The 51,319-nt window shown below is 55.9% G+C and carries 75 protein-coding genes, 3 tRNA genes and 1 pseudogene (1 of these 79 cut by a window edge); 47 read left to right on the top strand and 32 right to left on the bottom strand.

Features of this window, described 5'->3' with window-relative positions:
• The 4 genes from J1W56_RS00395 to J1W56_RS00380 all read right to left on the bottom strand — a co-directional run.
• On the bottom strand, positions 1-565 hold the 5' portion of the coding sequence (locus J1W56_RS00395; RefSeq protein WP_223611222.1) for a glutathione S-transferase. Its footprint begins 32 nt before the window's first position; the window shows 565 of its 597 coding nt (coding positions 1-565); its start codon is at positions 563-565; its stop codon lies off the left edge, out of view.
• A 97-nt stretch (positions 566-662) separates the two neighbouring features.
• Positions 663-1,412, bottom strand: a complete 750-nt coding sequence (locus tag J1W56_RS00390; protein ID WP_223611221.1) for a ribonuclease T2 family protein — start codon at positions 1,410-1,412, stop codon at positions 663-665.
• A 13-nt stretch (positions 1,413-1,425) separates the two neighbouring features.
• The gene (locus J1W56_RS00385; RefSeq protein ID WP_223611220.1) at positions 1,426-1,875 is read right to left on the bottom strand and encodes a hypothetical protein; all 450 of its coding nucleotides are present in this window, start codon (positions 1,873-1,875) and stop codon (positions 1,426-1,428) included.
• 60 nt (positions 1,876-1,935) lie between these two features.
• Entirely contained in the window at positions 1,936-2,796 is an 861-nt protein-coding gene (locus J1W56_RS00380) for a 23S rRNA (adenine(2030)-N(6))-methyltransferase RlmJ (protein ID WP_223611219.1), read from the bottom strand.
• An 82-nt stretch (positions 2,797-2,878) separates the two neighbouring features.
• Between J1W56_RS00380 and J1W56_RS00375 the strand changes: the two genes are divergently transcribed.
• Positions 2,879-3,409, top strand: a complete 531-nt coding sequence (locus tag J1W56_RS00375; protein ID WP_223611218.1) for an NADPH-dependent FMN reductase — start codon at positions 2,879-2,881, stop codon at positions 3,407-3,409.
• A gap of 102 nt (positions 3,410-3,511) precedes the next feature.
• Positions 3,512-4,354 (top strand): EamA family transporter, encoded by an 843-nt coding sequence (locus J1W56_RS00370; RefSeq protein ID WP_223611217.1) that lies wholly within the window; start codon positions 3,512-3,514, stop codon positions 4,352-4,354.
• A 3-nt stretch (positions 4,355-4,357) separates the two neighbouring features.
• Here the strand turns inward: J1W56_RS00370 and J1W56_RS00365 are convergent, their stop codons facing one another.
• Complete coding sequence (locus J1W56_RS00365; protein WP_223611216.1) at positions 4,358-5,005, bottom strand: glutathione S-transferase family protein; 648 nt, start codon at positions 5,003-5,005, stop codon at positions 4,358-4,360.
• Between the two features lie 159 nt (positions 5,006-5,164).
• Between J1W56_RS00365 and J1W56_RS00360 the strand changes: the two genes are divergently transcribed.
• From J1W56_RS00360 to J1W56_RS00350, 3 genes are all read left to right on the top strand, one after another.
• On the top strand, positions 5,165-7,276 hold the full coding sequence (locus J1W56_RS00360; RefSeq protein WP_223611215.1) for a molybdopterin-containing oxidoreductase family protein: 2,112 nt from the start codon (positions 5,165-5,167) through the stop codon (positions 7,274-7,276).
• A gap of 77 nt (positions 7,277-7,353) precedes the next feature.
• Complete coding sequence (locus J1W56_RS00355) at positions 7,354-7,662, top strand: type II toxin-antitoxin system RelE/ParE family toxin (RefSeq protein WP_319025511.1); 309 nt, start codon at positions 7,354-7,356, stop codon at positions 7,660-7,662.
• The gene (locus tag J1W56_RS00350; RefSeq protein ID WP_223611214.1) at positions 7,659-7,964 is read left to right on the top strand and encodes an addiction module antidote protein; all 306 of its coding nucleotides are present in this window, start codon (positions 7,659-7,661) and stop codon (positions 7,962-7,964) included. Before J1W56_RS00355 ends, J1W56_RS00350 begins: the two co-directional genes overlap by 4 nt.
• Positions 7,965-7,981: 17 nt before the next feature.
• On the opposite strand, the gene purN is transcribed toward J1W56_RS00350, so the two are convergent.
• Both purN and purM read right to left on the bottom strand, forming a co-directional pair.
• Positions 7,982-8,605: a phosphoribosylglycinamide formyltransferase gene (gene purN / locus J1W56_RS00345; RefSeq protein ID WP_223611213.1), complete on the bottom strand. Its 624-nt coding sequence runs from the start codon at positions 8,603-8,605 to the stop codon at positions 7,982-7,984.
• Entirely contained in the window at positions 8,602-9,663 is a 1,062-nt protein-coding gene (purM, locus tag J1W56_RS00340) for a phosphoribosylformylglycinamidine cyclo-ligase (RefSeq protein WP_404927675.1), read from the bottom strand. The genes purN and purM overlap by 4 nt, the downstream gene beginning before the upstream one ends.
• A gap of 181 nt (positions 9,664-9,844) precedes the next feature.
• Between purM and J1W56_RS00335 the strand changes: the two genes are divergently transcribed.
• The 3 genes from J1W56_RS00335 to hdaA are packed head-to-tail and all read left to right on the top strand — an operon-like array spanning position 9,845 to position 12,269.
• Positions 9,845-10,423: a CDP-alcohol phosphatidyltransferase family protein gene (locus J1W56_RS00335; RefSeq protein ID WP_223611212.1), complete on the top strand. Its 579-nt coding sequence runs from the start codon at positions 9,845-9,847 to the stop codon at positions 10,421-10,423.
• Positions 10,374-11,549: an AI-2E family transporter gene (locus J1W56_RS00330; protein WP_223611211.1), complete on the top strand. Its 1,176-nt coding sequence runs from the start codon at positions 10,374-10,376 to the stop codon at positions 11,547-11,549. The genes J1W56_RS00335 and J1W56_RS00330 overlap by 50 nt, the downstream gene beginning before the upstream one ends.
• 33 nt (positions 11,550-11,582) lie before the next feature.
• Positions 11,583-12,269, top strand: coding sequence for a DnaA regulatory inactivator HdaA (gene hdaA / locus J1W56_RS00325; protein WP_223611210.1), 687 nt, complete (start codon positions 11,583-11,585; stop codon positions 12,267-12,269).
• Positions 12,270-12,314: 45 nt separating this feature from the next.
• Here the strand turns inward: hdaA and J1W56_RS00320 are convergent, their stop codons facing one another.
• The gene (locus tag J1W56_RS00320; RefSeq protein WP_223611209.1) at positions 12,315-12,710 is read right to left on the bottom strand and encodes a hypothetical protein; all 396 of its coding nucleotides are present in this window, start codon (positions 12,708-12,710) and stop codon (positions 12,315-12,317) included.
• Between the two features lie 628 nt (positions 12,711-13,338).
• On the opposite strand from J1W56_RS00320, the gene J1W56_RS00315 reads away from it, so the two are divergent.
• From J1W56_RS00315 to J1W56_RS00300, 4 genes are all read left to right on the top strand, one after another.
• Positions 13,339-14,349, top strand: coding sequence for a hypothetical protein (locus tag J1W56_RS00315; protein WP_223611208.1), 1,011 nt, complete (start codon positions 13,339-13,341; stop codon positions 14,347-14,349).
• Positions 14,350-14,605: 256 nt separating this feature from the next.
• Positions 14,606-14,682 (top strand) — tRNA-Pro (locus J1W56_RS00310).
• Positions 14,683-14,758: 76 nt separating this feature from the next.
• Positions 14,759-15,064 carry an ETC complex I subunit gene (locus tag J1W56_RS00305; protein ID WP_105735719.1) on the top strand — a complete coding sequence of 102 codons (306 nt, stop codon included), beginning with the start codon at positions 14,759-14,761 and terminating at the stop codon, positions 15,062-15,064.
• A 71-nt stretch (positions 15,065-15,135) separates the two neighbouring features.
• Positions 15,136-15,212 (top strand) — tRNA-Arg (locus J1W56_RS00300).
• A 1-nt stretch (position 15,213) separates the two neighbouring features.
• Here the strand turns inward: J1W56_RS00300 and J1W56_RS00295 are convergent.
• The 15 genes from J1W56_RS00295 to J1W56_RS00225 form a co-directional block, all read right to left on the bottom strand.
• Complete coding sequence (locus J1W56_RS00295; RefSeq protein WP_223611207.1) at positions 15,214-16,035, bottom strand: tyrosine-type recombinase/integrase; 822 nt, start codon at positions 16,033-16,035, stop codon at positions 15,214-15,216.
• 269 nt (positions 16,036-16,304) lie between these two features.
• Entirely contained in the window at positions 16,305-16,475 is a 171-nt protein-coding gene (locus J1W56_RS00290) for a hypothetical protein (protein WP_223611206.1), read from the bottom strand.
• A gap of 109 nt (positions 16,476-16,584) precedes the next feature.
• Entirely contained in the window at positions 16,585-16,821 is a 237-nt protein-coding gene (locus J1W56_RS00285) for a Lar family restriction alleviation protein (protein WP_223611205.1), read from the bottom strand.
• Positions 16,818-17,213, bottom strand: a complete 396-nt coding sequence (locus J1W56_RS00280) for a DUF968 domain-containing protein (RefSeq protein ID WP_223611204.1) — start codon at positions 17,211-17,213, stop codon at positions 16,818-16,820. Before J1W56_RS00280 ends, J1W56_RS00285 begins: the two co-directional genes overlap by 4 nt.
• On the bottom strand, positions 17,213-17,512 hold the full coding sequence (locus J1W56_RS00275) for a hypothetical protein (protein WP_223611203.1): 300 nt from the start codon (positions 17,510-17,512) through the stop codon (positions 17,213-17,215). The genes J1W56_RS00280 and J1W56_RS00275 overlap by 1 nt, the downstream gene beginning before the upstream one ends.
• On the bottom strand, positions 17,512-17,679 hold the full coding sequence (locus J1W56_RS00270) for a hypothetical protein (RefSeq protein ID WP_223611202.1): 168 nt from the start codon (positions 17,677-17,679) through the stop codon (positions 17,512-17,514). The genes J1W56_RS00275 and J1W56_RS00270 overlap by 1 nt, the downstream gene beginning before the upstream one ends.
• Positions 17,676-18,020: a hypothetical protein gene (locus J1W56_RS00265; protein WP_223611201.1), complete on the bottom strand. Its 345-nt coding sequence runs from the start codon at positions 18,018-18,020 to the stop codon at positions 17,676-17,678. The genes J1W56_RS00270 and J1W56_RS00265 overlap by 4 nt, the downstream gene beginning before the upstream one ends.
• Entirely contained in the window at positions 18,017-19,030 is a 1,014-nt protein-coding gene (locus J1W56_RS00260) for a hypothetical protein (RefSeq protein ID WP_223611200.1), read from the bottom strand. Before J1W56_RS00260 ends, J1W56_RS00265 begins: the two co-directional genes overlap by 4 nt.
• The gene (locus tag J1W56_RS00255; protein WP_223611199.1) at positions 19,027-19,266 is read right to left on the bottom strand and encodes a hypothetical protein; all 240 of its coding nucleotides are present in this window, start codon (positions 19,264-19,266) and stop codon (positions 19,027-19,029) included. The genes J1W56_RS00260 and J1W56_RS00255 overlap by 4 nt, the downstream gene beginning before the upstream one ends.
• A 2-nt stretch (positions 19,267-19,268) precedes the next feature.
• The gene (locus J1W56_RS00250; protein WP_223611198.1) at positions 19,269-20,300 is read right to left on the bottom strand and encodes a hypothetical protein; all 1,032 of its coding nucleotides are present in this window, start codon (positions 20,298-20,300) and stop codon (positions 19,269-19,271) included.
• Positions 20,297-20,569: a hypothetical protein gene (locus J1W56_RS00245; protein WP_223611197.1), complete on the bottom strand. Its 273-nt coding sequence runs from the start codon at positions 20,567-20,569 to the stop codon at positions 20,297-20,299. Before J1W56_RS00245 ends, J1W56_RS00250 begins: the two co-directional genes overlap by 4 nt.
• Complete coding sequence (locus J1W56_RS00240) at positions 20,566-20,778, bottom strand: hypothetical protein (protein WP_223611196.1); 213 nt, start codon at positions 20,776-20,778, stop codon at positions 20,566-20,568. Before J1W56_RS00240 ends, J1W56_RS00245 begins: the two co-directional genes overlap by 4 nt.
• Entirely contained in the window at positions 20,775-20,957 is a 183-nt protein-coding gene (locus J1W56_RS00235) for a hypothetical protein (protein WP_223611195.1), read from the bottom strand. The genes J1W56_RS00240 and J1W56_RS00235 overlap by 4 nt, the downstream gene beginning before the upstream one ends.
• Positions 20,954-21,280: a hypothetical protein gene (locus tag J1W56_RS00230; RefSeq protein WP_223611194.1), complete on the bottom strand. Its 327-nt coding sequence runs from the start codon at positions 21,278-21,280 to the stop codon at positions 20,954-20,956. The genes J1W56_RS00235 and J1W56_RS00230 overlap by 4 nt, the downstream gene beginning before the upstream one ends.
• A complete protein-coding gene (locus J1W56_RS00225) occupies positions 21,280-21,708 on the bottom strand; it encodes a hypothetical protein (protein WP_223611193.1) in 429 nt (142 codons plus the stop codon). The genes J1W56_RS00230 and J1W56_RS00225 overlap by 1 nt, the downstream gene beginning before the upstream one ends.
• Before the next feature lie 243 nt (positions 21,709-21,951).
• Here J1W56_RS00225 and J1W56_RS00220 point away from each other — a divergent pair, with 243 nt between their 5' ends.
• Positions 21,952-22,704 (top strand): DUF5131 family protein, encoded by a 753-nt coding sequence (locus tag J1W56_RS00220; RefSeq protein WP_223611192.1) that lies wholly within the window; start codon positions 21,952-21,954, stop codon positions 22,702-22,704.
• Here the strand turns inward: J1W56_RS00220 and tcmP are convergent.
• From tcmP to J1W56_RS00205, 3 genes are all read right to left on the bottom strand, one after another.
• Positions 22,699-23,568: a three-Cys-motif partner protein TcmP gene (tcmP, locus tag J1W56_RS00215; protein WP_223611191.1), complete on the bottom strand. Its 870-nt coding sequence runs from the start codon at positions 23,566-23,568 to the stop codon at positions 22,699-22,701. The two genes, J1W56_RS00220 and tcmP, sit on opposite strands and share 6 nt — an antisense overlap.
• 26 nt (positions 23,569-23,594) lie before the next feature.
• Positions 23,595-23,834 (bottom strand): hypothetical protein, encoded by a 240-nt coding sequence (locus tag J1W56_RS00210; RefSeq protein WP_223611190.1) that lies wholly within the window; start codon positions 23,832-23,834, stop codon positions 23,595-23,597.
• A gap of 348 nt (positions 23,835-24,182) precedes the next feature.
• On the bottom strand, positions 24,183-24,920 hold the full coding sequence (locus J1W56_RS00205) for a S24 family peptidase (protein ID WP_223611189.1): 738 nt from the start codon (positions 24,918-24,920) through the stop codon (positions 24,183-24,185).
• A gap of 71 nt (positions 24,921-24,991) precedes the next feature.
• Here J1W56_RS00205 and J1W56_RS00200 point away from each other — a divergent pair, with 71 nt between their 5' ends.
• The 7 genes from J1W56_RS00200 to J1W56_RS00170 all read left to right on the top strand — a co-directional run bounded on the left by J1W56_RS00200 (position 24,992) and on the right by J1W56_RS00170 (position 28,006).
• Complete coding sequence (locus J1W56_RS00200; RefSeq protein WP_223611188.1) at positions 24,992-25,192, top strand: helix-turn-helix domain-containing protein; 201 nt, start codon at positions 24,992-24,994, stop codon at positions 25,190-25,192.
• Positions 25,189-26,301, top strand: a complete 1,113-nt coding sequence (locus J1W56_RS00195) for a DUF2312 domain-containing protein (RefSeq protein WP_223611187.1) — start codon at positions 25,189-25,191, stop codon at positions 26,299-26,301. Before J1W56_RS00200 ends, J1W56_RS00195 begins: the two co-directional genes overlap by 4 nt.
• Positions 26,298-26,528, top strand: a complete 231-nt coding sequence (locus J1W56_RS00190; RefSeq protein WP_223611186.1) for a hypothetical protein — start codon at positions 26,298-26,300, stop codon at positions 26,526-26,528. Before J1W56_RS00195 ends, J1W56_RS00190 begins: the two co-directional genes overlap by 4 nt.
• On the top strand, positions 26,525-26,854 hold the full coding sequence (locus tag J1W56_RS00185; RefSeq protein WP_223611185.1) for a hypothetical protein: 330 nt from the start codon (positions 26,525-26,527) through the stop codon (positions 26,852-26,854). Before J1W56_RS00190 ends, J1W56_RS00185 begins: the two co-directional genes overlap by 4 nt.
• Positions 26,818-27,186 (top strand): hypothetical protein, encoded by a 369-nt coding sequence (locus tag J1W56_RS00180; RefSeq protein ID WP_223611184.1) that lies wholly within the window; start codon positions 26,818-26,820, stop codon positions 27,184-27,186. The genes J1W56_RS00185 and J1W56_RS00180 overlap by 37 nt, the downstream gene beginning before the upstream one ends.
• Positions 27,187-27,251: 65 nt before the next feature.
• Complete coding sequence (locus J1W56_RS00175; protein WP_223611183.1) at positions 27,252-27,785, top strand: GIY-YIG nuclease family protein; 534 nt, start codon at positions 27,252-27,254, stop codon at positions 27,783-27,785.
• Positions 27,782-28,006 carry a LexA family protein gene (locus J1W56_RS00170; protein ID WP_223611182.1) on the top strand — a complete coding sequence of 75 codons (225 nt, stop codon included), beginning with the start codon at positions 27,782-27,784 and terminating at the stop codon, positions 28,004-28,006. Before J1W56_RS00175 ends, J1W56_RS00170 begins: the two co-directional genes overlap by 4 nt.
• Before the next feature lie 20 nt (positions 28,007-28,026).
• Here J1W56_RS00170 and J1W56_RS00165 read toward each other — a convergent pair whose 3' ends face one another.
• Positions 28,027-28,884 (bottom strand): HNH endonuclease, encoded by an 858-nt coding sequence (locus J1W56_RS00165; protein ID WP_223612356.1) that lies wholly within the window; start codon positions 28,882-28,884, stop codon positions 28,027-28,029.
• Positions 28,885-29,300: 416 nt separating this feature from the next.
• On the opposite strand from J1W56_RS00165, the gene J1W56_RS00160 reads away from it, so the two are divergent.
• Genes J1W56_RS00160 through nusG form a run of 5 tightly spaced genes read left to right on the top strand, consistent with a single transcriptional unit; the run spans position 29,301 to position 31,283 of the window.
• Positions 29,301-29,507 (top strand): hypothetical protein, encoded by a 207-nt coding sequence (locus J1W56_RS00160; RefSeq protein WP_223611181.1) that lies wholly within the window; start codon positions 29,301-29,303, stop codon positions 29,505-29,507.
• Complete coding sequence (locus tag J1W56_RS00155) at positions 29,504-30,118, top strand: DUF1376 domain-containing protein (protein WP_223611180.1); 615 nt, start codon at positions 29,504-29,506, stop codon at positions 30,116-30,118. The genes J1W56_RS00160 and J1W56_RS00155 overlap by 4 nt, the downstream gene beginning before the upstream one ends.
• Positions 30,105-30,335 carry a hypothetical protein gene (locus J1W56_RS00150; protein WP_223611179.1) on the top strand — a complete coding sequence of 77 codons (231 nt, stop codon included), beginning with the start codon at positions 30,105-30,107 and terminating at the stop codon, positions 30,333-30,335. The genes J1W56_RS00155 and J1W56_RS00150 overlap by 14 nt, the downstream gene beginning before the upstream one ends.
• A 1-nt stretch (position 30,336) precedes the next feature.
• Positions 30,337-30,642 carry a LexA family protein gene (locus J1W56_RS00145; RefSeq protein ID WP_223611178.1) on the top strand — a complete coding sequence of 102 codons (306 nt, stop codon included), beginning with the start codon at positions 30,337-30,339 and terminating at the stop codon, positions 30,640-30,642.
• Positions 30,643-30,662: 20 nt separating this feature from the next.
• The gene (gene nusG, locus J1W56_RS00140) at positions 30,663-31,283 is read left to right on the top strand and encodes a transcription termination/antitermination protein NusG (protein WP_223611177.1); all 621 of its coding nucleotides are present in this window, start codon (positions 30,663-30,665) and stop codon (positions 31,281-31,283) included.
• Here the strand turns inward: nusG and J1W56_RS00135 are convergent.
• Both J1W56_RS00135 and J1W56_RS26030 read right to left on the bottom strand, forming a co-directional pair.
• Complete coding sequence (locus J1W56_RS00135; RefSeq protein ID WP_223611176.1) at positions 31,257-31,916, bottom strand: hypothetical protein; 660 nt, start codon at positions 31,914-31,916, stop codon at positions 31,257-31,259. The two genes, nusG and J1W56_RS00135, sit on opposite strands and share 27 nt — an antisense overlap.
• 1 nt (position 31,917) lies before the next feature.
• A complete protein-coding gene (locus J1W56_RS26030; RefSeq protein WP_223611175.1) occupies positions 31,918-33,171 on the bottom strand; it encodes an AAA family ATPase in 1,254 nt (417 codons plus the stop codon).
• Positions 33,172-33,550: 379 nt separating this feature from the next.
• Here J1W56_RS26030 and J1W56_RS00125 point away from each other — a divergent pair.
• Positions 33,551-33,627 (top strand) — tRNA-Met (locus J1W56_RS00125).
• Between the two features lie 85 nt (positions 33,628-33,712).
• Here the strand turns inward: J1W56_RS00125 and J1W56_RS00120 are convergent.
• On the bottom strand, positions 33,713-34,627 hold the full coding sequence (locus tag J1W56_RS00120; RefSeq protein WP_223611174.1) for an STM4504/CBY_0614 family protein: 915 nt from the start codon (positions 34,625-34,627) through the stop codon (positions 33,713-33,715).
• A gap of 64 nt (positions 34,628-34,691) precedes the next feature.
• On the opposite strand from J1W56_RS00120, the gene J1W56_RS00115 reads away from it, so the two are divergent.
• Genes J1W56_RS00115 through J1W56_RS00075 form a run of 9 tightly spaced genes read left to right on the top strand, consistent with a single transcriptional unit; the run spans position 34,692 to position 41,842 of the window.
• On the top strand, positions 34,692-35,240 hold the full coding sequence (locus J1W56_RS00115) for a terminase small subunit-like protein (RefSeq protein ID WP_223611173.1): 549 nt from the start codon (positions 34,692-34,694) through the stop codon (positions 35,238-35,240).
• Positions 35,200-36,456 carry a PBSX family phage terminase large subunit gene (locus J1W56_RS00110; RefSeq protein ID WP_223611172.1) on the top strand — a complete coding sequence of 419 codons (1,257 nt, stop codon included), beginning with the start codon at positions 35,200-35,202 and terminating at the stop codon, positions 36,454-36,456. Before J1W56_RS00115 ends, J1W56_RS00110 begins: the two co-directional genes overlap by 41 nt.
• Positions 36,453-37,883 carry an anti-CBASS protein Acb1 family protein gene (locus J1W56_RS00105; RefSeq protein WP_223611171.1) on the top strand — a complete coding sequence of 477 codons (1,431 nt, stop codon included), beginning with the start codon at positions 36,453-36,455 and terminating at the stop codon, positions 37,881-37,883. Before J1W56_RS00110 ends, J1W56_RS00105 begins: the two co-directional genes overlap by 4 nt.
• A gap of 5 nt (positions 37,884-37,888) precedes the next feature.
• Positions 37,889-39,013, top strand: a complete 1,125-nt coding sequence (locus J1W56_RS00100) for a hypothetical protein (RefSeq protein WP_223611170.1) — start codon at positions 37,889-37,891, stop codon at positions 39,011-39,013.
• A gap of 2 nt (positions 39,014-39,015) precedes the next feature.
• Positions 39,016-39,462 carry a hypothetical protein gene (locus J1W56_RS00095; protein ID WP_223611169.1) on the top strand — a complete coding sequence of 149 codons (447 nt, stop codon included), beginning with the start codon at positions 39,016-39,018 and terminating at the stop codon, positions 39,460-39,462.
• Positions 39,463-39,474: 12 nt separating this feature from the next.
• Positions 39,475-40,524, top strand: coding sequence for a major capsid protein (locus J1W56_RS00090; RefSeq protein ID WP_223611168.1), 1,050 nt, complete (start codon positions 39,475-39,477; stop codon positions 40,522-40,524).
• 56 nt (positions 40,525-40,580) lie between these two features.
• Positions 40,581-40,907, top strand: coding sequence for a hypothetical protein (locus J1W56_RS00085; protein ID WP_223611167.1), 327 nt, complete (start codon positions 40,581-40,583; stop codon positions 40,905-40,907).
• Between the two features lie 51 nt (positions 40,908-40,958).
• Positions 40,959-41,477, top strand: a complete 519-nt coding sequence (locus J1W56_RS00080) for a DnaT-like ssDNA-binding protein (protein ID WP_223611166.1) — start codon at positions 40,959-40,961, stop codon at positions 41,475-41,477.
• Positions 41,474-41,842, top strand: a complete 369-nt coding sequence (locus J1W56_RS00075) for a hypothetical protein (protein ID WP_223611165.1) — start codon at positions 41,474-41,476, stop codon at positions 41,840-41,842. The genes J1W56_RS00080 and J1W56_RS00075 overlap by 4 nt, the downstream gene beginning before the upstream one ends.
• Positions 41,843-41,848: 6 nt before the next feature.
• On the opposite strand, the gene J1W56_RS00070 is transcribed toward J1W56_RS00075, so the two are convergent.
• A complete protein-coding gene (locus J1W56_RS00070; protein WP_223611164.1) occupies positions 41,849-42,343 on the bottom strand; it encodes a hypothetical protein in 495 nt (164 codons plus the stop codon).
• Between the two features lie 38 nt (positions 42,344-42,381).
• Between J1W56_RS00070 and J1W56_RS00065 the strand changes: the two genes are divergently transcribed.
• The 7 genes from J1W56_RS00065 to J1W56_RS00035 are packed head-to-tail and all read left to right on the top strand — an operon-like array spanning position 42,382 to position 45,729.
• The gene (locus J1W56_RS00065) at positions 42,382-43,428 is read left to right on the top strand and encodes a phage head morphogenesis protein (protein WP_223611163.1); all 1,047 of its coding nucleotides are present in this window, start codon (positions 42,382-42,384) and stop codon (positions 43,426-43,428) included.
• Between the two features lie 59 nt (positions 43,429-43,487).
• Positions 43,488-43,853: an HK97 gp10 family phage protein gene (locus J1W56_RS00060; RefSeq protein WP_223611162.1), complete on the top strand. Its 366-nt coding sequence runs from the start codon at positions 43,488-43,490 to the stop codon at positions 43,851-43,853.
• On the top strand, positions 43,853-44,269 hold the full coding sequence (locus J1W56_RS00055; protein ID WP_223611161.1) for a DUF4128 domain-containing protein: 417 nt from the start codon (positions 43,853-43,855) through the stop codon (positions 44,267-44,269). The genes J1W56_RS00060 and J1W56_RS00055 overlap by 1 nt, the downstream gene beginning before the upstream one ends.
• 9 nt (positions 44,270-44,278) lie before the next feature.
• The gene (locus J1W56_RS00050; RefSeq protein WP_223611160.1) at positions 44,279-44,509 is read left to right on the top strand and encodes a hypothetical protein; all 231 of its coding nucleotides are present in this window, start codon (positions 44,279-44,281) and stop codon (positions 44,507-44,509) included.
• A gap of 2 nt (positions 44,510-44,511) precedes the next feature.
• On the top strand, positions 44,512-44,985 hold the full coding sequence (locus tag J1W56_RS00045; RefSeq protein ID WP_223611159.1) for a phage tail protein: 474 nt from the start codon (positions 44,512-44,514) through the stop codon (positions 44,983-44,985).
• A gap of 8 nt (positions 44,986-44,993) precedes the next feature.
• Positions 44,994-45,371, top strand: a complete 378-nt coding sequence (locus J1W56_RS00040) for a hypothetical protein (protein WP_223611158.1) — start codon at positions 44,994-44,996, stop codon at positions 45,369-45,371.
• 16 nt (positions 45,372-45,387) lie between these two features.
• Complete coding sequence (locus J1W56_RS00035) at positions 45,388-45,729, top strand: phage tail assembly chaperone (protein WP_223611157.1); 342 nt, start codon at positions 45,388-45,390, stop codon at positions 45,727-45,729.
• 28 nt (positions 45,730-45,757) lie between these two features.
• Here the strand turns inward: J1W56_RS00035 and J1W56_RS00030 are convergent, their stop codons facing one another.
• The gene (locus J1W56_RS00030; RefSeq protein ID WP_223611156.1) at positions 45,758-46,165 is read right to left on the bottom strand and encodes a hypothetical protein; all 408 of its coding nucleotides are present in this window, start codon (positions 46,163-46,165) and stop codon (positions 45,758-45,760) included.
• 12 nt (positions 46,166-46,177) lie between these two features.
• On the opposite strand from J1W56_RS00030, the gene J1W56_RS00025 reads away from it, so the two are divergent.
• The 5 genes and pseudogenes from J1W56_RS00025 to J1W56_RS00005 all read left to right on the top strand — a co-directional run.
• Complete coding sequence (locus J1W56_RS00025) at positions 46,178-48,763, top strand: phage tail tape measure family protein (RefSeq protein ID WP_223611155.1); 2,586 nt, start codon at positions 46,178-46,180, stop codon at positions 48,761-48,763.
• Positions 48,763-49,416 carry a hypothetical protein gene (locus J1W56_RS00020; RefSeq protein WP_223611154.1) on the top strand — a complete coding sequence of 218 codons (654 nt, stop codon included), beginning with the start codon at positions 48,763-48,765 and terminating at the stop codon, positions 49,414-49,416. Before J1W56_RS00025 ends, J1W56_RS00020 begins: the two co-directional genes overlap by 1 nt.
• Positions 49,413-50,003, top strand: a complete 591-nt coding sequence (locus J1W56_RS00015; protein WP_223611153.1) for a DUF2163 domain-containing protein — start codon at positions 49,413-49,415, stop codon at positions 50,001-50,003. Before J1W56_RS00020 ends, J1W56_RS00015 begins: the two co-directional genes overlap by 4 nt.
• 6 nt (positions 50,004-50,009) lie before the next feature.
• Positions 50,010-50,405 carry a DUF6950 family protein gene (locus tag J1W56_RS00010; protein ID WP_223611152.1) on the top strand — a complete coding sequence of 132 codons (396 nt, stop codon included), beginning with the start codon at positions 50,010-50,012 and terminating at the stop codon, positions 50,403-50,405.
• Between the two features lie 6 nt (positions 50,406-50,411).
• A pseudogene (locus J1W56_RS00005) lies at positions 50,412-51,319 on the top strand (phage tail protein); the annotation flags it as partial.

Below are 51,319 nucleotides of genomic sequence, written 5' to 3'. Positions count from 1 at the left end.
GCAGTTCTTCGAACCGCTTCTGCCAGCGCTTGAGTTTCGAACGGCCCTTTTCCCATTTGCCTTCGAACCGCAGGGTCGCATAGGCGAGGGCGGCGGCCAGCGCGATATGGCCGCCATGCAGCTTCTTGCCGAGGCGCGGCGGCGCCGCATTGAGATAGTCGAGCACGCGGATCGCCTTGGCCCACTGCCAGTCGAGCCACGGCTGATGGATTTTTTCTTCTGGGTGAAAACGCCGCTCATAGACATGGGCAAGCAGCACATCGCACAGGCCGTCCGCAACGGATTCCAGCTGTTCCGCCTCCAGCCGCTTTTCGGCATTGCGCGGGAAAATCTTGTTGCCCGACACGCGGTTGAAATACTGGGTGATGACGCGGCTGTCGTAGAGCGCCTTGCCATCGTCGAGAATGAGTGTCGGAATCTTGCCGAGCGGATTGGCGTTGATCAGTTCGGCCGGGGCCGAATTGGTGTCCACGAGGACACTTTCAATCGGAATGCCGGCATAATGGGCAGCCATGCGCACCTTGGTGCTGTAGGGCGAGGCGGGGGAATACAGAACTTTCGTCACGATGACGCTCCTCGGTTGACGATTCGATGGCGAACGGTAAACGCCCGGCGGGTTTTCGCAAAGCGGTCAGATCAGATTGACAACACCCCCCTCTAGGCTACCGCGTTCCCGGCATGTCGACGGAGCGTCGGCGGCAGGAGGAGCGGTCAACCTCCGGACAGCTGCGGAACTGCAGGTCCTTGGTCAGGCAGACGCGCACCTCGCGCAGGTATGTGCTGTCGCAGGTGACGGAGACCGCATCCCGCGTCATTCCCGGATTGGCCGCCACAAAGGCCTGTTCGACAAGCTGCGGATTGACGGGCGCCCGCTGGGTGGGCTGGCTGTAGGCGGACGGGATGGCGACGCGCGATACCGCCTGCCGCATCACGGAAAAATAGTCTTTCTGCGTCAATCCGGTGCAGGTGCCGTGCTTGCGCCATTCATAGGTGACGAGCCCGGCGGACGGCATGATGTCGGAGATCTGCCTGGCCTGGCTGAACGGCACGTCGCGCGGCTCGTCGGTGGTGCAGTCCTGCGGATAGCCCTGTTCATATTGCGGCCAGAGCCCATGCACGACGAAGCCGTAGGGGCGCCCGGTCGAGCATTGCTGCCTGTTGGCATTCGAGCCCTCGGCGGCGCAATAGCTGGGCGACCAGGACAATGCGAGAACGTAGAAATCAAAACCGCTGCCTGCCGGTACGGGTGCGGCGGGCGCGCCGGTTGTCTGGCGTTCGCCCGCGGCAATCACCTCGGGCGTCTGTTGCGGAACAAGACTTTCGCGCGGCTGCTGTTCACGCAGATAGGTCAGTACCGACACGCCGAGAAGCGCTGCAAACAGGGCGTAGCGCGCCAGGCTGCCGAACTGCATCAGCGGTCACGGATCATTTCAGGCTGCGGCAGCTGCCATTGTAAACGTTCCAGCGGTCGAACCCGGCCACGCAGAACTCGACATTGTTGCCGATGGAAGCGTAACCCAAGCCTTCTTCGACCACGTACCAGACCGGACGCTGCCTGCCATCGGAGAGATGGGCGGTCGCCTGGCAATAATAGCGCGGGACGGCGGACATTTCCGGATTGCGGCTCGGCTCATAGCGCTGCTGATGAACGTCGCTGAAATCCTGGATCGCCACCTGCTGCAGGCCCGGAACGTGATGCACCTGATAGGAGAACCGGTTGACGATGCGATTGAGGACGCCGGATTTGCCGCAGGTATCGTCATAGGTCTGGCTGGGCGCGCGTTGCAGGTAATCGGCGGAAAACGCCGGAACGGCGGACGAAATTGCCAGTGCAGCGCCAAGGGTCGTGGCGAGAAGGGTGGAAACGCGTGCCATAGGGGTCACTCTCCATGAGGTATCGATTTGCGACCAATGTCGGACAGCCGGTGCGCGCGGTCAAGCACCAACTTGCTCGCCGCGGATCCAATCGACGGTGAAACTGGCATTCTGCCCGTCACTGAGGACTTTTGACAACGCCGGGAAAACGCTGCGCAGCTCGCCCTCCAGCGTGAAAGGCGGATTGACGATGATCATGCCGGTGCCATCCAGCCGCGGTTCCGGCGAGGGCGCTCGAATCATCAGCTCCGCGCGCAGGATTTTGGGAATGCCGGTATCGTGCAGGAGGGAGGCGAAACGCTTCACTTCCTGCCGGTCCTTGACCGGATACCAGAAGGCATAGGTGCCGCCGGCGAAACGCCGGTGCGCCTTGACCAGGCCTTCCGCCAGACGGTCGAATTCGCCGCCGATTTCAAACGGCGGGTCGACGAGGATGAGGCCGCGCTTTTCCTTGGGCGGCAGGTGGGCGCCCAGTGCCAGCCAGCCGTCCAGCTGTGTCACGCGCACCTGCACGTCGCCTTCGAACAGCTCGGCAAGGAGCCGGGCATCGTCGGGATGCAGTTCGAGTGCCGACAGCCGGTCCTGCTTGCGCAGCAAATGCCGCACGATCAGCGGCGAGCCGGGATAGTGGCGGATGGCGCCATCGGGATTTTCGGCGCGGACAATATCCAGATAGGGCTGGATGAGACCGCCGACATCCGTATCCAGTTTAGCCTCGAGCAGGCGGCCGATGCCGCTCTGCCATTCGCCTGTCTTGCCCGCTTCCGTTCCCTTCAGATCGTAGCGGCCGATACCCGCATGGGTATCGATGACGCGAAAGCCATGGTCCTTGCGCTGCATATAGAGCACAATCCGCGTCAGGATAATGTGTTTGACGACATCGGCGAAATTGCCGGCGTGATAGGCGTGACGGTAGTTCATGGCCCTGCTTGTTTCACGATGTTGGTGCTATCGCAAGCATCTCGCTATGCTGATTGTCAAATTGATTCCCGAAGGTCTTCCAATGACAAAACTTCTCGCCATGTCCGGCAGCCTGCGCGCCGTTTCCATGAACAAGTCGGTGCTGGAGGCCTGCAGTCAATTGGTGCCCGCCGGTGTCAGCGTGTCGCTTTATGCGGGGCTCGCGGGGTTGCCGCCGTTCAATCCCGATCTCGACGGCGACAACCCGCCGAAGAAGATTGTGGCGTTGCGCAAGCAGGTCGGTGCGGCGGATGGTCTGATCATTTCCTGCCCGGAATATGCCCATGGCATTCCCGGCAGCTTCAAGAACATGCTGGATTGGCTCGTGTCGTGCATCGAATTCCCGGGAAAGCCGGTGCTTCTGATCAATACTTCGCCGCACTCGGAGCGTATCACGCCGCTTCTCATGGAAGTCCTGATGACGATGTCGGCGCATGTGGTCACGAGTGCGTCGCTCACCCTGCCGCTCAAGGGCAAGAAGCTGGACGCGGACGGCATCGCCAAAAGCGCGGAATTCGGTGCGCCGCTGCGCGCGGGTCTTGCCAGTTTTGTCGACGGCATCAATGCCGTTTAGAACTTCTAACGTTAAAGATGAGATTATCGAATTTGCCTTATGACCCAAATGTGTCATTGAGCGCGGAGAGCACGCGCATTTCGGGCGTGCCGGGGTCTGATCATGTCCGGAACGGTTGTTCTCGTTGTCTTGTTTGCCGCATTCCTGCATGCAAGCTGGAATGCTGTCGTCAAATCCGAGGGCGATAAATTCCTCAACACCGTCGTGGTCGTGACTTCGGCGGGGGTGATCGCCATGGTTTGCCTGCCGTTCCTGCCGGTACCGGCGCGCGAGAGCTGGCCGTTTCTGGCCGCATCGGGCGTGGTCCAGCTCATCTATCTCGCGCTTGTCGCGGCGGCCTACCGCAGCGGCGACATGAGCCAGGCCTATCCCATCATGCGCGGCACGGCGCCGCTGTTCGTCGCCATTGCCAGCGGTCCGCTGGTCGGCGAGTTCCTGTCGGCGCAGAAATGGTCGGGCATTGCCCTGATCTGCTGCGGCGTGCTGGTGCTGGCGCTGGAGGCGCGGCGGCGGGCAGGGGCCAACCGCGCCACGACGGTCTTTGCTTTGATCAATGCTTTGGTCATCGCCACCTATACCCTGATCGACGGCATCGGCGTCCGGCATTCCGGCGCACCGGCGGCCTATACGATGTGGGTTTTCACCCTCAACGTCATTCCCCTGTTTCTCTGGACCGTGGTGACCCGCAAGGGCGAGCTCTGGCCGCATTTCCTCAAGCGGACGCGGCTGGCCACGGTCGGCGGCGTCGGCACGCTCGGCTCCTACGGTCTTGCCCTGTGGGCGATGACCATGGCCCCGGTCGCAGCCGTTGCCGCCTTGCGCGAAACGTCGATCCTGTTTGCCGTCGCCATCTCCGCCCTGGTTCTCAAGGAGAATGTCGGCGCCAAGCGCCTGATCGCCGTGGCGCTGATCGCCGCAGGCGCCGCCGTGATGCGTCTCGCCTGACGCCTATTTCGGCACCATGTCGAAATAGGGCTTTGCCTCTTCCAGGGCGCGGGCAAAGGATGGCCGGTTCATCAGGCGATCGCGATAAGCGGTCAGCACGGGATATCCTTCGCCGATCGGCACGGCCATGTCGCCATAGAAAAGCGCGGGGGAAGCGGCGCAGTCCGCCATCGTATAGGTGTTGCCTGCCGCCCAAGTCCGGCCTTTGAGACGGTCCTCGAGCACATCATAGGCGGTTCGCAGCTTCTGTCTGGCATGTTCAACGCCCAGCGCATCGTTCTGGCCCGCGGGACGCAGCCTGTCGGTGACGACCTTCTGCATCGGCACCTGCACATGCAGATCGAAGAAGCGGTCGTAGAAGCGTGTTTCCAGTGCCGGCTCCCGCTCGGAGGGCAAAAGCGGCGTCCTGCCGGGAAAATGCTCGGCGAGATATTCGATGATGATGCTGGATTCAGGAACGGTCTGGCCCCTGGCTTCGTCGCGCAAGACCGGAAACTGCCGGATCGGCCACATCTTGCGGAATTCGGCACTTGCCTCTTCGTTCATGAAATCGACCATGCAGGGCTCGAAGGGCGTGTCGTTCTCGTACAGCGCGGTCAGCACTTTCATGCAGAACGACGATAGCGGGTGAAAATACAGTTTCAGTGACATTTCGGGCCTCCCATGCAAAGCTTGACCAGTATTTAATACTAAAGTGATTACTTAAGTATCAAGTCCGTTCGCCAGCGTCAAGCGCGGTCGCGACATTTTGCGTCTGCAGCCGCTATCCAGCCCATTCCGGCGGCGCGAAAACTGCGCTATGGATAGGCCATGAACAAAGCTGTCATTCTCCGCACGGGCCATTCGGCCTGTCCTCACGATTGCCCTTCGACCTGCGCGCTGGATGTCGAAGTGCTCGATTCCGGCCAGATCGGACGCGTGCGCGGCGCCAAGGACAACACCTATACGGCCGGTGTGATCTGCGCCAAGGTTGCCCGCTATGCCGAGCGCATCCACCATCCCGATCGGCTGCTGAAGCCGCTTGTCCGCGGCGGTTCCAAAGGCGAGGGTGTGTGGAAAGAGGCAAGCTGGGATGCGGCGCTTGATCTTGTTGCCGAGCGCTTCCTCAAGGCCGAAGCGGAATACGGCTCGCAAAGCATCTGGCCTTACATCTATGCCGGTACGATGGGGCTGGTGCAGCGCGATTCCATGCACCGCCTGCGGCATGCCAAGAAATATTCCAACCAGTTCGACAGTTTTTGCACCAACATGGCCTGGACCGGGTTTTTCGCCGGGACCGGCAAGCTTGGCGGCGTCGATCCGCGCGAAATGGCCAAGTCCGATTGCGTGGTGATCTGGGGCACCAATGCGGCGGCAACGCAGGTCAATGTCATGACCCATGCGGTGCGTGCCCGCAAGGAGCGCGGTGCCAAGATTGTTGCCATCGACATCTATGAAAACGCCACCGTGCGGCAGGCGGATCTCGGCCTCGTGCTGAAGCCGGGCACCGACGGGGCGCTGGCTTGCGCCGTCATGCACGTGCTGTTCCGCGATGGTCTTGCGGATTGGGATTATCTCAACGCCTATACGGACGATCCGAAGGGGCTGGAAACGCATCTTGCCGACCGCACGCCGCAATGGGCTGCGGCGCTGACCGGCCTGACGGTCGCGGAGATCGAAGCGTTCGCCCGTCTGGTCGGCACGACAAAGAAGACGTTCTTCCGGCTTGGCTACGGCTTCACCCGCCAGCGCAATGGCGCGGTCAACATGCATGCGGCGCTTTCCATTGCGGCCGTCACCGGCGCCTGGAAACATGAAGGCGGCGGGGCATTTCACTCCAACTCCGGCATTTTCCGCATGGACAAGCGGGAAATCGAAGGGCAGGCCTTCAAGGATTCCTCCGTTCGCCATATTGACCAGTCCAAAATCGGTCTGGCGCTGAATGGCGACAAGGATACGCTCTATGGCGGGCCGCCCGTCATGGCGATGCTGATCCAGAACACCAATCCCGCCAATGTCGCGCCGCAGCAGCGCCTGATCAAGCAGGGCATGCTGCGCGAGGACCTGTTCATGGTCGTGCACGAACAATTCATGACCGACACGGCAAAGCTGGCCGACGTGGTGCTGCCGGCCACCATGTTCATGGAGCATGACGATATCTATCGCGGCGGCGGCCAGCAGCACATCGTGCTCGGCCCCAAGCTGATCGACGGTCCGGGTGAGACACGGCCCAATCTCTACGTCATCAACGAACTGGCAAAACGCCTCGGTGTCGGTGACCTGCCGGGCTTCGATCTCGATGCCAAAACACTGATCGACCATATGATGGCGGCGAGCAATCTGCCCGGCTATGACGTCCTGAAGGAAATCCGCTGGCTCGATGTGCAGCCGGATTACGAAACCGCGCATTATGAGAAGGGTTTCAACTGGCCCGACGGCAAATTCCGCTTCAAGCCGGATTGGACCGGCAGCCCGTCGCCGAACCGTCCGCCGCAGTCCATGGGCACGCAGGGACCGTTCGCGACTCTGCCGCAATGGCCGGATTATTGGGAAGCCATCGAAGTCGCGGATGCAAAACATCCGTTCCGGCTGGGCACGTCACCGGCGCATAATTTCCTCAACTCGACCTTTGCCGAAACACCGACGTCGATGCTGAAAGAGGGCCGCCCAGAACTGCTGATCCATCCGGATGATGCAGCGGCGCTCGGCATCGAGGAGGGCATGCGTGTCGAAATCGGCAATGAGCGCGGCGAGGTGGTGGTGCATGCCCGCCTGAATGCTGGTCTCAAGCGCGGCGTCGTGATCTCGGAAGGTCTGTTCCGCAATTCGGCATTCGAGCGCGGCGAGGGCATCAACGTGCTGACGGGCTCGGATGCGTCGGCGCCCTATGGTGGCGCCGCCTTCCACGACAGCAAGGTTTGGGTTCGCCCGGCAATGAATTGATTTTATTGATATTTTTGACTGTTTTTGAATCTGCAATTTTGAATATCTATACATTTTGACAACTATGGTTTACATTTATGAAGCGGTTGATTGAAAAAACCGATACGTTTTTAGACTGGTTTGATGGCCTGCGAGATCAGCGAGCCAGAGCGAGAATTGCCAAACGGCTTGATCGATTGATTGAAGGCAATCCCGGTGATGTCAAAGCTGTCGGCGAGGGCGTCAGTGAACTTCGTATTGATTATGGTCCGGGCTACCGCGTCTATTACATTGAGCGAAAGAGGGTCTTGATTATCCTGTTGTGCGGCGGTGACAAGAGTACGCAGGACCGCGATATCAAGAAAGCACAGACAATGGCCATTACCTTGAGGAAAGCCAGATCATGATAAAGTTAAGTCCTTATGACACCGCGCATCATCTGGATTCCGAAGAGATGATCAAGGAATATCTGGCTGCCACGTGTGAAGATGGAACGCCTGCGGAAATAGCGCGCGCCTTGGGCACTATCGCGCGCGCACGCGGGATTACCGAGCTTTCTCAAAAGACCGGGCTGTCGCGTCAGACAATATACAAAGCCTTGAGCGGTGAGGGCAATCCGGAACTGGCGACGATTACCAAGGTCGCCGAGGCACTTGGCCTTCAATTGACCATCGTGCCTGCGACAAAGAACAAGAAAGATGCTGCGTAAGCAGCGGCGTCACGTGATCAATCGCTGAAAACCGTGCGTCCGTCTTTCATGACAGCCTTGCCGGATGCCACCTGCGCCAGGGCGCGGGCATAGGTCTCGTGTTCCACGGACAGCACCCGCAATGCAAGACTGTCTGCCGTATCGCCGTTGAGCACCGGCACGGCGGTCTGGGCGATGATCGGACCTTCGTCCATGCCCGCCGTGACGAAGTGCACGGTACAGCCATGCACGCGGACACCGGCTTCGAGCGCCTGTTCATGCGTGTGCAGGCCCTTGAACAGCGGCAAGAGCGACGGGTGGATATTGATCATCCGGCCTTCCCAAGCCTGAACGAACTCCGCCGATATCAGCCGCATGTACCCGGCGAGACAGACGATTTCCGCTCCCGCTGCATGCAGCGCAGCGGAGACGGCGGCCTCATGCGCCTGCTTTGTCGGATAATCGCGATGCGCAATGGCGTGGGCCGCAATGCCATGCGCCTTTGCGGTTTCCAGTCCGCCGGCATCAAGCTTGTTGGCAATCACGGCGACGATCTCGGCGGGATAGTCAGGCGCCCTGGCTGCTTCAATCAGAGCGGTCATGTTGGAACCGCGGCCCGAAATCAGGACCGCGACGCGCTTCTTGTGGGCTGCGCTGCTCACAGCGCCAGGTTGCCCTGATAGACAACACCGCTGTCGGCGCGGGCAACCATGGTGCCAAGACGCACGGCATCCTCGCCCTGCGCCTTCAGCGCAGCGAGCACGGCATCGGCATTTTCGGGGGCGACAACGGCGATCATGCCGATACCGCAATTGAACGTGCGCAGCATTTCATCGCGTGCGACGCCGCCAACCTTGGCCAGCCAGGAGAATACCGGCGGCACCGTGATGGCGGAAAGATTGATGCTGGCCGTCAGCTCCTTCGGCAGAACGCGGGGAATATTGTCGGGGAAGCCGCCGCCGGTGATGTGGGCGAGCGCCTTGATCGCATTGGTTTCGCGGATCGCCGCCAGCAGCGGCTTCACATAGATGCGCGTCGGCGTGAGGAGTGCCTGTCCGAGTGATGTGCCCGGCTTGAACGGCGCGTCCGCATCCCAGCCAAGGCCGGAGAGCTCGACAATACGGCGGACCAGCGAAAAGCCGTTGGAATGAACGCCCGAGGAGGCAAGGCCGAGAATGACATCGCCTTCGGCTACATCGCCGGACGGCAGCAGCTGGTTGCGTTCGGCGGCGCCAACGGCAAAGCCGGCCAGATCGTAATCGCCATCGCGGTACATGCCCGGCATTTCAGCGGTTTCACCGCCGATCAGCGCGCATCCGGCCTGCAGGCAGCCCTCGGCGATGCCGCTGACAATGGCTGCGCCCTGATCCGGGTCGAGCTTGCCGGTGGCAAAATAGTCGAGGAAGAACAGCGGTTCGGCACCCTGAACCACCAGATCGTTGACGCACATGGCGACGAGATCGATGCCGACCGTGTCATGCACGCCCGCATCGATGGCGATCTTCAGCTTGGTGCCGACGCCGTCATTGGCGGCAACGAGGACCGGATCGGTAAAACCGGCCGCTTTCAGGTCAAACAGGCCGCCAAAGCCGCCAATCTCGCCATCGGCACCGGGACGGCGTGTCGAGCGCACGATCGGCTTGATCTTTTCGACAAGCAGATTGCCGGCATCGATATCGACGCCTGCCTGCGCATAGGTGAGGCCATTTTTGATCGTCATTGTCAGCTCCGGATTGTTGCTGGCGAAATGGCACGACTCCGCCGTCGCTGCAAGCTCTGAGTGCCGCAAGCCGGGTGAAAACACCAGATATCGACAGTTTGGCCGCCGGAAAGGGGTTGAGCAATGCCGCTGCTGCGTCCATCTAGAGCGTAACAACAGAAAATGCGAGGAAGCCGGCCGAGTGACAATTCCCAATTACATCACCATCTTCCGCTTCATCCTCATGCCGTTCATCGTCATGGCGCTGCTGTCCGGTTCCGTCGGTGCGGCGCTTGTCGGTTTCGTCATCGCCGGCGTTTCCGATGGTGTCGATGGCTACATCGCCCGGCGCTACGACCAGCGTTCGGAGCTGGGCGCCTATCTCGATCCGATGGCCGACAAGCTGCTGCTGGTCACCCTGTTCGTCGTTCTCGGGTTCTTGAGCGAGCTGCCGGTCTGGCTGGTTGTCATCGTTGTTTCGCGTGACATCCTCATTATCAGTGCAGTGCTGCTGTCGACGGTGATGGCCAATCCGGTGGAGATGCGCCCGCTGTTCGTGTCCAAGGCGAACACGGCGCTGCAGATCGTGCTGGTGGCGTTTACGCTGGCTGATATGACCTTCCAATTTTCGTTCGGCGCGGGGCGGACGATTCTGGTATGGATGGTTGCACTCTTGACCGCAGCGTCCTCCACTGCCTATCTCGTGGCATGGACACAACACATGGCTGGCTATGAGCAAAACCGTAAGCAAGACGAAGACGACACCACCGGCCGAACGTGACATTCACGTGGATGTGCAGGTGAACACGCTGGCAACTGCCGTGCGGCGTCAGGCGTTTTTCTGGACCGGCGCCGTGGTGTTCCTGGCGCTGTTCCTCTACATTTTCTCGTCGATCCTGCTGCCCTTCGTGGCCGGGCTCGTGCTTGCCTACTTCCTCGATCCCGTCGCCGACCGGCTGGAGCGCCTGGGCATGTCGCGCCTTCTGGCAACCATCGTCATCCTGATCCTGTTCCTGGTGACCTTTGCGCTGCTGCTGATGATCCTCGTGCCGATCCTGGCATCGCAGATGACCGATTTCATCGCCCGCCTGCCGAGCTACGTCGCCCGGCTGCAGGAACTGATCGCCAACCGCGATTCCCAGTGGCTGAAGGATTTCATCGGCGTCGATGCGTCCGTCATCCGCAACAGCCTCGATTCCCTGCTGCAGCAGGGCGCCGGTTTCCTGTCCACCCTGCTGCAGTCGATCTGGAGCTCGGGCAAGACGCTCATCGATGTCGCGGCGCTGTTCGTCGTCACCCCTGTCGTGGCATTCTACATGCTGCTCGACTGGGACCGCATGGTGCAGAGCATCGACAACCTGACGCCGCGCGACCATGTGCAGACGGTGCGCGAAATCGCCCGTGACATGAACAAGGCCATTGCCGGCTTCGTGCGCGGGCAGGGCACGGTGTGCCTGCTGCTCGGGATGATCTATGCGGTGGGGCTGACGATCGTCGGGCTGAATTTCGGGCTGCTGATCGGGCTGTTTGCCGGCCTCATCAGTTTCATCCCCTATGTCGGTTCGCTGGTCGGGCTGGTGCTGGCGATCGGCGTGGCGCTGGTGCAGTTCTGGCCGGACTATTTCTATGTGGGTGCGGTGGCCGTGGTGTTCTTCATCGGCCAGTTCTTCGAGGGCAATATTCTCCAGCCGAAACTGGTGGGATCCTCCGTCGGGCTGCATCCGGTCTGGCTGATGTTCGCGCTGTTTGCCTTCGGCTCGCTCATGGGCTTTACCGGCATGCTGATCGCCGTGCCGACGGCTGCGGCCATGGGTGTTCTCGTGCGCTTTGTCATCGGCCGTTACCGGCAATCCCCGCTCTACACAGGCGATTACAGCAAAAGCGGGCGGTCCAAAGAAATCCGGTGACATACGGGCGGCATTGACTGTATTTCACCTGACATGACCGATGCACCGCGACAACTGCCGCTCGATCTTGGCCATGAGCCGGGATATTCGCGCGACGACCTGATTGTCACCGCCTCCAACATGGCGGCGGTGGACATTGTCGACCGCTGGCCGGGCTGGATTTCTCCCGTCGTCATTCTGGCCGGGCCGACCGGGTCGGGCAAGACGCATCTGGCGGCGGTCTGGAAGGCCGAATCGGAGGCAAGCGTCATCGATGCCGCGCATATCGGCGATGCCTCGGGCAGGACCGGTCCATTCCTGATCGATGCCATCGGCGATGGTCCGATCGATGAAGCCGGGCTTTTCCATCTGATCAACAGCGTGCGCCAGAGCGGATCGAGCCTGCTGATGACGTCGCGCCGCTGGCCGGGCACCTGGCCGGTGCAGCTGCCTGACCTTGCCTCACGCCTGAAGGCGGCAACGACGGTCGAGATCGGCGAGCCGGATGACATGCTCCTGTCCGGGGTGATGTACAAGCTCTTTGCCGACCGGCAGATCGCTGTCGATCCCAATGTGATCAGCTTTCTGGTCAGCCATATCGAGCGGTCGCTGTCCACCGCCAGCCGCGTTGTCGAGCGTCTTGACCGCGCGGCACTGGAGAAGAAATCGAAAATCACCCGCGCGCTGGCCGCCAGCGTCGTCACGGCCCTCGATGAGGGGCAGGCGACCTTCGATCTTTAGAGCGTCCGTGCTTCCTTTGTCTGAACTGCTTTGACGCGAAGAGCATCAATGGTTCTTGATGGCATTGAGAAAGATGGCGGCGATCTTGCTCAGATGGTGGTCGCCGTCTTCGTGATAGGCCTGCCGGCCGGCGGTGGAAATCGCGTTGAACAGCTGGTTGCCCTCGCTGTCGAGCGCAAGCGTATCCCTGACGATTTTGGCAATGTCGCCGCGCGGCTGGATTTTCCGGGCGAGATAATCGGCCAGCAGTTTCTGCTGCCGCGGGCGATCATCGGTGATGGCGCTGAAGATGCCCCAGACAAACCAGGTTTCACCGACCTGCATGTCGTCATCGCTGATCTGGTGCATCTGCTGCTCCCGCAGTTTCGCCTTCTGGGTATCGGCGATGCTTTGGGCCAGGTCGAATGCGGCCGAATCTGTGATCTCGATATGTGCTGACATGATGAAACTCCAACGGTTTGAAATATGCGCCGGCATGGAAATAAGGCCGGCGACGGGCGTTCCCTGCAAAACCAGTCCCGGGGGATTGAACCCGGATCAAGGACGTATCTTCAACGTGGCTCATCGGCCCGTCAAAGGAGGCTGGTGTGTTCGAGCAGCAGGGAGTGTTCCAAAGTCGGACGTTACAATCAAGCCATTTGTCGCCGAGCCGTCGGGACGGCCTTCGTCTGGTTTGCTGCATTGTGATCAAGATGGAGTTTGTCCAAACCGGGGTGCACTCCGGGAGTTGCGAAATGAGATTGGGGGTCGGGACGGGCAACGTTGATTGCTGTATTGCAGCATCAGCACGAGCAGCGCGGAGTAATGAATACTGAATTCTTCAATCGGGCGCAAACATCGGGAATTCCGGCTGTGCTTTAATCATCAATAAATTGTGATTGCAGTTTGTATTGCGGTTAATATATCAGTTTTACTGGATGGGGATTCGGGGGAATCCATGAATGAAGATAATTCTTTCCCTGACGTAAGTTTTACTTACGTCGGAAACCACTGGTTTTATGGGAGATTGATCGATTCATGCTAGGCCTCTTTGTCCCCATGATTTGTTGTAACGGTATCATAGGGAACAATGAAAAATCATCTCCTTGTAGCTGGCACCGGGCGTGCTGGGACAAGCCTTCTCGTCAGATATCTTGATGCGCTAGGGCTGGAAACTCATATCACCAAAGCGGATGGTCAAACAGTATTGTTTGAAGATGCCAATGCGGGCTTGGAAGATCTTATTCTCCACGACGGTGAGAACCTGCCTTATGTTGTGAAATCTCCTTGGCTGTACCAATTTGCAGATGAGGTGCTTGAAAACAAAAGCATTAAACTTGATGGCGTCATAATTCCGATTCGTAATCTTGTGGAAGCGGCAAGCAGCAGGACCATTCTGGAACTGCAGAACCTCCACCGTACCCAAGAATGGATGGCCGACGAGAGTAAAACCTGGGACGCATGGGGGAGTGTACCTGGAGGTACCGTTTTTTCACTCAATCCTTTGGATCAAGCCCGGCTCCTCGCCGTGGGATTCCATCAGCTTTTGGACAAGCTGACGAATGCTGGGGTTCCAATTTATCTTTTGGCTTTTCCTCGCTTTACCCGAGATCCGGAATATCTCTTTTCAGTCCTTCGAGGGTGTTTGCCAGCATCAGTAAATTTCGACCAAGTGAAGCTGGTGAGCGAGAGCATCGTTGAGCCGGAAAAAGTTCGTGTCGGGTCGGAAATGGTGTCCCAGTCTTCGGTATCAGTTCCAGCGCAATCAGCCGATGAATATCCGTCACTGGAGCAATTGGACAATATTGCGCTGCGACGAGAGATCAGAAGGCTGAGACGTCTCGAAGTGGCGGCCAGACAGGATTTGGCGCAGGCGCACTCGGCAAAACAAACGCTGCAAGGCGAACTGGACAACCTTCAAACCGCTTTGGTCGAAAAAGAGCGCAACGCGCTGGAAGCGCAATCCGCTATGATATCGCGGTTAGCTGCAACCGTTGCCGTCCTTGAAGACAGTTTGAGTTCCATCCAATCGAGTACGTCATGGTCAATCACTCGGCCCCTTCGCAAAGCAGCAACCTTGGTGAAAAAGCTCGGACGTTGAGTGTAGGCCCGCACCCGTCCACGCCGACGGTGCAATCACGCCATTTGTCACCGAATCATATGCTTCAGCTCGTCTCTCGCAAATGGGGCTGTGGGGCAGGGAGGAACATCAACAGAACATTTCCGGCGCTTTTCCCGGGCTTTCGGTTCCATACCCTGCCGTGGCAAAGCTTTTGTTCCGTTTGCGGGCTTTTCTTTGATTTCGCTATTGCGTTCCGGAATCAAAAACTCTAGGGAAGCCAACGTTGAACATGATACGGAGCGTAGCGCAGCCTGGTAGCGCATCTGGTTTGGGACCAGAGGGTCGGGAGTTCGAATCTCTCCGCTCCGACCATTTCAACCGATGATGCTGCTGGTACTGAACCGAAGCCTGTACTATATCGGGATTTCAGACAAAGGGATTTCTTCTAATGGCAGCACGTATTTACCGCCCCGCAAAAACAGCCATGCAGTCCGGCAAGGCCAAGACCGAAAGCTGGATGCTGGAATTCGAGCCGGAACAGCCGCGCAAGGTTGAGCCGCTGATGGGCTATACGTCATCGCGCGACATGAAGAGCCAGATCCGCCTGTCCTTCGAAACGAAGGAAGAGGCAATCGCCTACGCACAGAAGAACGGCATTGCCTATTCGGTGCAGGAACCCAAGGAAACAAGACGGCGCGTTGTCTCCTATTCGGAAAACTTCCGCTTTGACCGCAAGCAGCCCTGGACGCACTGATCTTTGACGTTTGGCCTTGTTTGCAGTTTGTTCGGATTTCCCGGCGATACTGTGTTCGCCGGTGCAAAACTGGTCCCGTAGCTCAGCTGGATAGAGCACCGGCCTTCTAAGCCGACGGTCGCTGGTTCGAATCCAGCCGGGATCGCCACTTACCCACCTAAATCATTGATTTTACTAATAGGTGCGACGTCCTCTGGTTCAAGGTGCGACGTTGAGTTGTTCGCTATGCGTTCAGCAGCACCCCGCGCAAGCCTGACTTTGTCTGCATCGCGGGTATAGACTTCGGCCTCGGTCAAGCGCTTCCAACCATACATAGCCATAAGCTCGTGAGGGCTTGCACCATTGTTTGCGGCTATCGTTGCTCCAGCCTTCCGCAAGCCATGAGCAGTGCAATCTTCGTGCATGTTTGCTTCATTGCAGGTCTTGCGAAACCAGTTTCCGAAAGATGCCGGGGAACTGAATGGCTTCCCAGTACTGCTGGTCAGGAAAGCAAGATCACCTGTTTGCGTCTGCTCTATGGATTGTTTCAATTCAGGAAAAATAGGGATGTGCACCCATACGTTGGTTTTCTCGGTGCGAATCGAGATTGTTCCGTTCCTGACATGCTGCTTGCCGATTGTGACAATGTCAGAGCGCCGTAGGCCTGTGAATAAGAGCAAATCCATTGCTAGACGCGCCTTTGTCCCAACTTTGTGAAAATCTCGGTACTGCTGAACCTGTTCCAGGCTCCATGTGTGATGGCCGACAATTTTGTCTTTGCGGCGTTCAACCGCATCGCACGGGTTCGATGGCAGCATTTCATTGGCGACCGCCCACTTGAATAGGCCAGACATGACCTTCAGGAAATTGTTGGCGGCATGTGGATGAGCTGCCCGGCGATCCATCCCGAGTTGAATTTGTTTTTTTGTGATGCGAATGAATTGAACGTCACCTGATGTGCCGCATACGCCCTTTAGAATGTTATCGCGCATTCTTCGGGTAGACGGCTTCAAAGACGCGAAGTGTCCGCTTTCCTTGTATCGCGAAACGAGCCAGGACAGAGAACCGCTTGTAAGTTCCTTTTGTGGGACAAATCGCTTCCCCTCAAGGATTGCATTGTACGAGCGCCAAAACTCCTCAGTGCCATATTCCTCACGGATACGGACACGCTGTTTCCCACGCCTGAAATACCAGACCCACGTACCGTGCCGTGTTTTCTCCCGACTGAGGTATAAAACTCTTCCCTTGGGCATACCCCTGATCAAAGCTTTAGATCCTCATCGTCGTCAATGGGTTTTGAATCGTGATCGTTGGGGACCAGTCGAATGTAAGTGTTGTTGATGCGGATTTCCGGTCGCATGCCGGCCTTGGCCGCACCTTTGCAAAGCGCCTCAATTTGCCTTTGAGTGATTTGGAGTGGTTTGCCGGTCATCTCCGCTTCCTCCGCAACTCGGTATGTCCATAACGGTCAGTATGGGCGGTGTAGCCGTGCTCACGAAGCCATTTGATGATTGCTGCGAAAAACTTGTCGTATGGCTTCATCATCTCCGCTCCTCCTCTATAAGAGGGCCGGCTGCAGGGGCGGCTCGGGTGTTCCACGCCTCTCGTGCAGCCTCTTCGGTGTTGAACAAATGCTCCGGCATGGCATCGCGATCATAACCTTCGCCGACGCAACAATAACAATCACGGCATGATGCAAAGAACATCAGATCGATATGGTTTTGAATGTAACCTTCACCCCCGCAAAACGGGCATGGCTTGAGGGCTGTATCAGTCATGGCCGTGTCCTTGCGTGAAGAATGATGTTTTCGCCGGCCTGTTCGTCACCGGTTGCGCGCCATAGAGCCATTGCTACGAGGATGGGGTCGATACCCTTTGCCTGCCACCAAAGCTCTTCGTTGCCGAAGTCATGCTGCTCGCGGTGCATTTCGGGGGACAGAGGGACAACCCAATGGTCATCCGGCTTTTCGGCCATTCCCGTCGAGCGCTTTCCCCACTGCATGTTTCCGTAACGGATATGGGCGGCTTCGACATGTCTTGAGCCCGTAATTACGCAGGGCAGGGAGCGGATGAAGCGCAAATGTGCTTCTTCATGCTGCCGGGGCTTCTTGCTGACCTTCGGGGCTGTGATGGAGAATGCCTCCGGATGCTTGCGGATTTGCATGGCCATCAGTTCGACCTCCGATTCTGAACAATGATCTCGGCGGAACCGACATGTCCTTCGTGGGCCGCAATCGCTCGCGGCAACCCGCGATCCATGACGCGGCGCAATTCCTTTCGAATGCGACGGTCATCAACGCTGGCAAGGACAGCGCCCATTGCACTTACGAGTGCTCCGGCAACGGCGTTCAGCATCGGCGCTTTGCCTTCTGACTTCAGGCTCTTGCCGTACTCGTTGATTTCGCGCTGAATGATCTCCAGCAAGTCTTGCGATTGGCGATCCTGCTCATCCTTCCAAGGGTCAGCCATCAGTTCACCCTCTGCGCGCGCTTGACGGCGCGTTCAACGATCTGGCCGAGCTCGGTTTCCATCTGCGCAACCTCAAGCTTTAGTCGAAGATGAGTGCGATCATAGATGGCAGCCAAGACCTTTGACCGGCGGACTTCATATGGTGCGTGTAGGGGAATGGAGGTCATGACGCGATTTTCCCCATTGCCCGATAATTGCTCTGGCAGGTGCGCCAGGCCTCAATGATGGCTTCGCACTTGCCGCGCTGGTTCCGGTATTCTTCATCTGCCTCGACAGCGGCATAGAAGCGCTCACAAGCCAGCTTGAAATCTTCCGATAGCAGGGAGTGAGCATCGCGCTCGGCAACACTACCGGTTGCATTTAGGAAAGCTCGTGCCTTCGCTGCTCGCTTTTCATCTTCCCTGCGTTCACGCATTGCCTTGGCTGCGGCCGCCGGTTGAGCATGCTCTTCCAGCATGTCGAAGGCCATGTGAACAGTTTCGTCTCGGATCGTGAAGCGCGGGCTCATGCTGCCACCCGGTCATAGGCTTGCTGCATGATGTCGACGAGCTTGTCCCAGTCTGGCGGGAAGAAAGTTTCCTGCAGATGGGCGAACTCGGAGCGAAGCTCTTCCCAGTCACCTTCATCCTGAACGCATGCAAAGCGGGTTTCAGCATCGGCGATAACTGCCGCCGGATTGTCAGTCGCCGTTTTAACAGCAGGCTTCGACGGCGACGGTGGCGTCAGGTCCATCGACTGTTGTTCAGTCTCAACGTCGGTCGCGTCGTCGACGCCGTTGCCTGGAACTGGGTCAACACCACGCAAGGCAGAAGGTGGCGAGGGCGGCGAGGGCGGCGAGGGTGGTGTTGGTGGCGCTTTCTGCTCTGGCTCGTAAATCTCACCGGCAATCTCACGCGCCTCGTATTCGTCGGTAATGCCGCCAAGCACGTCGGCGAACAGTTCGCGAAGGCAGTATCCCGCTGCGCGCCATTTCTGCATACGCTGCGGATAGCGGAACCAAGGAGCTTCATTTGGGACATCGGACCATTCCTTGGTGGTCCAGTCCTGCTTTTTGACAAAAGGACGTTCGTCCCAAAGGCCCGCGCGTTTGGCATCTTCGATGGAAAACTCTTCGCGTTTGGTTTCGCCGGTATCGGCGCGCTTGGCTTCGCACCAGCCGATGCCACGCACTTCATCATATCCGGTACGGATGTACGCTGCCTTTTTGGATCGGCGGGTAACGTTGATAATGCCGTCCCCGTAAAGCGCCGGCCGTCCACCAATCACGGTGAAGCTTCGCAGGGAGACCATAGGCGGCATACCCAGTTCAGCGCCCGCCATGATCGAAATGGCGACGGCGCTGACCGCATCGTCCCCAGTCTTCCGGCCGACCAGTGCTTTGGGCGCAAGACCGGCCATGACGACCATCTTGGAAACGCGCCAGATTTCCTCGATTGACTGAGGAACAATGGCATTCACGTTTCCACCGACCATCAATGCAGGTGGACGGGCCTCGATGATATGAGCTGGAGCGTTCATGCGGCTTCTCCCGGTGCATCAGCTGTTTCGGGGACGAAGATGCGAAGGACGGATTTCTCCGCCCGATCCGACGCATCCTTGATTTCCATGATCTGAACTTTGGCTTCGCCGCGGCTGGTCTCGACGTACACCGTCTGGCCGACTTCAACGGGAATGTCCGAGAAGTAGTCATAGGTCTTGTCGCTGAAACCGAATTTGACGGCCACGATCAGGCGCTTGTTTGCTGCTTCTTCCATGATCAAGCCGCCCGCTGTTCTTCAAAGCGCTCAACGCCAGCGAGATCATGACCGGAGCGGATCGCTCGGTTGGCCAACTGCTCGACGAGAGCTTTCATTTCGGGGTGATCCTTCAGGGCGACGAGCGCCTTTTCGTAGTCCGTGATGCGAGCGGAAACGAACGTGCGAAGTGATACCTTGGAACCGGTCCGGCCCGCGGTGGCATTGCGTGCCTGCGCCTCGCGCTCTGCCTCAGCGGCATCCTTGGCCAATTGTTCGGCATTCGCCTTTGCTGCCAAGTCCACTGGGTCATTCGGATTGGTCGAAACGTCTTGAGCCTTACGCGCAGCTTCCTCAGCCTCGCGCCGAATGCGGTCCGCTTCTCGTTGGGCCACTGCCTGCCGCTCGCGCTCTTTGCGTTGCTCTTCAAGCAAGTACGCGTCCATGTGGCGCTTGACCTTCGTGGACAGTTCCTTCGGCTCTTCCTTGAGGTCGCGCCATTTCTCGTCAACCTTACGTCCTTCGTCGAGGCTGGGCTGCTTCTCGACCTTGTGCAGGCTGACTGCCTTGGTTGCGATAGCCGAAAGGCGCTTTGTCCACGCCGCGGCCTTGTCGGCCTGCTCTTTGGTCGTAATGGGCGTTTTCAGAAACGCCTCGGCGATTTCCTTGTCGCTTTCGAACTCAGCCTTCAATGCCTCGAAAGGATCGGCGGGAAGATTGGACAGTGCTGCGGCTGGAGCGGGTTCGCCTGGCCACTCCTGACCGCCTCTTATTGCATGGTAGGTTGCTTCGCTGATCGGGTTGCGGCAAGCGAAAGTCCAGACGCTTTCAGCTTCAGTGACCTTGCCATCAACAAGGCAATACCGCTTGCCCTTGGCGTCAAACCAGATGGCGACGGTCTGCCAAGGCCCGTCCTTATGGGCACGTCGGCGATAGAAGCCTGCTTCCGGATCTGCCTCGGAAACACCGAGTACCTTCATCTGATCGCGCGATAGTTCGCCGCAATCGCCAACCAGTTCCAAAGCTTTGAAGTACCATGCGTATGCGGTTGTCATGCTGCGATCCTTTGAAATTCAGTGGTCCAGCTCGCAATGCGAATGAAGGCGGCGTTCTGCCAGCTTCCATGGGCCATCTTTTTGTGAAGTTTGAGGGCGATCCGGCGCAGGTATTCGAGCGGGTCGCCTTCGGTCTTTGCTTTCTGCGCGATGATGCAGAGGTAGATGTTCGAAAGCTCGCAGCCAGCGGTACCGCCGGGAGGCGTGTCCAGCCGGTCAGAAGCGCGAAGGTCGCCCAAGTAGTCGAGCAGGTGAAGATAGCTGGTCACTTGGCACCGCCCTTCGGTTCCCGGCTACGACTGGTACCTTCGCTGAGGCGGCAATTGTAATAGCCAGAGGCGCAGGAATACTCAGGAGCAGCTTCCGGCTCGCGGGGCGTCCAGGTGTTGTAGGTTCCGCATCCGCTCAACTGCAGGGACGCGGTGACGACAACCACAATGAAAATGGTTCCAATGTTATGTGCGCGGCGGGAAGTCATGCTGCCCTCGTTTCAGGAGTGCGAAACACCGTCCGCGTTTCCGTCTCGATGACGACGTAGCTGTGCCCATTGTGCTCATGCAGGTCGATTGCGCAGTCTTCTGCCGTCCGCTTGGAGAAAATGACGCTCCCGAAGGCCTCGCCGGTATCCATGTTGATGATTTTGTAGGTGCGGGTCATGCTGCACCGCCTTGGAAATCCCGGGGCTTTGCAGGGACAACCTCGTATTCGTGGAAACCCGAGAGTTTGACACTGTATGACTTGTAACGTGCGGCTTCTCGCATATCTGCAATGTCACAGTCTACCGCAGCTGCATGTGCCGCATGTTCCAAGCGATTTACGTGGAACGCCTGCCAGTTCAGATCAACATTCGCCTTCTGGATTGCTTTTGGACCATCCGCCGCTCTGGCTTTGTCGGATAGCTTTTGCATCTTCCGTCGTTCGTTGCGGAGGTTTTTCACGGCTTCAAATAGGCGCTCTACATCTTCCAGATGGGCGACCATTACGCTGCCCTCAAACTGCGGCCGTAGACGACGGCCATTGTTTCGCGGGAAAGCAGATCCTCGACAGTGCGCTTGTGTCCGCGCTGGCCGTAGAGTTCGACCATCTGTTCGGCTGCTTGGTGATTGAGTGGGATAAGGACTTCAAGCTGCTGGTAGACGCCCCACGTCAGGTATCCGCCGGTCGAGATGCCGACCAGTTCCAGTGCGTCAGTCAGATCGCCCGAGATATTCGCGTGATTTACCGCCCGGGCTGAAGCCGTGTTGCTGAATGTCGTGGTGCACCAGAAGGCGGCGCGATCTTCATCAATCGCCGAGCAGGCGAGGCCAATTGCCATCGTGTCGCCGGGAATACGGATCGCATCGCAGATTGCTTCAATCCGGGCCTTTGTTCCATTCCATGCTGTGAATGTGTGGTCTAGAGCGTTCATCGCGTCCATCCGTTGTTGATGGATGAAGTATGCATAACGCAAACATTCACGTCAATCTAAAAAATATGCATAATGAGAATTATTTTGACGAGCCGGTCTCGCTCTGCCAGAATCAGCGCAACAAAAAACCGCCCAGAGGCGGCCCGCGTGTCGGTTTGTATGTTTTGTCAGTCAACGTCAGGAGACAGAAACCAGACATTAACAACAAACGGATTATTTACTATGATCAGCAAGGAGGCTCAAATGGCCGAAACCTCTATAGAATGGACGGATGCGACTTGGAATCCTGTAGCTGGATGCACAATCCTGACTGCTGGTTGTACAAACTGTTACGCAATGCGCATGGCAGCTCGCCTTGAAGCTATGGGAGTTGAAAAATACGTCGGCACAACTCGTAAGAGTGGAGGGCGGGCAAAATGGACTGGCAAGATGGTGATGGACGAGAAGGCCCTCACTGTGCCTGAGAGTTGGTCTAAGCCGCGCCGGGTTTTTGTTAATTCAATGTCCGATTTGTTTCATGAGGCTGTCGAAGCCAGTTTCATTCAAAAGGTATGGAGTGTGATGGGGCGAACGCCGCACCACACCTATCAGATACTGACAAAGCGTCCTGATCGCATGGCAGAGGTGCTGTTGTCCGGAAGTTTTCCTATCCTTCCAAACGTTTGGTTGGGAGCGAGCGTTGAAGACGCGCGCGTACTGTATCGGCTCGATGACCTTCGAAAAGTTCCCGCAGCAGTTAGGTTTGTATCGTATGAGCCGCTGATCGGATCTGTCGCCGGAGGAGACCTGACAAATATACATTGGGCAATCGTGGGTGGCGAGTCCGGTCCCAATGCTCGGCCTATGGACCCGAAATGGATCGATGAGATCTATGATCAATGTTCTGATGCCGATACCGTCTTCTTTTTCAAGCAATGGGGTGGAAAGAACAAAAAAGCCACGGGCAGGGCATATCGAGGCCGCACTTGGGATGAAATGCCCCAGGCCACGTTATGATTTGAGGATGTGGTTTCCAATCCGCTTTGCTAATCCAATAGCTTTTGGCTCTGGATTTGATATGGCCAGAAACAGAGCAAAGATTGGTACTCCTCGATCATTGAAAAGTCTTTTTGGTGGAAGAACTGCTGGGAAAACGGTTCGCAGCCGTTTCTGAACGTAAGTTTCGATGGCTTCAACGTCAGCAGTGCGTTGATATGCTTCATCAAATTCACCGAGTAGGTCAAAGCCCTTTCGGCCTTCGTACCATTCCTGTTCCCATTCATCCGTTCCGAGCATCCGGACTAACGCGGCGCGCTTGTCAGGGCTGAGCTTGGCGGGATCGCGAGTGGCTTGCCTAAATATGCCAGACAAGGAAACCAAATACCAAACGTCTATGGCCTCAGTCTTCTGAATGGCTTCTAGGGTACTCCAATTCACCGCCATGCCGTAAGGGTCAAGAAACATAACAGCTCGTTTCCCGGTCCAATTTTTTTGGTTTAGCTCAGAGATTATTGCCTTGTTCGCATCTGCGCGGACGACATCAATTCTACGGCCAGGGTAGTTGCTTACCAGTTTGAGCAATGCTTGATAGTGCCGCTTTTTCTGCTCCACTAGAACGATGCGATCAAACATTGGTAGCACGTCAATGGCTATCTGAGCCGAACCTCTCCGCTGTTCAATGCGCTCTGCGGTGTCCTCCCCAAGTAGCCCGCCTTCAATGGCAGCATGGACAATCGTGCGCACTCCTGTACCCGCAAACGCGTCGATGTACCAAAGTTCGGAAAACTTATCGTCGAGGGCTTGCGTGAAAGCTTTTAGATAGCGTTCCACTAGTGAAAGCTTCAAATCTGTGGATAGATTGCCAAATTCATGGTCGTTCATTTATCCCCCAAAGTATGCCGTGATTTCTATTCCATATCCGGCACATCACCTGACTGAAATAGGACAGTCGGCGGTCCGTATTCCCCAATGTCCGGCTGGGCTTCTCGCGCCCAGGCTATGACACCGACGTGCTTGCCGGCCAGATCCCGCGCAGTTCGTATCGCACGGTCTTCCACCTCAAATTGCATTGCCTCAAAGGCGGGCGAAAGCTCGCCTTCGTCAGATCGGTCAAATGCCATGACAACTATGAGGCGAACGGGATCCATCAATACCACCAAAAATATCTGTCAGGAGACTCGACTCCGACTTTCAAAACTGCTTTTCTAAATGGAACAAAAGAAGAACATAAGCAGGCGAGAGATGTTTGATGGTACTCCCTTTGTCCATCCGGACGCCTATCGATTGGTCGTCGAGCTGTCGAGTGTATATGTCGCTTGCGACGATTGCGGGCATTCGCGGGTGCTGAGATTATCCCATCTACAGACAGCGTCTTCGCTAGGCATCCATAGCTATCTACAACTTTGCCGGAAAATCCGTTGCGGCGCGTGCCCCCGAAGGCCGCCGTCCGCCCGGAATCTGACGATCCGGCCAACGTGGATTTGTGAGGAAGTGGTTCAGACCGTGGCATGAAAGACGATCTTATGAACGGAGAATACCTTTTCGTTGTCAAACTCCAGTTCCTTGCTTTCACCCTCTTCAGGGTTGTGCTGGCGAAGACGAAGAACCTTTGATGAACGGGACACGAATTGCTTGATATAGCTCTCAACCGGCTGATCATCGCCATTCTGTAGTATCTGTGCGACGACATCATCATTCGCGCGGACTGGCTCTTGAGGGTTTAGCCACACCGTTTCGCCGGCCATGTATCTTGGCTCCATTGAGGTGCCAAATACCCGCACAGCATATGCGCCTTCGACACCTTCCAAGCCAGGAGGACAGAACACGCGGCCAACTTCGGATCCGTTGAGCACAAACCGGCCATTTGGGCCGCCAATGGATTGGCCGAGCAGCGGAATAGAGCTGTCCGTAGGGAACTGTTGGTACTTTGGCGGGAAGCTGGCGTTTGGCCGTGACTTTGGACGCTGTTGACTTGGCTCCAGGTCTAGATCTGGTGCGATGATACCTTCAGGGCCTTTGCCTTCACCCGTCAATAGCCACCCGGCGCTAACCCTATAGGCTTTGGCATATTGTTCCGCTGCCCGGATCAAGCCTCGCTCGCCGCTTTCATGCTGGGTGTACGTGACGTACTTCCAACCGAAGAAATTGGCGGCATCGATAGCTTTGGCGAAGCCGCGAGCCAAGCGGGCCTGTTCAAGTCGAATTGCAGGTTCTGGACGGGTCTCTTCTTTCATGCCTGCATCTTGCACATTTTCAGTATGCATTTCGACTTGACACAATAGTTTGCGTTACGCATACTATTTGCATGAGCGACATCATCATAAATCTGCCGGCTATCCGAAAAGCCCTCAATCTCACCCAGACCCAGCTTGCAGTTTTGGCTGGTGTTGACCTCTCGACGGTATGGCGATGGGAGAACCATGGCGTACCCACACGGGGACCAGCCAAGGCATTCATTGATCGACTTGCCTCCGACGCGTCGAAGATTGCGGAGCGCGCAGCATGAGTGCCGCCGACGCCCAACTGAAATCCATTATCGATCGTGTTCTCCGCTTGAAGGAAGAGCAGGACGAACTGGCAATTGAAATCCGCGAAATCTATGCGGAGGCCAAGGGCAGTGGCTACGACAAGACCGCCTTGGGGCAGGTTGTCTCCCACTTGCGTAAGGTCGAGAAGGTTGGTCGGGATGCGCTCACCGAACGCGAAACAATGTTCGATCTTTATCTCACCTCTTATGAAACTGGCACGACGCTTGCTACGCATACGCATGAAGCAAAAAACGGATATGCCTCCCAGAAGGGCATCGATCCCAAGCTTGCACATACCATCGTAACCGGCATGCAGACCGAAACCGGTCGCAAGACTCTCATCGCTGCCGTCGACATCATGATCGAGCGCGAGGAGCGTATCGATGCCGAAACCGGCGAAATCCTCGACGATACGGTTTCCTTCGATGGAGAGGGACAGGAAGCCCCAAGCAGTGACGTGGATGCGGATGCTGCCAACACGGGAGGCGATGATGTAAACAGCAGCGCAATGCGCGCCAGCAGCGACGTGGAAGTCGTCGCAACCAATTCGCCGGAAACGGCAAACGAAGTCCCAGCGCAGGACGGCGGCGGCACAGCTACTAGCGAAAGCTCTAGCGGTAAGTCCAATGCGGCGCGACCAGCGTCTGTAGACGCCCAACTTAACGCCGGAGGGCAGGCGGGACAGGCCTGCGATAGCGACGTGACAGTTGTCGGTACCGAGAGCGGAACCGTCGCCAATTCTGAGATTACCCCTGACCCGCGACCTTTGACGGATGCCGACGGCCATCCGCGTATACCAAGCTCTTCTCCCGGGTGCGCAAAAACCAATGGATTGCAGTCCATTGGCGGTCAGGGTCGCGAAAGCGAGAACTGCATAACGGGGAACCAAGAAGAGCAAGCCGTCGACCAATTCACACCTCCTGCGTTTCTGAAAGCTGCATCCGAAGGACCGAAGCTCAATCCTCAATGCCAAAAGGCTGCGAAGGGCGAGAAGTGCACCTTCTCTCACAGCATGGCCTCCTGCTGGCGCTGCACTGACAGTGCGATGAAGGAAAAGTCGGCCGCATCCAAACGGGTGTCAGCATGAAGCCGACCGATCACTTTACCGACGTAGAACTCGACGACGTGCGCGAGCAGGCAACTCAAGGTCATCCGATTTCGCCATATTCGGTCCTGAGCCTCATTGATCGGCTCGAAGAGTCCGAGCGCGTCTCCGAGATCCGGTTACGCCGCAAGAACGTCGCTGAAAAGCGCCTTCATCGCGCCAAGAAGACAGCACGCTCGTCCGTCGAAGATTTGGAGGTTTCAAAGTGACCTCCAACATCCTTCTCATTGCTCGCCAGACAACCCCGCGCTTTTCTCCCGAGCGGTTTGGTTTGAGCATGTCTGGCCACCGGAGCGAGGTCATTTGCTCCGGTGGCCTCTTTTCTTGCCTTCACACGGGACAGGATAGTTCCGGCAAGAAATCCAATGCTTTCGAAATTGCCGGTATCCAGATCCCCATCCGTGTAACCGGCCTTCCCATCATCTGTTTTTCCGTCGCTCTCCAAAGTGTTCAGTTGCTCGTCGCTCATGACTGCAACCGTATTGGAGAGTTTTTGTCATGGGTAACAAACCTTTTGTCGAGGACGACAAAATGAATGACGTGTACGTCAAAGAGGCCCGCGTAATGGGCGAATTCCTCTTGCGCCGCGAGTATCGGGGCATAGGGGACACAATCGAAGCCGCCGCGCACCGTGTACAGACCAAGTTTGGCGCGCCTGCTTCAATCCTCCTGCGTCTACGCCACCGGCGAGAGATGAAGGACATGATGCTTTCGAGCTTCGCGGCAATCGCCGAGGCATATCAAAAAGCATCCTCCAAAACTGACCAAATCTACGAGAACGAAAGGTCCATCCATGCGCCCAATTCGAAAGCTGTGTGGCTGGCTGATCTTGTTTCTGGAACGAAAACGTCTGAGCGCGATCAGTAAACTACGAAGCTTTTGGCGCCGGCTCGTTCAGCGAAAGAAACAAAGAAAATGCGAAAGGGATCAACGTGACAGTATACTTCGCCAGCCAGATTGATCGACCTGATTTGATCAAGATTGGACACACCGACAACGTTACGAGACGCATGCGCCAATTGGCGGCATCGTTTGAGAACGGCATTGAACTGCTCGCTACTACTGAAGGCGGCAAAGAAGCTGAAACGACGTTTCATCGAATGTTCAGCGCATTTCGGGACGAAGGGGAATGGTTCAAACAAAACCCCGCCCTTCAAGCAATCATTGCCTTTGCTGCCGGTGATGCAGGAGAGCGAACTGTCTTCCGACGGCGCCTGGCTAGTGCGGTCAACTCTGCAGAAACCGATTGCCAATTGGCGCATGAATTAGTCGGCCGGTTGTTGAAGGCCTCGCGGGAACTGTCAATCGCCGGTTCACTTGAAGAGGTTTTTTCTCAACTTTGTGAACGCAACCCTGTTTGGTCACGAAGGCGCGTTCGCTCGATCTGGAATTGCGAGACCAATCGTATCGATCATTACGAGATCTGCGACCTCCAAGCGCTGGCAGAAGAGGGGGGCCAGCAATGACAGCCTACGGCCTTACACCACGCCAATCAGAACTGATGACGTTCCTTGCAACCTATGACCGGGATCGCGGATACGCGCCGACGTTCGACGAGATGATGAAGGCTTTGGGCTATCAGTCCAAATCCAGCATCGACCGCCTTCTGAACGCTTTGGAAGAGCGCGGCCATATCTGCCGCATTCCCAATAGATCCCGGTCTACCAGCATTGCGAGGCCGGCATGAACGTTCTCTCGCCACTTGATCTAATTCTTGGCTTCTATCGTGAGCATCCTAGTAGCCAATGTGGAGTTGTAATGGGCGCCATCAGCGCCCGAATGAACGCGCCGGTGGCAGTTAGGACAAAGCGCGATCACGTGCCGCGGATCGTCGGGGCCGCCATCTGTCATTCGTCGAATGTGATGAGGTTCCAGATATGGAACGCCATTCGACCGCAGAAATGGGGCAGGGGCTTCGCAACCCTCACAATCACCCATCGCTCGGGCAACGACGTAGTCACGAACATCTCGGCTGCGCTCGAAAACAGTAGTCGTCTTCTTTGTTTTACCTGGGCTGTCCTTGGCGGCCTCCATTGCCTTTTTGCGAAGTGCCGCAAGATCAGGCGCCGCTGCGCCAATCGCAGGCGCAACCGCTTCAACGACTTCAACCAGGCTTCCGATCGGCCTCAGCTCAAAGACAATGGCGTCGCGGAGATTGTTTTCACGATCTGGTGCGCGTTCGATGTGGTGAGAGTCATAGACAAACTCGTCCTCAAATCTCAGGCCGGCCTTTGTCTTGGTGAAAAGAAGCAGGCTCTTACCGTCAATCGAGTGGTTCGCAACAGCCTTGTTGCCGGCACGAATGGACATGTCGCCGACCTGGCCTTCGCCGAAGTATTCAAACACTCCATCGGGACGCCACCGGTCAGCATAGCCGTGTTCAAGGCCTTCTTCGCCCGTAATGATAACAACCAATCCATGCTTGGCCGGCGAGATGATCCCGCCTTGTTGTTGCCCCCCGAAAGGCGCGTGAATGTCTCTACGCCGATTATAAATACGGCCGCGCTCAAAGCCCCAACTCATAGAATCCCCCAAACGAAATATGCCCCGATCGAACCCTTTCATCTCGATCAACGTTTTTCAATGGGAGTCGCTGCATGAGCGACAGGCTCCACACATTCATCCTCTGCGGTTTGGCCCTCATTGGCGCGGCAATCCTGTTCTGCGCTTACTCATTGCCGGCCGACGCACTGCCTAAACCAGCAAACCCCGTTTCAATCGTGAGGTGCAACCATGGCTAAAAAACCAAAGGTATCCGTACGTCTTGAAAATCTGATGTCTCAGGTTCGTGCTGGGAAGGCTATCTGCCTGACCATCCGACATTCCGAGGTTGGCGACGAGCGGGAATACTGGATCGAACCAGGGGGGAGCATCCGTAGGTGCCTGGGCGGTCCATCGCGCTCTCGAGCTCGGTCTGATAGTCCCCGCACAAGACGCGCTGTTTCCCGACATGGACAGTCAAACTTATCGGGCGGCTTGAGATGACGGATCGCATTTCAAGCAGCGAAATGGCTGAAGAACTGAACAAGCTCGTGATCGGCAAAGCAAGTTGGCTTCAGGATTTCTCACAGGGCAAACGAAAGCGGCCTGACCACGAAATCGAAACTCGTTGGCGTGAATTGAAGGTCTTGAAACAAGCGGCATCCGATTACAGCGCTGCATCAGAGCGCAAACGAGGTGCGGCATGAAACACGGATTGGAATGGTACAAACACGAGCCCAGAGCCTTCATTGATGGCGTTCAGGGTATGGGACCAGAGCTTATCGGCGCATACATCGTATTGCTCGATCTCATTTACGCACGCGGTGGCGAAACCATGCGCGATGACCGCCATCTCGCTGGCATTCTGGGCTGTTCAATCCGCAAAGCAACGGCACTGACAGAGGGGCTGATTGAGCAGGACAAGATCCAATTTGAAGCCGGTTATCTCTCCAATTCACGCGCAAAAAGAGACGTGAAATCAGCGCGAAACAGTTATGAAACCCGCTCGAAATCACAATCTGATAGGCGCGAAAATGAAGCCGAAGTCAATGAAAACAATGGCTTAAAAGACAAGCCTGAGACAAGCGCCTTTAATAGAAAAGATAAGAACAGAATAGATGAAAAACCTAACAGTTTTTCAGGGCGCACAAGTGCGCGAAAACCCAATGGATTTGTCCACATTCGAAAGCCCTTAGAGGCAGCACGATCACTCATTCAGGAGTTCCAAAACGATGAACAACGCGGAGAAGATCGAGGTAACCAAATCACTGGCGAAGCTGTTCGGCAGTTTCCCTCAATCGCCCATGTCCGATCCTGACTTGCAGATCCGCGCTTATTTCGATGCGGTTGAAGAATACGAATGCCAGGACATACTCGCCGCGGTGCATCGCTTCCGGCTCGGTGAGGTCAAGGAGGTCAACAAGGCCTTCTGCCCGTCAACTGCCCAGCTCTGCGACGAGGTGCGTTATCGCAAGCAGATGCGCGATATCATGGCGCGAGCCGGCGTCAAACCTGGATCACTTCTGGTGCAGTGACATGTCTGAGAGCATTCAGGAACGCGCAGACCGGATTATCGCAGTGAGCCCAGCGCTGGCGCGGGAGATTGCCCGCCGGTTCAATGTAGAGCCGTCCGGCCTGACCAAGCGCCAGGCCGAAGCATTGGCCTTCCTCAAAGGCTTCCAGTCTGAGCACGGCGTTGCGCCGACCTATTCCGAGGCCGCCGAAGCTCTTGGCGTCTCGAAGACAGCCGCGTTCAACATGATCCATCGGCTTGAGAAGCGCGGGCACATCCAAATGCTGTCGCATCAATGCCGGTCAATCACACTCGTAGACGCAGCATAGGGGCCAGACAGGGACGGGATATGAAAGCTGGTATCGACAAGGACAAGCACTGGTACGTGGTTCGCACGACGGTCAAAGGCGAAGAAAGGGCTTTCGAGAACATTCTCAAAGCTGGATATGCCGTATATTTCCCACGCCGTCGCGTCGAGGTGCAGCACAGGCGCACCAAGACGTTTGTCGTGAAGGAGCAGCCCCTGATGCCGCGATATCTGTTCGTTGGGCAGCGAGCCGTCAATCCAGACTTCTACACCCTGCGCAATTGTGACGGTGTTGAGGGCATTCTTGGCGTGGACGGCCGTCCGCTGCGTGTGTCGGGCAATGACGTGGAAGCGATCTACATTGCAGAGATTGGAATGGATTTCGACGATACGAAAGCCGCCCGCATTCACCGTCGGGAGGAGGCGGTATCAATCAGGGAGAACATCGCCCGGCAGTTTCCCGCCGGGCAGGGTGTGGTTGTCTCCGACAAGAGCAACCCGTTTGCAGCGTTTGGCGGGGTTGTGGAGGAGGTAACAAGGACGGGCAGGATCGTCGCGCTGATGGAGATATTTGGGCGAATGACGCCGGTGGAGTTTAAGGTAGGGCAAATATCGTCCGTTGGGCCTAACCGATTTCTAACTTTCCAAAGCTGGGAGACTTGATAGAAATATTCCAAGGCTAGTGCCGGTTTCAGCTATCTTTAAGAGTTCTTTACCGTGGATTGGCTTTGCTAACGCTTTATAACAGTTATAATCTTTCGAGAACCGTTCGTCGCTTTTGGATAAATGTATTTTTAAACGGCCAGCACAATTTTTGGTCTGCTCTTTTGTTGTCTTCGCGTGAAAAGACAGTACCCAACAATCAAGGGAATGGACCGAAACGGCAAAAATGAACTTATCCTGATCTTGCTCGTAAAGATCAGAGCCAATTTTGTTGATAATTAGGTTTTTCGTATCCTGAATTATGTCAGCAACTGCCCGATCAGCTCCTTCGAGAGTCAAAGGAACTCCAAAATTTGGGTGGTCGCCGCAGTCCGTATCTATTTGAATTACAATGTATTCATTGTGGGCGAAACAGTCGGTAATTGTCTTCGAAATTGAACATTGCTCTAGTACTTTCTCCCAACCACCTAACGATTCTTTGTCTTGGCGTGATGCATCAGTGGCATCCCTGAGAGGTTGAATGTGGTTCACGTAGACGTCGACACTCCCGAAAGCATCGTAATACTCTTCGATAATATGTTCCAAAATTACTTGATCAGTAATGCCTTCAGTTATCAGTGCAAAACTAGTCATATTAAAACCTTTTAGGGAGGCCGCCTAATGTACCACTTAGAAATGACTCTGATAGTCGAACAGGATAACCATCAGAGCTATTAGGTTTGTTGACGCGTTTTATTCGTGTGTTTCCAGACCTCCCTCTGTCAATTACAAAGAGGCGCTGCTGATCGTCGTCCAAGTTAAGGCCATCTAGCACTGCCGGATTATGTGTAGTGAATATAACTTGCTTGTCATTCTTTACCGCTAGTTCGTTAAGTGTTTTCATTAATTGTGAACATAGCTTAGGGTTGAGTGAAGCATCAATATTGTCAATTGCGAAAAACTTGGGAGTTAATGTGCTCGTAAAAAGAGTGAAGTAAAAAGCAGTGAACAGAAAGCCTTCATTAGCACTGCGTTGGTCAAATATTCGCTGACTTTTGTCTAAAAAGATATCACGAATTGCCATTTGTGATCTACCATTCTCATCGATGATTTCGAAGTCCTCGAACCAGCCAAACAGCCTAAGACAATCTTTGATTTGCTTAAAAGGCGTAAGGTCATTTCCTTGGGCCATCACTGAAAGCAGTTTGAGTAGACCTTCCCCGTTTATGCCCAACGGTAGTATTTGGCCTTCCTTTTCAAAAATGCGGAGGGAGGAGTTCTCGGGCGAATAAATAATGAAGTCGCCAAGCGATACTCCGCGGGCTGCCATAAGTTTCTCGGCTGTTGGTGACGGTAAAGTCAATGTTATTGGGAACACGCGTGCGCGCTTTGGATCATCGACATTCAATTCCAACTGCTCATCAATTCTAGCTTTGGTAACTGCTAGTTGTTCCAAAAGTTGGTCTGCAATTTTCATCATGTCTTCTGTAGGTGTAACATGGCGGAGATAGTCCACGAGTAAGTGACCAACCTCGCGGATTTGCATGGGCCCACCAGGCTCGGTAAACGATCGTTCCGCTTCCCATTCTGAATAGGGACTATTGTCGTTGTTGAGCTCACTGGTAATTGTCAGGTCATTGAAATCGGTAACAGAAATTGTAATCGGTTTTTGACCATTTTCGATCTTAAATGCCGACCTCATTAAGAGCGGCGGGGTCACTCTTACGCCGCGCGAGGAAAGAAACTCATTGTCCAGCTTATCTGCAATAGAAGCACTAGCCAGAGCGATTGCTTCGAGAATATTGCTCTTTCCCGCGCCGTTCTCACCGATGAAAACATTGACACGACCAAGCTCTAAATTGATGTGGTCGATTGATTTAAAATTTTTTATTTCAATGGATTTTATCACTGGTTACCAGTCCGATGTCTCGATGTTCACATTTAACGCGAACCTTCAGTAGCACTTTGACACGCCTGCATTCAAGGCGCGCCGAGCGACCAGATTTTTTTGAGGATATATTCGATGCGTCAGTATCATCGAGGTAAAGGCGGCTTGAATGTGTCAAAATTGATGTTGCAGATAAGATAATAGTCCTTTCAATAGGATTAAAATCAGTTTAGAATCCGCATTGGATGATTTGATGTTCAGTGCGGACCTATGGACAGGGAACACTCGCCGGTCAAACCCAGCCCGAGCAGACAGCTTGCGGCAGATGGAGGTTTATGACCGACGCATGGGAGAGCTTCACGGCTTCCCGCCATGGAAATCTATTCACAAAATTCAGTTTCGCAGGATGGCGCAGTTCGGTAGCGCGCTTGGCTCATAACCAAGAGGCCGTCGGTTCAAATCCGGCTCCTGCAACCAGTTCAGGATGGCGGGTAAACCCGCTAGACGGCAAATCTAGCCGCCATGAAGACATGGCCCGTCCTGATACATCTCACTCAACGTTTCAGGGCATCGCCTTGTACGCATCTACCAGAAACAAGATCGTCGCCGCAGTAAGGTGCAGCACATATCTGACAAGTTCGACTGGAACCTCGGGCGTAGGGTTAGTGCCCGCACCATGGCCGGCAGCGCGATTGCGTGGTGTTGGAATACCGCTCTCTAAAACACTGCGTAAACCTGCCAATTGCGATTGGTAGAATGCAGGTACAACATTGTTGTTCAACATAACATCTACCAGCTGTTTCGCAGTAGCTTTATCCGGAACGGTCCAGCCCTTCTCGTTGGCGATGATTTTCATGGTGCTTTCGAAGGCCTTAAGGCAGTCCACCAAAACTTCAGATCCCTTACCGTGGCGCCAATGCTCAAAGGCATTTCTGAATTCCGTATTGGCATTCCTAAAGATTGGATCGGCCAGTAATGCCAGGGCAGGTAGAACTGCTTGACTGTGTAGGACATGAGAATCAATCCTAATTAGCCTGCCTTCGTCACAAGAGTATCCGAAACCAGAAATTCGGCATCTTTCATTGAATTCGAGCAACGCATCTGCACATCGTTGTCGCAATTCGACAGCCGCATTTTCGTCTTTTGAAAAGTTAGTTAATATCCGGAGCATTAGATCGATAGCGTCGATCAGTTTTTCATGTGATGTCTCATTAACGAGGAAGTCTCGGAGCTCATCACCCTTAAACGTTCTGTACTTGTTACATAGGCTTTCTTCTCCAAACTCTTTGCGAAGAACGTCAACAATCTGTTCGTAAAAATGCTCCGGATAAGAGGATCCGTACACACCAAAAACCTCTTGAATAATCAGCATGAACTGATTTTGAAGTTTTTTCGGTACGATATCGTATTCATATACGTCGATGTTTACGCCCAATTCACGTTGACGACGTCTGGAATATAAATCAACAACTGGCATTGTTCGTCTTATCCTCCTCAACAAGTCAATCAAGCCTTTACTGAAGCTGAAAGCAAGTGACCGCATGCCCCGCGAAAAAGCTCTCAGCAAAAAAAAGATCAAAGAAATCGCTGATAAGGCAGAAGGCGGGATAACAGCAGAGCCAGGTAAGCGGCCTCTGGAATTCAAGCAGTCAATCGCGGACATCATCTGTGACCGCATAGCAGACGGACAGAGCCTTCGTGAGATTTGCCGCGATGACAACATGCCTGCTTCCTCAACGGTCTTCAAATGGCTGACAAGAGTCGAAGCCTTCGCGGAGCAGTACGCACTCGCGCGCGAAGCCCAGGCTGATGCCCTGTTCGATGAAATCCTGAACATCGCCGACGACGGTTCGAATGACTGGATGGAACGCAAGGGCGACGATGGCGCTGCTCTTGGATGGAAAGAGAATGGCGAGGCATTGAGACGTTCTCAGCTTCGCGTCGATGCCCGCAAGTGGATGGCTGGCAAACTGCGTCCGAAGAAGTATGGCGAGAAGGTTACGCTAGCCGGTGACGCGGAGAACCCCATAGGCCCGCAGGTGATCCAGATTGTTGCAGCGTCACCGAAGTCAACCAAGCGCAAGGATTGAACTGCCGCCGAAGCTGGTCCCCTTATTCACGGCGCCGCGAGGATCGGTCCAGTATCGCGGTGCTCATGGCGGACGCGGATCGGGTAAATCTTACAACTTCGCCAAGATGGCAGCGATCTGGGGATATGCTGAGCCGCTTCGTGTTCTCGCCACTCGTGAGTTTCAAGTTGCGATCAAAGAAAGCTTCCACGCCGAGTTGAAGGCGGCAATAGCCTCCGAACCTTGGCTTGAAGCGCACTACGATGTTGGCGTCGACTATCTGCGCGGCCGGAACGGAACCGAGTTTATCTTTCGCGGCCTTCGCCATGGCGTGAATACCATCAAGTCACTGGCAAAGATCGACCTGACGATTGTCGAAGAAGCCGAGGACGTACCTGAAACATCGTGGCTGGCGCTTGAAGCGACGGTCTTTCGCCAGCCCAAATCAGAGCTTTGGCCGATATGGAACCCGCGCCTTGACGGTTCTCCGGTCGATCTTCGCTTCCGTAAGAGCCCGCCGCCGAACGCATTGATTGCCGAGCTCAATTGGCAGGACAACCCGTTCTTCCCATCCGGGCTCGATACACTTCGGGTGCGCGAACAGCAGCGCCTCGACCCAAACACCTACGCTCACGTCTGGGAAGGCGCATATCTCACCAATTCAGATAGCCAGGTCTTCGCCGGCAAGTGGAAAGTCGAAGAGTTCGAGCCAACAGAATATTGGGATGGACCATATCAGGGCGGTGACTTTGGTTTCTCGCAGGACCCGACTGCCGCGGTTCGCTGCTACGTCGTCGACGACATACTCTACATTAGCCACGAGGCGGGCAAGGCACAGCTTGAGCTGGATGACACGCCAGCATTCCTGAACATCGGCATTCCCGGATTTGCCCAGCATGTTACCCGATGGGACAGCGCGCGGCCGGAAAGTATCAGCCACCTTCGTCGCCATGGGCTGCCGAGATCGGATTCGGTGGAGAAGTGGAAGGGCAGCGTAGAGGATGGAGTCGCATTCCTCCGGTCATTCCGAAAGATAATCGTCCATCCGCGATGCACTGGCATTGCTCAGGAACTACGGCTCTACAGCTACAAGGTTGACCGCCTGACGGGTGATATCCGGCCCGACATCGTCGACGCCTGGAACCACTACATCGATGCGCTGCGCTATGCGGTTGCTCCTATGATCAAGCGGCCCGGTAGCGCTGCCATGTTCCTAAAAAAGAGACATCGCACATGAACGCTATCCAAATGGTCGCAAACGCTTTGTCGCGCCGTCTCGACACAATGTTCCCGGGTTTCTTCGCCCAGACGAAACACAACCACTATGCTGACTTTGGTTTCCCGGTCACGCTCGCGTTTCAACAGCTCTACGACATGTATCTGCGCAACGGTATTGCGCATGCAGGCGTCGACAAGACGATCCTCAAGACATGGCAGGATTCGCCGTTCCTGCTCGAATATGAGCGCGACGGGTCAGAACATAGCAACGCGGATGATGGTGCTGGATCAAAAAAGGGATCAGGCAAACAGTCAAAGCTTGCAGCCGAGACCACGCTGGAAAAGCAAATCCGCCAGCGATTTGATGATCTTCGCCTTTGGCAGAACCTCGCCGAAGCAGATCGCCGCTCCATGGTTGGCCGATATGCGGGCATCATCATGCGGTTCGCCGATGACAAGCGATTTGCGGAACCTGTCGATCATGTGCCCGGTGGCCTCGATGGGTTGGTTGAGGTCATCCCAGCTTGGGAAGGTCAGCTTTCGGTTCACGAATGGGACACCGACGAGATGTCGGAGACCTATGGGCAGCCGAAGATGTTCCAGTTCAATGAAGCCAGTGTTCAAACCGGGCAGGCCAATTATCGCAACTTCCAACTTCATCCAGACCGGGTGATTGTCTGGTCGAAGGACGGAACGGTCAATTGCCGCTCCATGCTGGAGCCTGGTTACAATGACCTAATGACGCTGGAGAAGATCAGCGGTGCCGGCGGCGAGGGCTTCTGGAAGAACGCCAAGTCTTCACCTGTTCTGCAGGTCGCACCGGAAGCGCGCATTGAAGACATGGCCAAAGCCATGGGTATTTCTGCTGACGAAATCGCCGACAAGATGGACGAACAAGTCAGCGATTGGCAGAAGGGTTTCGACCGGATGCTGATGCTCCAGGGGATGGAGGCCAAGACACTTGGCATCACCCTGCCATCCCCCGAGCATTTCTTTGCCATTGCGCTTCAATCGTTCGCGGCATCCGTTCCGATCCCCATGAAAGTTCTGGTTGGATCGCAGACCGGACAGCGGGCCAGCACAGAAGACAATGACGAGTGGGCGCGGACGAACATGTCCCGCCGAACAAGCCAAGTCATGCCCAACACCATGGCCTTTGTTCAGCGGCTCGAACGCGTCGGCATCCTTCCTGAAAAGGATTGGTATCTCGACTGGACCGACCTCACAGAAAGCTCGCCGGGAGAGAAGATCGATCGCGCGAACAAGATGGCCGACACCAATCAGAAGATGAGCGGCAGCGGCGAACTTATTTTCACGCCTGAAGAGATCAGGGCAACCGTCGATATGGAACCGCTGTCGGAATCCGAGAAGTTCCGCGACGACACGACGACGGATGACAGCCTGGCCGCAACAACGCCGGCCGCCAAGGACCTACCCAAGGAATAGATCAAATGAAACAGGTTCGCATCAACATCCGGACGCTTGCCAATTCGACATCGATCCGGCGCGAAAAGCGCAACGGCCGGGATGTGATTATCGTTCCCAGTGCCACGCTTCCCGACAACGTCGTCATGAACGAGATCATGTATCCGGCTGACGAGATCGAAAAAAGCTATGTCGGACTGAACCGTAAACCGGCGCCGCTTGGCCATCCGACGATCAACGGCAAGTTTGTCTCTGCCAGCGATCCAGAAGGCCTGAACATGGGCTGGATCGGTGCATGGAACGAGAATGTGCGCCGCGAGAATGGGCGCGTGCTGCTCGACAAGGTGATCGACGTCGAGACGGCCAACCGGAGCGAAGGCGGCAAAGCCGTTCTCGCTGCCATCAGCAAGGGCGACCCGATCCATACCTCAACGGGGCTCTATTGCATGATGGAAGCCGCCAATGGCGACGTTCCTTACAAAAACATCGCTCGCGACATCGTGTTCGACCATGACGCCATCCTTCTTGATGAGGAGGGCGCGGCCACCCCTGAACAGGGCGTCGGCATGCTGGTCAACTCGAAAGGCGAGCAAGAAGAAGTCGAAGTCATCAACTCCGCAATCGACGACGCGGATCGTGACTTGGATTGGGCACTGGACTCAGCCGCCCGAGCTCTGGAGAAGCGCCAACGCGCGCCTCTCATAGAGCGAATGAAAGCCGCATTAATCGAAGCATTCAGCTCCGAGCGGGAACCCTCTGCAAATCGAAAGGAAGATGACATGACTGTTGAAGAACAGATCAAGGCGCTTTCCGCGAAGGTTGATACCCTCTCGGAAGGTGCAGGCAAGGTCAGCGATGCTCTGTCAAAGGCAATCACTGATGCCGTTACCAACGCCGTGAAGCCTTTGGTGGATGCCCAGGCTGAAATGGTCGCCAGCCAGAAGGCCAAGGACGATGCCGAAAAGGCCGAGCTGGTCGACAAGATCGTCAAGGCCAACGTTCTCAGCGAATCCGCTGCGAAGGAGCTGACCCTGAACGCGCTCAAGGAATTGGCTCCCAAGGCTGTTCCCGGCAAGGCCGCTCCGTTGAATTCGGCCTTCAAGCCGAATGTTGATGGTCCTTCATTCAAGCTTCCGGAAGGAGACAAGTAATCATGGCCCGCTTCAATAAAATCTTCGCAGGTCCGGTTACCGACAACGATCCGCAGGTGCAGGAAGCCATCTGCGCCACGGCGATCATGCCAGGTACAGGCCTCGTCTGGTCTGGCGCCAACTTCGCCCAGGCCGGGGCATCGGCTGTCGGCAAGCTCTTCATCGCCCAGGACAACTATCTTCTCATGAAGGGCGTTGACGATACCTGGGACGCCGGCGACCGCGTGATCGGAATGGAATTCGCCGACGATGAGTTTTTCAACGTCCGCGTACCGACCGCAACCAACGTCGCCAAAGGCGCCGCGTTGACCACCAATGCAACGGGCCGGTTCATTCTGGCAACGGCTGGCAAGATGGTCTTTGCGTTCACGGAGGAGGCCTACAACAACACATCTGGTTCCGACCAGCTTGTCCGCGTCCGCGCGGCCAAGGGCTACATCAGCGCGTAAAGGAGACAAGCAATGCGCTACTTTGATACTCAGCTCGTCACCAACTCGCGTATTCATGCTGGTTGGTGGAACGAGGTATCGGCGAACCGCGAATGGTTCCACCAGACCGAAACTGCACTCGCTACGGTGCAGAACGCCGCTTCCATTCTGCCTCGCGATGCGTGGCTTGATCTGGATGGCATTACCCGCCGCGTCATGCGCAGTGACGAAGGTCAGGTCTATATGGCCGATCTGATGCCACTGGCAAAAGCGGTCAATATCGGCAAGCTCGTCCACCTCAATCGCGTATCTTCGGATGCCGGTTCGGTGACCCGTTCGATGTCCGGCCAGATCCCGACGCCGATGGACAAGGTAGTCTATGACTATCGTGGTGCGCCTGTTCCCATCTTCTCGACCGGCTACGGCCGCGAGTGGCGGGAATGGAACACGCTCCAGTCCGAGAACTTCGACGCGCTGTCGGACGATCAGGAAGCCCATACCGCGAAAATCCGTCGCGACATGGCACTCTATGCCCTCGATGGTGATCCCACTATCGTGGTCGGTGGCTACAAGGCCTATGGCATTCGCACTTCCACCCTCTCCAAGGCACTCAATCTTGGCGCAGGCGCGGGCGGCGCGAACATCGATCTGACGGCGGCGACCACGACGGCCGACGACATCGACAAGTTCATCACCCAGACTTTGGGCGCCATGCTTGATGCCAACCTGATCACCGGCAAGGTCAATCTCTACATCTCGCCCGAGATCGGCCGCCGGTTCGACCTGTCCTATTCCGGTTCGTCCGGCTTCAAGGGCGGGAGCTTGCTCCAGTATCTGCTCACCAATCGCCGCATCAACAAGATCGCGGTCACCTACGAGCTGTCGGGCAATGCGTTCTTCGGCTTCGTGCCGAGTTCGGATTTCATTCGTCCGCTCGTTGGCATGGCAGTCAACACCACGGCAATCACCCGCGACAACCCGACTGACAACTATCAGTTCCTTGTCATGGGCGCGATGGGGCTGGAAATCCGGGCGGACTACAACGGCAAGTCCGGCGTGTTCTATTCCACGGTGGTCAATTAATCCCGACGCCTCGCCTTCGGGCGGGGCTCTTCTCCTCATTGCTTGGAGCAAAGCAAATGGACATCATAATCACCAAGGGCGGGATTTTCGGGAAGGATGGCGAGATTGCTGTCGGTACCGAATTGACCGTCGCGAACGAACCAACCGGCTGGGCCGGTCGCTACGAGATCATCTCGGGCGGCAAAGAAGGCAAGACTGCCGTCACCAACCCGGGAAGCGGCCAGAGTGGCGACACGCCAAGGACCGCGCTCGAAGTGCTGGAGCTTGCCGGCGGCAACTTCATGACCTTCAAGTCAGAAGCCAAGAAACTGCTGGGTGAAAAGACCCCAGGCACCAAGGACGAAATCATTGCCGCTCTCGAAGAGCTGGCAACTCAGCCTTGATCCAATGCCCGGCGCTTGTCGTCGGGCACATCATTCCATTTGAGGTACGAGATGGCTGGATACGGCGACGACGCACAGTTCACGACATGGATGACTGACAACGGTCGTACTCTGCCGGCCGGGGCTCCGGCTGTGGCAGTACTGCGCCAGCGCGGATCGGCATATATTGACGGCCTCTACAGCGGCGTTGCCGGATCGCGGGTCGGTATTCGCTTCATGGGCGCCCCGACAGAAGGATACCTGCAAGAGCGCGCATGGCCTCGTATCGGCGTCCTTGTCGGCAGTCAGGTCATTCCCTCCGACGTAATCCCGTTGGCAGTTGTGCATGCATCATTTGAAGCGGCATTCGCTGAGGCCACCAATCCCGGCTCGCTATCAGCCACGACTACAGCTTCGCAACGAGTGACGCGCGAACGGGTCGAGGGCGCCGTTGATGTCCAATATGCTGATCCGGGTTCGGACACTGCCTTGGACGCCACCCCGATTTTCACGGCAGTTTATGGTCTGCTGAAGCCGTTCCTGATCAATGATGATCGGTTGACACTCGGCATTTGGTCGGTCGGCCGATGACAAAATTCAACTATGAACGCATGCAGTCAACCGCAACTCGGTTGCTCACACGGTTCAATCAGGGTGTCGTGACCTTGACGCGGCCAGGCACAGTCACGCCTGCGCCCAATCCGTGGGAACCACCCGTCGAGAGCGATCCTATCGTCTATACCCTCAACGCAGTCGTGAAGGCGGTCGAAGACAAGTTCATCGATGGCACGCTGATCTTTGCGACCGACCGGGTGGTGATTTGCTCAGTTCTGCCCGTTGAAGTCCTTCCTGGGGACAAGTTGAGCATAGATGGGAAAGCCGTCACCACAATCAAAACGATGCGCATTCCCGACGCGGGAGTTGTGGTCGCATGGAAGTTCATCGTCAGAGGGTGACCCTAGTCATTTGCGACTATAATGCTTACGGAGATGGTCGTTTGCATGTTTCACCCCATTCTTCACAACTATCGCCAGCAGTACGAACCTGTTTAACGGTGGAAGATCTGCCAACTTTTTTACATGACCAGCATCCGGATACTTCTGGATAACGAGGTCATAAGATGTTTGTGCAGCCTGTTTGGCGGTGGGACCTAGTGATTTGTACAGATTATCGACAAGATTTTCGTCGAGGCTTGCGTGAAGATTATGTGCAAATTTATTCCTGATCTGCGCAGTGGTCATAAGTGATGACTTGAATTCAGATGGCAATCCCAAAGCGATCGCTAAATGAACGAGCCCGGAATATTCCAAACGCATGGCCCGAATGGATTCAGGGTTGATGACCGATTGGTCGATGAACTCTAACAGTTCATGTTCGATATAGATCAACGTCTTAATGACGACGACAAGCGGCTCGCGGCTCTGCAGGTCAGCAAAGAATTCTGAGTCGTCCGCCACTTTGCACTCCATGTTTTTCACAACTTTGGGATCGTAGTATGCTCAAGCGTCTTACTGCACGCGAGAAGTTCGAGCAACTGATCGCCGACTTTGAACCGCTCCTTCGCAATGCCTTCATGGAGAGCATTGCCGATATCAAGAGCCGCATTCAGCTGAAGCGGATCGTTGAGCGGCTGGAGCGAAACGACATCGCCGGCGCCTTCGACATGCTGCACATGGAACCGGCAGCATTCCGTCCATTGGATAAGGCTATTGCCCAGGCGTTCGAAGGCGGCGGCGTATCGGCCGTTTCAAGCTTGCCTGCTCTCTATGATCCTACAGGCCATCAGCTCGTTGTCAGGTTCGATGTTCGCAACTACCGGGCCGAACAGTGGTTGAGCAGTCATCCGAGCGATCTGATCACAAACATCATTGAGGATCAGCGCCGCGCCGTTGCGAAATCGCTCACTGCCGGTATGGAAGCCGGGAATAATCCGCGGTCGACAGCGCTTGAACTCGTCGGGCGGTTCAATCGCATTACCGGACGCCGCGAAGGCGGTATTCTCGGGCTGACGTCGATACAGGCTGACTATGTCGCAACTGCTCGTCACGAGCTCGCCTCGGGCGACGCAGCGTTGATGAAGAACTATCTGACCCGCAATCGCCGCGATCGACGGTTTGATAAGACGGTGACCGCAGCAATTCGAGATGAAAGGTCACTGGCTGCCGACGTCATCAGCCGCATTGCCGGGCGATACGAGGATTCCCTGTTGAAACTGCGCGGCGATACGATCAGCCGAACAGAAACGCTGACAGCGCTGAATGCGTCCAACCAAGAAGCATTCCGGCAAGGTCTCGACAAAACCGACTATACCGAGCAGGACGTAACGAGGGTTTGGAACACCGCCCATGACGAACTTGTCCGCCACAGTCATGCTGCCATGGATGGGCAGGAAGTGAAGGGGCTCAATACTCCCTTCACTGCTCCGGACGGATCGCAACTTCTCTATCCCGGCGATACTTCGCTGGGCGCGCCGGCAAGCCAGATCATCAATTGCCGCTGCATGCAGTTCATCCGACTCAACTATGCCAAGGGCGTCGACTAGTGGCACAGCGGAATTTCAGTGCGTCGGTTGATGCATGGGTCTTGGAAACCCACCGCAGAATGGTGGCAGTCTTCAGAACGGCAACACAGTTTGTCATTGAAGACATGATCGGGCGCACACGGGTCGATACGGGCTTTCTCAGGGCCAGTGTTGTTGTTTCGACAGATGGACCGGCACCGATGAGCAGGCCACTCCCGCCGGGAAGCACGAAGAACCAATACGCGCCGAACGAACAATTCGCCCTGGCAATTGCTGGCGCCGATGTCGGCCAGACGATCTGGGCAACTTACACAGCAAATTATGCTGCCCATCGAGAATACGGGACACATGGCCAAACTGGCGACGGCATGGTGCGGCTTGCTGCGCAGAACTGGCCGCAGCATGTCGAGCGCGCTACAGCGACGATCAAAGCAGGGGGTTCGTAATGCCGACAGTTGAAAGCACGATCCCGAGCATTCTCTTCGCACGGGTCGCGGAATTGGCGCTCACCCCAGCATTGCCGGTTTCATATCCAGACATTCCGTTCACTGCACCCGCAAGCGCTTATCTTGAAGTGCGTCATTTGCCGAACAGCAACGTCAATCCATTCGTCGGGAATGCTGACGATACTCAATATCGCGGCCTGTTGCAGATCACGGTGGTTTATCCCTCGGGCAAGGGAATTGTCGCCCTTCTTGAAGTGGCCGGAAAGCTCGTCGACCACTTCAAGAAGGGCACCGTTCTACGATCTGGCGCCACCACGGTTCGCGTTTATGAGAAACCCTCGGTTGCGCCTTCGTCACAAGACACGGACCGGGTGCGTGTCCCCGTCACCATCAAGTACAACTGCTTCGCACCATAGAGGCCAATCATGGAAATCATCTATTCGAGCCAGCCTGTCCCTGAGAAGGGCGGGCGGAAGGCGATCAATCCTGCCTTCTTCACAGTGCCAGAGGAAGGCGTGACGACGGTCTATCTCAATGGCGACTATCGCTACATTGAAGCGGCATACGAAGAACTGGGTATCCCGGTTTTGCCGCTTTTCGAAATGCCCCCATCGAAACCCGCCAAGTCTGGCGAACCATCCAAGAAAGGAGCCTAACCATGGCTTTTACCAATGCTGGCGGTAAGTTTTTCATTTGCGCTACACCGCAGCCAACCGACCTGACTGTTGCGGCATTTGCTGCATTGCTGTGGGTCGAAGTTAAGAACATCGGATCGCTGCCGGAATCCGGCACAAGCACGAATATCGTGTCCTATCCGACCCTCGACACCGATGTCACCCAGAAAGCCAAGGGCATTTCCAATGCCGGCGACAGTACACTTGAGCTAGCCCGTGACGCGCTTGATCCGGGGCAGGTGGCTTTGCGAACAGCAGCCGCCACGAAGTTCTACTACGCCTTCAAGCGTGAACTGACCGACGCGCCCGACGCAACCCACACCAACACGGTTTTCTACAATCGCGGCGTCATTTCCGGCCCGATCCACAATGGCGGCCGGAACGAAGATTTCATCCTTGAGACCTTCAACCTGGGCTACGTCCAGAAAGAAGTCGTCGTCAATCCAACAACGATCTGAGGTGATCCGTGGACCTTTCAACTATTGAAGAACAGTCGATCCGGGTGGACGTCAAGCACCCAGCGACTGGTGAAGACACCGGTTTTGTCATCCTCGTCGTTTCGCTGGAGAACGACCGGGTTATTCCGGCCCGCCGGGCAATCACCAACAAAGCTCTGCGCACCCGGAACAAGTCGCTGACGGCCGAACAGATCGCCGACAACGAGATTGATCTGCTTGCCGCCGCAACTGTCGGCTGGGAATGGAACGACGACGCTGATTGGGGTGGTGAAAAGCTGGCATTCTCGCCGGCCAACGTCAAAAAGGTTCTTCGTACACCATGGGTGAAGAAGCAGGTAGACGCTGCTCTGGAGGACGACGCCGCCTTTTTTCGCGGAGATCAATGAAAGCCTCTGCGAAGCGGTGAAATTGCGCGTCCGGTACGAGTTGCCGGACGAGAACGGCGAAACTCGACGTGAGCGCAACACGCGTTTCAATGCCGACAGTCCCATCATCACGATTGAGGATACAATCCAGTATCTTTGGGATTGGTTCTGGGAGATGAGCGATAGCCGCTCTTCCGGAATGAACGGGCCGAACCCGATTTCGCATCAAGACTTGATGGCTTGGTGTCAGTTTTCGGGAAATATCCTCCTACGCGAGGAATGGCGGATTCTGACCGCAATGGACAACACCTATCGTGAAGCCATTGCGATTGAGAACAAGGAACAGGCTGAGCGACAGAAGGAAAAAACCGGCAAATAGCGCTTTTTGGCGACTTAGCCAACGAGCATCAGAAGCACTTGTCGGAAGGTGTTCCCGGAAATTCCGAACACTTCACAAGCGTCCGGTTGAAACCAGTCAATTTTACCCATTCGTACTGTGCCACCTGGGCAGATACCTGCTTTTCCGTCATGGGTATGTTCTTCGGCATATCAGCTACGTCGTACCAAAAACCGACTTTGCAGATTTCACTGCTGCCGCATTTCGATCTGGCAATTGTTTCGAAGTCAGAGGCTGTCTTGGCCTCACGCGAAACAGACACTCCGTAGAAATTCTTACCGATATCACGCGTTTCAATGACACGGCTCGCCGAAAGTTTGGCGACTTCTCTTTGCCCGGCATTCGGCCACGATTGATATAGCGCGATGCCGACGATGGCTAAGAGAACAGCGCTCGTAAACAAACTCTTGTTATTCATTTGAGGCCCCCAATGGATTTAGCAACGCTTGGTTTGGCGGTGGACAGCAAACCTGTCAAGGCTGCCAACGATGACCTGAAGGACTTCCAGAAGGCGGCACAAGGCGCTGAAAAGGCGGCCGATGGATTTTCCAATGGTGCTGGCAAGGCGGGTAATGCTGCCAAGCGCATGCAAAAGGATATCGACGGTGCGGAAAAGTCGTTCAGTAGTCTGAAAATCGCTGCCATCGCAGCCGGAGCGGCAATTGGTGCAGCACTTGGTGCAGGTCTGGCTTCAGCCGTGAACCGGATCGAGGCGGTCAACGTTGCAATGCGGAAGATAGACAAGGCGTTGGCGCTGAATGGGTATTCCTATGACGTCACCGGCGTAAAAATCAAAAAGTTCGCCGATGATCTTGAGCGAGCAACGGGCAGGGCTGCCCAGGACGTACTCAACATTGCGCCGAACCTTGCAAGCTTTGGCTTCACTGACGAGGTCTTTTTCCGCGCGATCAAGCTCGCAAATGACATGTCGGCAGCATGGGGCGGAGACCTGAAACAAAATCTTGAGGGCCTTTCTCGCGCACTGGCTGATCCGGTAAAGGGGTTTGCAATGCTGTCGCAGCGCGGGATCACGCTGACAGACACCCAAAAGAAGCTTGCCAAATCCTTGATGGAGTCGGGACAAGGCCTGAAGGCACAAGGCGTAGTCTTTGGAGCGCTGGAATCGCAGATATCAGGCGTTGCGGAATCTGGTTTCGCGGGCCTCACCAAGGCCACGGCAAATGCCCGTCTGGCGCTGGAAGGTTTCTTCGAAGCGATTGTAGTCAAGACAGGATTGATGACAGCCCTAGAGGTGGCTCTCAATGCGGTCGCTACTGCCCTGGATTACCTCACAGAACACATGGGAACGATCCTTGCCGTGCTCGCAAGCGTCGGGACCGGTCTGGCGATAGCGTTCGGGCCAGCAATTATCGGTGCAGTGGGAACACTAGCGGTCCTAATCGGGGGAACACTTGTTGGGGCTGTCGCAGCTCTGACGGCGGCGCTCTTGGCAAATCCACTTGGCTTGCTGGTCGCAGGAATTGGGCTCGCTATCACCGCAGCATACGCTTTCCGGGACGAAATCCAAAAGGCAATCGGAGTTGACGTCATCCAGTTGGCAAAGAATGCCGGCAACATGATCATCAATTCCTTTGTGGCCGCTTACGAGGATATCAAAACACTCTGGATGAATTTTCCTGATGTGATCGGGGCAGCTGTCATTGGTGCCGTCAACGCCGTGGTTACGGGCGTTGGCAAAATGGTCAACGTGGTCATCGATAGTATCAATGAAATGATCAAGGCGATCAGCGGCCTCACAGCCAAACTCGGTATCGATCTTGGAACCGGAATTGAACACGTAAAGTTCGACGCGATCCCGAATGAGTATGCTGATCGGCTTGGCAAGGTCTTGGATGACCGAAACAAGAAGATTGCCGAAATCATGGGGACAGATCGGTTGGGCCAGCTTGGCAATCTGTTTAATCCGTCTACGCCCGCCGCACCGGCAGCCGGCGGCCCCCTAAAGGATCGTGAATTCGGATCCGAAGGCAAGATGAGCTCGGCTGCGAAAGCCTATCGCGATTTGATCAAGCACGCTCAAGACCGCATTGACCAGATGAAGCTTGAGGCGGAGACGGCCGGGTTGAATGGTGTGGCCGCCGATACCATGAGGTTCAAGCTCGAACTGCTCCAGAAGGCCCAGGACAAAGGTCGCACGATCACTGCGGCGCAACGGGCAGAGATTGAGGCATTGTCAGTTGCATACGGCAAAGCGGCGGAGGCCGCAGCGAAAGCGAGCCTTACCAAGGATTTGATGTTTGACCGTGACCAGATGGGCCGGTCAGCAATTGACCAGACAATCGCAAGCACGTTGCGTGGTGCCGGACTGGAAGTCGACTTCAATTCCTATGAGGCCGGATTGATCCGAACCAACGAGCAGTTGAAAGAGGCCCGGTCACTTGCCGGTGATTTTGTTTCGACTTTCCGCCAAGGGCTCGAAAGCGGCAAGTCGGTATGGGAAGCCTTCGGTGATGCTGCAATGTCAGTGCTCGACAAGATCACTGACAAACTCCTCAACGACGTTCTCAATGCACTTTTCGAGGTCAATAAGGCTGGCTCAGGTAGTGGCGGCGGATTGTTTGGCTTCCTCGGAAGTCTGTTGGGTGGCGGTTCATCGAGTGCCGCTGCTGATCCATGGGCTGGCATGCGCATGGCAAGCGGCGGGGCGTTCACCGGTGGCGTGCAGAAATTCGCAAATGGTGGCACCTTCACCAACTCCATCGTCAGCAGCCCGACGCTGTTCAAATTTGCCAGCGGTACCGGCCTGATGGGTGAAGCTGGACCAGAGGCCATCATGCCGTTGAAGCGGGATAGCTCCGGCCGTCTTGGTGTGTCTGCTGGCGGCGGTATGGTTGCCAACAATAATCAGCCTCAAGAGGTGCTTCTGCGCGTTGTCGGTGAAGAAGGGCCAATGTTCCGTCCGACAATCCGGGCGGAGAGCGAATCTGTTTCTGTCCGCGTTGTCACTGAAAACAATGCTGCGCAGCAGAATTATCGGCAGAACGGCGGTCAATAATGGCAACTTTGATATCTTTGCCGCCGGTTCCGCTGATCGAATGTGACTTCAAGCCTGTCCGTCCGCGCGACACAAACCGAATGGAAGGCCGTAAGACGGAATCCCAGACGTTCGGGACGCCGTACTGGACCATGAGCGCCAAGTTTGCAGCATTGTCGGATACTGATTTGGGGCTTATGCGCGCGTTCATGATGCAGGCGGGCGACGACGGCGAAGTCTTTGCAGCCTATGATGCAATGCGTCCTCGCCCCGTCCTGATGGATATGGGCAAGCCGCTTTCTGGCACGAAGGCCGGTGGCGGCGCATTCAATGGTGATGCGGTCCTTCAAACGATCATCAACGCGCTTCTGATAGCGGTAAGCGGCCTGCCTGCCGGCTTTCAGCTTTCGCCTGGTGACTATGTTGAGATACGCAAATCACCGACAGTACGGTCACTGCATTTGATCACCGCGGCTGCTACGGCCAATCCGTCTGGCAATTGTACATTTCCGATCAAATACGCGCTCGACCTTCAGACGTTCACGTTGCCTTGCACGGTTCATTTCGAGAAGCCGTCCTGCACGATGCAGATTGATCCCGGCAGTTGGCAGGGGCCGAAGTCATGGGCGAGCAGGGAACCAAGTTTTTCGGCAACTGAGGTATTCTTCTCATGAGCACTGTTCTTGATCCTGCAGTTCAGGCCGCCGTCGACGCCGGCCAGATCCGCCGCCTCGATTTGATCCGTTTCGATCTGCCCGGACGGACGGTCGGATATCACCGGGGAGGGCGTCCATTCACCTATAACGGTCTCACATACCTACCGAACCGGTATTTGTCGGCGGGTTCCATGAATAGCGCTCTCGGCGTGGCTGTGACGACGCGGACAATCACATTTTCGAATATCCCGACGGCAGACGTGAATGATGCGATCGCCAAGATCGAAGAGTTCAACTACCTAAATGCGCCTGTGATCATCGCTCATATCTGCGGAGATCCGGCAACCGATCAAGTCTTGGGTGTGCTTGCCTCGAGCATCTACGAGATCGACAAGGTGAAGTTCAACAAGAGCGCGATCACTCAAGGAGGGGAGCGCAACCTGACTTTGTCCATTGATCTTCAGCCGCCCGGGCGTTCGGCGCGCGGCTCCACTCAGGTCAAGCGGTCACAGGAAGAGCAGCAGTTCGACAATGCGCTCACCGATACCTGTCTTGAATATGCATCCGTGACCGGCAGCCAGCCGGTTGAATGGGGCCAAAGGTAACAACCCATGACCAGATTCGAAATTGTTGCGGCTACGCTGAGCGCGGAGATGGCAAAGCCATATCAGTATGGCAGTGCCGACTGCTTTTTCCTTGGCATTGCCATGATCGATGCTCTTGCCGGGACCGAACACCGAAAGACCTATGCCAAGGATTACCGCACGATCCTTGGCGCACAGAAGGCGTTGCGCAAGCGCGGGCATAAATCTCTCGTTACGTTCTTCGAAACGATTGTTGAGCCGTGTGCGCCCGCCGCTGCCCGTCTGGGCGACATCGTAATCCTTCAGCTTGGCTCACATGAGCATGTCGGCATCTGCCTCGGATCGCGCTTCGTTACCAAGACCGATCAGGGCCAGTCCTACCATAGCCTCAGCGACTGCATCGCGGCGTTTCGCGCAGGATAAGCATTCATGCCAATTTTTACTGCCATTGCCGGTGCAATCAGCGCCGCGCTTTTTGCCGGTTCTGCTCTGGCGACAACGCTCATTGCTGGAGCTCTGGCGTTTGGCGCAAAGCTCGCGTTCAGTTATTTGAACCGTCCCAAAGAGCGGAAATACTCGGCTGTCCAGGGCGAAATCCAGTACGGCGCGGATGTGCCGGTTGGAGCCATGTTTGGCACCGGCATGACCAAGGGACACCGGATTTTCTACGCGAAGTACGGCAAGGGCAACAAGTTCAACAGTGACATCTATGTGCTGTCGAATGGTAGGTGCGATGGGCTGGAAGGCATCTATTTCTACGGTGAGAAGAAGACGCTCGTACCGAAGCCGATCACCGGCAACGAGGCGGCTTGCTTCGGTGTCGATGGCTTCGACGATAAGATTACGATCCGCTTTTACGACGGCCGACCAGGGCAGGGCGTTGATACCAAGCTCGTCAGCGTAACGAATGCGCTTGGTCGCAATTGGAAGGCGTCGAGCGTCTGCGCCGGCCTCTGCTACGTCGTCGTCGACAGGGAATACAACGCGGACAAGTTCGAGAAGGGCGCGCCCGAGTTCAGTTTCATTCTCCGTGGCCTTCGGCTTTACGACCCGCGCAAGGACAGCACTGTAGCAGGTGGATCAGGTCCTCATCGGCTCGACAATCCGGCTACTTGGGAATTCTCCAAGAATACGGCTGTGCAGCGCCTGAACTATCAGCTTGGTTTGCGCGGATTGATTTCCGGCCGAACCTTGATCGGCGAGGGCAAGTCGATGGGTCAGCTCGACCTGTCTTCCTATTTCGCTGCGATGAACGTCTGCGACACGATCAGGAAGGGAAAGCCGACATATCAGAGTGCGCTCTACGTTCAGGGATCCGATGACCACACGGAAATTCT

The sequence above is a fragment of the Phyllobacterium calauticae genome (assembly GCF_019991125.1).
Classification (GTDB): domain Bacteria; phylum Pseudomonadota; class Alphaproteobacteria; order Rhizobiales; family Rhizobiaceae; genus Phyllobacterium; species Phyllobacterium calauticae.
This window is presented reverse-complemented; position numbering and strand designations above follow the sequence as displayed.

Bases quoted from the DNA above. Each gene is read 5' to 3' on its own strand.
- J1W56_RS00320 (WP_223611209.1), bottom strand. From the start codon at position 12,710: ATGTCAGCACATATCGAGATCACAGATTCGGCCGCATTCGACCTGGCC.
- J1W56_RS00020 (WP_223611154.1), top strand. From the start codon at position 48,763: ATGGCAACTTTGATATCTTTGCCGCCGGTTCCGCTGATCGAATGTGAC.
- J1W56_RS00170 (WP_223611182.1), top strand. From the start codon at position 27,782: ATGACAGCCTACGGCCTTACACCACGCCAATCAGAACTGATGACGTTC.
- J1W56_RS00085 (WP_223611167.1), top strand. From the start codon at position 40,581: ATGGACATCATAATCACCAAGGGCGGGATTTTCGGGAAGGATGGCGAG.
- J1W56_RS00235 (WP_223611195.1), bottom strand. From the start codon at position 20,957: ATGACCCGCACCTACAAAATCATCAACATGGATACCGGCGAGGCCTTC.
- J1W56_RS00385 (WP_223611220.1), bottom strand. From the start codon at position 1,875: ATGGCACGCGTTTCCACCCTTCTCGCCACGACCCTTGGCGCTGCACTG.
- J1W56_RS00370 (WP_223611217.1), top strand. From the start codon at position 3,512: ATGTCCGGAACGGTTGTTCTCGTTGTCTTGTTTGCCGCATTCCTGCAT.
- J1W56_RS00080 (WP_223611166.1), top strand. From the start codon at position 40,959: ATGGCTGGATACGGCGACGACGCACAGTTCACGACATGGATGACTGAC.
- J1W56_RS00045 (WP_223611159.1), top strand. From the start codon at position 44,512: ATGGCTTTTACCAATGCTGGCGGTAAGTTTTTCATTTGCGCTACACCG.
- J1W56_RS00010 (WP_223611152.1), top strand. From the start codon at position 50,010: ATGACCAGATTCGAAATTGTTGCGGCTACGCTGAGCGCGGAGATGGCA.
- J1W56_RS00025 (WP_223611155.1), top strand. From the start codon at position 46,178: ATGGATTTAGCAACGCTTGGTTTGGCGGTGGACAGCAAACCTGTCAAG.
- J1W56_RS00305 (WP_105735719.1), top strand. From the start codon at position 14,759: ATGGCAGCACGTATTTACCGCCCCGCAAAAACAGCCATGCAGTCCGGC.
- J1W56_RS00195 (WP_223611187.1), top strand. From the start codon at position 25,189: ATGAGTGCCGCCGACGCCCAACTGAAATCCATTATCGATCGTGTTCTC.
- purM (WP_404927675.1), bottom strand. From the start codon at position 9,663: ATGACGATCAAAAATGGCCTCACCTATGCGCAGGCAGGCGTCGATATC.
- J1W56_RS00160 (WP_223611181.1), top strand. From the start codon at position 29,301: ATGACGGATCGCATTTCAAGCAGCGAAATGGCTGAAGAACTGAACAAG.
- J1W56_RS00075 (WP_223611165.1), top strand. From the start codon at position 41,474: ATGACAAAATTCAACTATGAACGCATGCAGTCAACCGCAACTCGGTTG.
- J1W56_RS00355 (WP_319025511.1), top strand. From the start codon at position 7,354: ATGAAGCGGTTGATTGAAAAAACCGATACGTTTTTAGACTGGTTTGAT.
- J1W56_RS00105 (WP_223611171.1), top strand. From the start codon at position 36,453: ATGAACGCTATCCAAATGGTCGCAAACGCTTTGTCGCGCCGTCTCGAC.
- J1W56_RS00120 (WP_223611174.1), bottom strand. From the start codon at position 34,627: ATGCCAGTTGTTGATTTATATTCCAGACGTCGTCAACGTGAATTGGGC.
- J1W56_RS00190 (WP_223611186.1), top strand. From the start codon at position 26,298: ATGAAGCCGACCGATCACTTTACCGACGTAGAACTCGACGACGTGCGC.
- J1W56_RS00265 (WP_223611201.1), bottom strand. From the start codon at position 18,020: ATGAGCCCGCGCTTCACGATCCGAGACGAAACTGTTCACATGGCCTTC.
- J1W56_RS00055 (WP_223611161.1), top strand. From the start codon at position 43,853: ATGCCGACAGTTGAAAGCACGATCCCGAGCATTCTCTTCGCACGGGTC.
- J1W56_RS00360 (WP_223611215.1), top strand. From the start codon at position 5,165: ATGAACAAAGCTGTCATTCTCCGCACGGGCCATTCGGCCTGTCCTCAC.
- J1W56_RS00250 (WP_223611198.1), bottom strand. From the start codon at position 20,300: ATGACAACCGCATACGCATGGTACTTCAAAGCTTTGGAACTGGTTGGC.
- J1W56_RS00220 (WP_223611192.1), top strand. From the start codon at position 21,952: ATGGCCGAAACCTCTATAGAATGGACGGATGCGACTTGGAATCCTGTA.
- J1W56_RS00095 (WP_223611169.1), top strand. From the start codon at position 39,016: ATGGCCCGCTTCAATAAAATCTTCGCAGGTCCGGTTACCGACAACGAT.
- J1W56_RS00290 (WP_223611206.1), bottom strand. From the start codon at position 16,475: ATGACCGGCAAACCACTCCAAATCACTCAAAGGCAAATTGAGGCGCTT.
- J1W56_RS00060 (WP_223611162.1), top strand. From the start codon at position 43,488: ATGGTGGCAGTCTTCAGAACGGCAACACAGTTTGTCATTGAAGACATG.
- J1W56_RS00295 (WP_223611207.1), bottom strand. From the start codon at position 16,035: ATGCGCGATAACATTCTAAAGGGCGTATGCGGCACATCAGGTGACGTT.
- tcmP (WP_223611191.1), bottom strand. From the start codon at position 23,568: ATGAACGACCATGAATTTGGCAATCTATCCACAGATTTGAAGCTTTCA.
- J1W56_RS00205 (WP_223611189.1), bottom strand. From the start codon at position 24,920: ATGAAAGAAGAGACCCGTCCAGAACCTGCAATTCGACTTGAACAGGCC.
- J1W56_RS00155 (WP_223611180.1), top strand. From the start codon at position 29,504: ATGAAACACGGATTGGAATGGTACAAACACGAGCCCAGAGCCTTCATT.
- J1W56_RS00100 (WP_223611170.1), top strand. From the start codon at position 37,889: ATGAAACAGGTTCGCATCAACATCCGGACGCTTGCCAATTCGACATCG.
- J1W56_RS00350 (WP_223611214.1), top strand. From the start codon at position 7,659: ATGATAAAGTTAAGTCCTTATGACACCGCGCATCATCTGGATTCCGAA.
- J1W56_RS00150 (WP_223611179.1), top strand. From the start codon at position 30,105: ATGTCCGATCCTGACTTGCAGATCCGCGCTTATTTCGATGCGGTTGAA.
- J1W56_RS00270 (WP_223611202.1), bottom strand. From the start codon at position 17,679: ATGACCTCCATTCCCCTACACGCACCATATGAAGTCCGCCGGTCAAAG.
- J1W56_RS00200 (WP_223611188.1), top strand. From the start codon at position 24,992: ATGAGCGACATCATCATAAATCTGCCGGCTATCCGAAAAGCCCTCAAT.
- J1W56_RS00275 (WP_223611203.1), bottom strand. From the start codon at position 17,512: ATGGCTGACCCTTGGAAGGATGAGCAGGATCGCCAATCGCAAGACTTG.
- J1W56_RS00260 (WP_223611200.1), bottom strand. From the start codon at position 19,030: ATGAACGCTCCAGCTCATATCATCGAGGCCCGTCCACCTGCATTGATG.
- J1W56_RS00255 (WP_223611199.1), bottom strand. From the start codon at position 19,266: ATGGAAGAAGCAGCAAACAAGCGCCTGATCGTGGCCGTCAAATTCGGT.
- J1W56_RS00135 (WP_223611176.1), bottom strand. From the start codon at position 31,916: ATGACTAGTTTTGCACTGATAACTGAAGGCATTACTGATCAAGTAATT.
- J1W56_RS00015 (WP_223611153.1), top strand. From the start codon at position 49,413: ATGAGCACTGTTCTTGATCCTGCAGTTCAGGCCGCCGTCGACGCCGGC.
- hdaA (WP_223611210.1), top strand. From the start codon at position 11,583: ATGACCGATGCACCGCGACAACTGCCGCTCGATCTTGGCCATGAGCCG.
- J1W56_RS00240 (WP_223611196.1), bottom strand. From the start codon at position 20,778: ATGACTTCCCGCCGCGCACATAACATTGGAACCATTTTCATTGTGGTT.
- J1W56_RS00380 (WP_223611219.1), bottom strand. From the start codon at position 2,796: ATGAACTACCGTCACGCCTATCACGCCGGCAATTTCGCCGATGTCGTC.
- J1W56_RS00330 (WP_223611211.1), top strand. From the start codon at position 10,374: ATGAGCAAAACCGTAAGCAAGACGAAGACGACACCACCGGCCGAACGT.
- J1W56_RS00030 (WP_223611156.1), bottom strand. From the start codon at position 46,165: ATGAATAACAAGAGTTTGTTTACGAGCGCTGTTCTCTTAGCCATCGTC.
- J1W56_RS00390 (WP_223611221.1), bottom strand. From the start codon at position 1,412: ATGCAGTTCGGCAGCCTGGCGCGCTACGCCCTGTTTGCAGCGCTTCTC.
- J1W56_RS00365 (WP_223611216.1), bottom strand. From the start codon at position 5,005: ATGTCACTGAAACTGTATTTTCACCCGCTATCGTCGTTCTGCATGAAA.
- J1W56_RS00315 (WP_223611208.1), top strand. From the start codon at position 13,339: ATGAAAAATCATCTCCTTGTAGCTGGCACCGGGCGTGCTGGGACAAGC.
- J1W56_RS00145 (WP_223611178.1), top strand. From the start codon at position 30,337: ATGTCTGAGAGCATTCAGGAACGCGCAGACCGGATTATCGCAGTGAGC.
- J1W56_RS00090 (WP_223611168.1), top strand. From the start codon at position 39,475: ATGCGCTACTTTGATACTCAGCTCGTCACCAACTCGCGTATTCATGCT.
- nusG (WP_223611177.1), top strand. From the start codon at position 30,663: ATGAAAGCTGGTATCGACAAGGACAAGCACTGGTACGTGGTTCGCACG.
- J1W56_RS00050 (WP_223611160.1), top strand. From the start codon at position 44,279: ATGGAAATCATCTATTCGAGCCAGCCTGTCCCTGAGAAGGGCGGGCGG.
- J1W56_RS00375 (WP_223611218.1), top strand. From the start codon at position 2,879: ATGACAAAACTTCTCGCCATGTCCGGCAGCCTGCGCGCCGTTTCCATG.
- J1W56_RS00065 (WP_223611163.1), top strand. From the start codon at position 42,382: ATGCTCAAGCGTCTTACTGCACGCGAGAAGTTCGAGCAACTGATCGCC.
- J1W56_RS00165 (WP_223612356.1), bottom strand. From the start codon at position 28,884: ATGAAAGGGTTCGATCGGGGCATATTTCGTTTGGGGGATTCTATGAGT.
- J1W56_RS00285 (WP_223611205.1), bottom strand. From the start codon at position 16,821: ATGACTGATACAGCCCTCAAGCCATGCCCGTTTTGCGGGGGTGAAGGT.
- J1W56_RS00210 (WP_223611190.1), bottom strand. From the start codon at position 23,834: ATGGATCCCGTTCGCCTCATAGTTGTCATGGCATTTGACCGATCTGAC.
- J1W56_RS00225 (WP_223611193.1), bottom strand. From the start codon at position 21,708: ATGAACGCTCTAGACCACACATTCACAGCATGGAATGGAACAAAGGCC.
- J1W56_RS00280 (WP_223611204.1), bottom strand. From the start codon at position 17,213: ATGGCCATGCAAATCCGCAAGCATCCGGAGGCATTCTCCATCACAGCC.
- J1W56_RS00180 (WP_223611184.1), top strand. From the start codon at position 26,818: ATGGGTAACAAACCTTTTGTCGAGGACGACAAAATGAATGACGTGTAC.
- J1W56_RS00115 (WP_223611173.1), top strand. From the start codon at position 34,692: ATGCCCCGCGAAAAAGCTCTCAGCAAAAAAAAGATCAAAGAAATCGCT.
- J1W56_RS00230 (WP_223611194.1), bottom strand. From the start codon at position 21,280: ATGGTCGCCCATCTGGAAGATGTAGAGCGCCTATTTGAAGCCGTGAAA.